Annotated in this window: 56 protein-coding genes, 1 tRNA gene, 2 rRNA genes and 3 pseudogenes (1 of these 62 cut by a window edge); 43 read left to right on the plus strand and 19 right to left on the minus strand. The window is 71.4% G+C overall.

The annotated features are described in order from the left end of the window. Positions 1-105, plus strand: a 23S ribosomal RNA gene (locus LX15_RS25020); the annotation flags it as partial. An 89-nt stretch (positions 106-194) separates the two neighbouring features. Further along, positions 195-311, plus strand: a 5S ribosomal RNA gene (gene rrf / locus LX15_RS25025). Between the two features lie 64 nt (positions 312-375). Here the strand turns inward: rrf and LX15_RS25030 are convergent. After that, positions 376-1812: a hypothetical protein gene (locus LX15_RS25030; RefSeq protein ID WP_253672108.1), complete on the minus strand. Its 1437-nt coding sequence runs from the start codon at positions 1810-1812 to the stop codon at positions 376-378. Between LX15_RS25030 and LX15_RS25035 the strand changes: the two genes are divergently transcribed. The 10 genes from LX15_RS25035 (at position 1777) to LX15_RS25080 (ending at position 12802) form a co-directional block, all read left to right on the plus strand. Beyond that, positions 1777-2775 (plus strand): tetratricopeptide repeat protein, encoded by a 999-nt coding sequence (locus LX15_RS25035; protein WP_253672109.1) that lies wholly within the window; start codon positions 1777-1779, stop codon positions 2773-2775. The two genes, LX15_RS25030 and LX15_RS25035, sit on opposite strands and share 36 nt — an antisense overlap. Beyond that, entirely contained in the window at positions 2772-3800 is a 1029-nt protein-coding gene (locus LX15_RS25040) for an HAD-IIA family hydrolase (protein ID WP_253672110.1), read from the plus strand. The genes LX15_RS25035 and LX15_RS25040 overlap by 4 nt, the downstream gene beginning before the upstream one ends. 154 nt (positions 3801-3954) lie before the next feature. Continuing rightward, positions 3955-4146, plus strand: coding sequence for a hypothetical protein (locus tag LX15_RS25045; protein ID WP_253672111.1), 192 nt, complete (start codon positions 3955-3957; stop codon positions 4144-4146). 1 nt (position 4147) lies between these two features. After that, positions 4148-4966, plus strand: a complete 819-nt coding sequence (locus LX15_RS25050; protein WP_253672112.1) for a TlyA family RNA methyltransferase — start codon at positions 4148-4150, stop codon at positions 4964-4966. Next, positions 4966-5862, plus strand: a complete 897-nt coding sequence (locus LX15_RS25055; RefSeq protein WP_253672113.1) for an NAD kinase — start codon at positions 4966-4968, stop codon at positions 5860-5862. The genes LX15_RS25050 and LX15_RS25055 overlap by 1 nt, the downstream gene beginning before the upstream one ends. A gap of 167 nt (positions 5863-6029) precedes the next feature. Next, on the plus strand, positions 6030-7865 hold the full coding sequence (gene recN / locus LX15_RS25060) for a DNA repair protein RecN (protein WP_253672114.1): 1836 nt from the start codon (positions 6030-6032) through the stop codon (positions 7863-7865). Between the two features lie 83 nt (positions 7866-7948). Then, positions 7949-9136: a putative cytokinetic ring protein SteA gene (gene steA, locus LX15_RS25065; RefSeq protein ID WP_253672115.1), complete on the plus strand. Its 1188-nt coding sequence runs from the start codon at positions 7949-7951 to the stop codon at positions 9134-9136. After that, positions 9133-10071: a copper transporter gene (locus LX15_RS25070; RefSeq protein ID WP_253672116.1), complete on the plus strand. Its 939-nt coding sequence runs from the start codon at positions 9133-9135 to the stop codon at positions 10069-10071. Before steA ends, LX15_RS25070 begins: the two co-directional genes overlap by 4 nt. A gap of 282 nt (positions 10072-10353) precedes the next feature. Further along, entirely contained in the window at positions 10354-12153 is a 1800-nt protein-coding gene (gene pyrG, locus LX15_RS25075; RefSeq protein WP_253672117.1) for a CTP synthase, read from the plus strand. A 4-nt stretch (positions 12154-12157) separates the two neighbouring features. After that, positions 12158-12802: an NUDIX domain-containing protein gene (locus LX15_RS25080; protein ID WP_253672118.1), complete on the plus strand. Its 645-nt coding sequence runs from the start codon at positions 12158-12160 to the stop codon at positions 12800-12802. A 94-nt stretch (positions 12803-12896) separates the two neighbouring features. Here LX15_RS25080 and LX15_RS25085 read toward each other — a convergent pair whose 3' ends face one another. Beyond that, positions 12897-13400, minus strand: a complete 504-nt coding sequence (locus LX15_RS25085; protein ID WP_253672119.1) for a DUF1707 domain-containing protein — start codon at positions 13398-13400, stop codon at positions 12897-12899. Positions 13401-13525: 125 nt separating this feature from the next. Between LX15_RS25085 and ald the strand changes: the two genes are divergently transcribed. Next, complete coding sequence (gene ald, locus LX15_RS25090) at positions 13526-14641, plus strand: alanine dehydrogenase (RefSeq protein WP_253672120.1); 1116 nt, start codon at positions 13526-13528, stop codon at positions 14639-14641. A 2-nt stretch (positions 14642-14643) separates the two neighbouring features. After that, complete coding sequence (gene xerD / locus LX15_RS25095; protein WP_301305219.1) at positions 14644-15651, plus strand: site-specific tyrosine recombinase XerD; 1008 nt, start codon at positions 14644-14646, stop codon at positions 15649-15651. A 19-nt stretch (positions 15652-15670) separates the two neighbouring features. On the opposite strand, the gene LX15_RS25100 is transcribed toward xerD, so the two are convergent. Then, entirely contained in the window at positions 15671-16756 is a 1086-nt protein-coding gene (locus tag LX15_RS25100) for a DMT family transporter (RefSeq protein WP_253672121.1), read from the minus strand. A 157-nt stretch (positions 16757-16913) separates the two neighbouring features. On the opposite strand from LX15_RS25100, the gene LX15_RS25105 reads away from it, so the two are divergent. From LX15_RS25105 to LX15_RS25140, 9 genes and pseudogenes are all read left to right on the plus strand, one after another. Further along, positions 16914-17234, plus strand: coding sequence for an ArsR/SmtB family transcription factor (locus tag LX15_RS25105; protein WP_253672122.1), 321 nt, complete (start codon positions 16914-16916; stop codon positions 17232-17234). 175 nt (positions 17235-17409) lie between these two features. Continuing rightward, a complete protein-coding gene (locus LX15_RS25110; RefSeq protein ID WP_253672123.1) occupies positions 17410-18528 on the plus strand; it encodes a ParA family protein in 1119 nt (372 codons plus the stop codon). Further along, positions 18525-18899 carry a hypothetical protein gene (locus LX15_RS25115; protein ID WP_253672124.1) on the plus strand — a complete coding sequence of 125 codons (375 nt, stop codon included), beginning with the start codon at positions 18525-18527 and terminating at the stop codon, positions 18897-18899. The genes LX15_RS25110 and LX15_RS25115 overlap by 4 nt, the downstream gene beginning before the upstream one ends. Then, on the plus strand, positions 18896-19834 hold the full coding sequence (locus tag LX15_RS25120; protein ID WP_253672125.1) for a segregation and condensation protein A: 939 nt from the start codon (positions 18896-18898) through the stop codon (positions 19832-19834). The genes LX15_RS25115 and LX15_RS25120 overlap by 4 nt, the downstream gene beginning before the upstream one ends. Beyond that, positions 19831-20637, plus strand: coding sequence for an SMC-Scp complex subunit ScpB (scpB, locus tag LX15_RS25125; RefSeq protein ID WP_253672126.1), 807 nt, complete (start codon positions 19831-19833; stop codon positions 20635-20637). The genes LX15_RS25120 and scpB overlap by 4 nt, the downstream gene beginning before the upstream one ends. Further along, positions 20630-21406 carry a pseudouridine synthase gene (locus LX15_RS25130; protein WP_253672127.1) on the plus strand — a complete coding sequence of 259 codons (777 nt, stop codon included), beginning with the start codon at positions 20630-20632 and terminating at the stop codon, positions 21404-21406. The genes scpB and LX15_RS25130 overlap by 8 nt, the downstream gene beginning before the upstream one ends. Positions 21407-21562: 156 nt before the next feature. After that, positions 21563-21655: pseudogene (locus LX15_RS33855) on the plus strand (fluoroquinolone export ABC transporter permease subunit); the annotation flags it as partial. Then, positions 21631-22149 carry a fluoroquinolone export ABC transporter permease subunit gene (locus LX15_RS25135; RefSeq protein ID WP_443729325.1) on the plus strand — a complete coding sequence of 173 codons (519 nt, stop codon included), beginning with the start codon at positions 21631-21633 and terminating at the stop codon, positions 22147-22149. The pseudogene LX15_RS33855 and the gene LX15_RS25135, both read left to right, overlap by 25 nt. A 136-nt stretch (positions 22150-22285) precedes the next feature. Next, positions 22286-22984, plus strand: coding sequence for an Rv2686c family ABC transporter permease subunit (locus LX15_RS25140; RefSeq protein WP_504978588.1), 699 nt, complete (start codon positions 22286-22288; stop codon positions 22982-22984). A 17-nt stretch (positions 22985-23001) separates the two neighbouring features. Here the strand turns inward: LX15_RS25140 and LX15_RS25145 are convergent, their stop codons facing one another. Then, positions 23002-24177, minus strand: coding sequence for a cation:proton antiporter (locus LX15_RS25145; protein ID WP_253672130.1), 1176 nt, complete (start codon positions 24175-24177; stop codon positions 23002-23004). 17 nt (positions 24178-24194) lie between these two features. Further along, complete coding sequence (locus LX15_RS25150; protein WP_253672131.1) at positions 24195-24677, minus strand: cation:proton antiporter regulatory subunit; 483 nt, start codon at positions 24675-24677, stop codon at positions 24195-24197. Between the two features lie 308 nt (positions 24678-24985). Between LX15_RS25150 and LX15_RS25155 the strand changes: the two genes are divergently transcribed. The 4 genes from LX15_RS25155 (at position 24986) to LX15_RS25170 (ending at position 28636) form a co-directional block, all read left to right on the plus strand. Then, positions 24986-26185, plus strand: a complete 1200-nt coding sequence (locus LX15_RS25155) for a DUF1015 family protein (RefSeq protein WP_253672132.1) — start codon at positions 24986-24988, stop codon at positions 26183-26185. Positions 26186-26503: 318 nt separating this feature from the next. Next, a complete protein-coding gene (locus LX15_RS25160; protein ID WP_253672133.1) occupies positions 26504-26836 on the plus strand; it encodes a hypothetical protein in 333 nt (110 codons plus the stop codon). 34 nt (positions 26837-26870) lie between these two features. After that, positions 26871-28256, plus strand: a complete 1386-nt coding sequence (locus LX15_RS25165) for a hypothetical protein (protein WP_253672134.1) — start codon at positions 26871-26873, stop codon at positions 28254-28256. 50 nt (positions 28257-28306) lie between these two features. After that, on the plus strand, positions 28307-28636 hold the full coding sequence (locus LX15_RS25170; RefSeq protein WP_253672135.1) for a hypothetical protein: 330 nt from the start codon (positions 28307-28309) through the stop codon (positions 28634-28636). 51 nt (positions 28637-28687) lie between these two features. Here the strand turns inward: LX15_RS25170 and LX15_RS25175 are convergent, their stop codons facing one another. After that, positions 28688-29305 carry a class I SAM-dependent methyltransferase gene (locus LX15_RS25175; RefSeq protein WP_253672136.1) on the minus strand — a complete coding sequence of 206 codons (618 nt, stop codon included), beginning with the start codon at positions 29303-29305 and terminating at the stop codon, positions 28688-28690. A 153-nt stretch (positions 29306-29458) separates the two neighbouring features. Between LX15_RS25175 and LX15_RS33250 the strand changes: the two genes are divergently transcribed. From LX15_RS33250 to LX15_RS25230, 11 genes are all read left to right on the plus strand, one after another. Then, positions 29459-30661, plus strand: coding sequence for a sensor histidine kinase (locus LX15_RS33250; RefSeq protein ID WP_253672137.1), 1203 nt, complete (start codon positions 29459-29461; stop codon positions 30659-30661). Next, the gene (locus LX15_RS25185; RefSeq protein WP_253672138.1) at positions 30655-31329 is read left to right on the plus strand and encodes a response regulator; all 675 of its coding nucleotides are present in this window, start codon (positions 30655-30657) and stop codon (positions 31327-31329) included. The genes LX15_RS33250 and LX15_RS25185 overlap by 7 nt, the downstream gene beginning before the upstream one ends. A 47-nt stretch (positions 31330-31376) precedes the next feature. Next, positions 31377-31808 carry a nuclear transport factor 2 family protein gene (locus tag LX15_RS25190; RefSeq protein WP_253672139.1) on the plus strand — a complete coding sequence of 144 codons (432 nt, stop codon included), beginning with the start codon at positions 31377-31379 and terminating at the stop codon, positions 31806-31808. A 287-nt stretch (positions 31809-32095) separates the two neighbouring features. Further along, positions 32096-32821, plus strand: a complete 726-nt coding sequence (cmk, locus tag LX15_RS25195) for a (d)CMP kinase (protein WP_253672140.1) — start codon at positions 32096-32098, stop codon at positions 32819-32821. Next, positions 32818-33618, plus strand: coding sequence for a lysophospholipid acyltransferase family protein (locus LX15_RS25200; protein WP_253672141.1), 801 nt, complete (start codon positions 32818-32820; stop codon positions 33616-33618). The genes cmk and LX15_RS25200 overlap by 4 nt, the downstream gene beginning before the upstream one ends. After that, the gene (gene der / locus LX15_RS25205; RefSeq protein ID WP_253672142.1) at positions 33615-35027 is read left to right on the plus strand and encodes a ribosome biogenesis GTPase Der; all 1413 of its coding nucleotides are present in this window, start codon (positions 33615-33617) and stop codon (positions 35025-35027) included. The genes LX15_RS25200 and der overlap by 4 nt, the downstream gene beginning before the upstream one ends. 145 nt (positions 35028-35172) lie before the next feature. Continuing rightward, the gene (locus LX15_RS25210; RefSeq protein ID WP_253672143.1) at positions 35173-35856 is read left to right on the plus strand and encodes a response regulator; all 684 of its coding nucleotides are present in this window, start codon (positions 35173-35175) and stop codon (positions 35854-35856) included. Next, the gene (locus LX15_RS25215) at positions 35853-37043 is read left to right on the plus strand and encodes a sensor histidine kinase (protein WP_253672144.1); all 1191 of its coding nucleotides are present in this window, start codon (positions 35853-35855) and stop codon (positions 37041-37043) included. The genes LX15_RS25210 and LX15_RS25215 overlap by 4 nt, the downstream gene beginning before the upstream one ends. Before the next feature lie 164 nt (positions 37044-37207). Then, positions 37208-37281 (plus strand) — tRNA-Pro (locus LX15_RS25220). Between the two features lie 464 nt (positions 37282-37745). Beyond that, entirely contained in the window at positions 37746-38126 is a 381-nt protein-coding gene (locus LX15_RS25225) for a hypothetical protein (protein WP_253672145.1), read from the plus strand. A 57-nt stretch (positions 38127-38183) separates the two neighbouring features. Further along, on the plus strand, positions 38184-39458 hold the full coding sequence (locus LX15_RS25230) for a DNA cytosine methyltransferase (RefSeq protein WP_253672146.1): 1275 nt from the start codon (positions 38184-38186) through the stop codon (positions 39456-39458). On the opposite strand, the gene LX15_RS25235 is transcribed toward LX15_RS25230, so the two are convergent. The 5 genes from LX15_RS25235 to LX15_RS33670 all read right to left on the minus strand — a co-directional run bounded on the left by LX15_RS25235 (position 39367) and on the right by LX15_RS33670 (position 43580). Beyond that, entirely contained in the window at positions 39367-39600 is a 234-nt protein-coding gene (locus tag LX15_RS25235; protein ID WP_253672147.1) for a hypothetical protein, read from the minus strand. The genes LX15_RS25230 and LX15_RS25235 overlap by 92 nt on opposite strands. 479 nt (positions 39601-40079) lie before the next feature. Beyond that, on the minus strand, positions 40080-40739 hold the full coding sequence (locus LX15_RS25240) for an ABC transporter ATP-binding protein (protein ID WP_253672165.1): 660 nt from the start codon (positions 40737-40739) through the stop codon (positions 40080-40082). A 2-nt stretch (positions 40740-40741) separates the two neighbouring features. Then, positions 40742-42013 carry a bacteriocin-associated integral membrane family protein gene (locus tag LX15_RS25245; RefSeq protein ID WP_253672148.1) on the minus strand — a complete coding sequence of 424 codons (1272 nt, stop codon included), beginning with the start codon at positions 42011-42013 and terminating at the stop codon, positions 40742-40744. Positions 42014-42069: 56 nt separating this feature from the next. Beyond that, a complete protein-coding gene (locus tag LX15_RS25250) occupies positions 42070-43029 on the minus strand; it encodes a hypothetical protein (protein WP_253672149.1) in 960 nt (319 codons plus the stop codon). A 224-nt stretch (positions 43030-43253) separates the two neighbouring features. Further along, on the minus strand, positions 43254-43580 hold the full coding sequence (locus LX15_RS33670; RefSeq protein WP_372502793.1) for a lactococcin 972 family bacteriocin: 327 nt from the start codon (positions 43578-43580) through the stop codon (positions 43254-43256). A gap of 532 nt (positions 43581-44112) precedes the next feature. On the opposite strand from LX15_RS33670, the gene LX15_RS25255 reads away from it, so the two are divergent. Then, positions 44113-44364 carry a hypothetical protein gene (locus LX15_RS25255; RefSeq protein WP_253672150.1) on the plus strand — a complete coding sequence of 84 codons (252 nt, stop codon included), beginning with the start codon at positions 44113-44115 and terminating at the stop codon, positions 44362-44364. Positions 44365-44379: 15 nt separating this feature from the next. On the opposite strand, the pseudogene LX15_RS33675 reads toward LX15_RS25255, so the two are convergent. After that, positions 44380-44595: pseudogene (locus LX15_RS33675) on the minus strand (RNA polymerase sigma factor); the annotation flags it as partial. 506 nt (positions 44596-45101) lie between these two features. Between LX15_RS33675 and LX15_RS33680 the strand changes: the two are divergent. Then, positions 45102-45413, plus strand: a complete 312-nt coding sequence (locus LX15_RS33680; RefSeq protein WP_372502794.1) for a transposase — start codon at positions 45102-45104, stop codon at positions 45411-45413. Between the two features lie 911 nt (positions 45414-46324). Here the strand turns inward: LX15_RS33680 and LX15_RS25260 are convergent. The 4 genes and pseudogenes from LX15_RS25260 to LX15_RS25270 form a co-directional block, all read right to left on the minus strand. Continuing rightward, positions 46325-47350 carry a hypothetical protein gene (locus tag LX15_RS25260; RefSeq protein WP_253672151.1) on the minus strand — a complete coding sequence of 342 codons (1026 nt, stop codon included), beginning with the start codon at positions 47348-47350 and terminating at the stop codon, positions 46325-46327. Then, a complete protein-coding gene (locus tag LX15_RS25265) occupies positions 47347-47682 on the minus strand; it encodes a PadR family transcriptional regulator (RefSeq protein ID WP_253672152.1) in 336 nt (111 codons plus the stop codon). The genes LX15_RS25260 and LX15_RS25265 overlap by 4 nt, the downstream gene beginning before the upstream one ends. 91 nt (positions 47683-47773) lie before the next feature. Beyond that, positions 47774-48212, minus strand: a pseudogene (locus tag LX15_RS33935) (hypothetical protein). Positions 48213-48376: 164 nt separating this feature from the next. After that, positions 48377-49591 (minus strand): hypothetical protein, encoded by a 1215-nt coding sequence (locus LX15_RS25270; protein WP_253672153.1) that lies wholly within the window; start codon positions 49589-49591, stop codon positions 48377-48379. Positions 49592-49674: 83 nt separating this feature from the next. Between LX15_RS25270 and LX15_RS25275 the strand changes: the two genes are divergently transcribed. Then, entirely contained in the window at positions 49675-50364 is a 690-nt protein-coding gene (locus tag LX15_RS25275; RefSeq protein WP_253672154.1) for a TetR/AcrR family transcriptional regulator, read from the plus strand. Between the two features lie 60 nt (positions 50365-50424). On the opposite strand, the gene LX15_RS25280 is transcribed toward LX15_RS25275, so the two are convergent. Continuing rightward, complete coding sequence (locus tag LX15_RS25280) at positions 50425-51384, minus strand: hypothetical protein (protein ID WP_253672155.1); 960 nt, start codon at positions 51382-51384, stop codon at positions 50425-50427. Between the two features lie 9 nt (positions 51385-51393). Further along, positions 51394-52095, minus strand: a complete 702-nt coding sequence (locus tag LX15_RS25285; RefSeq protein WP_253672156.1) for a TetR/AcrR family transcriptional regulator — start codon at positions 52093-52095, stop codon at positions 51394-51396. A 128-nt stretch (positions 52096-52223) separates the two neighbouring features. Between LX15_RS25285 and LX15_RS25290 the strand changes: the two genes are divergently transcribed. Further along, positions 52224-53651 (plus strand): DHA2 family efflux MFS transporter permease subunit, encoded by a 1428-nt coding sequence (locus tag LX15_RS25290; RefSeq protein ID WP_253672157.1) that lies wholly within the window; start codon positions 52224-52226, stop codon positions 53649-53651. A 625-nt stretch (positions 53652-54276) separates the two neighbouring features. Here the strand turns inward: LX15_RS25290 and LX15_RS25295 are convergent. Beyond that, positions 54277-55299, minus strand: a complete 1023-nt coding sequence (locus LX15_RS25295) for a hypothetical protein (RefSeq protein ID WP_253672158.1) — start codon at positions 55297-55299, stop codon at positions 54277-54279. A 618-nt stretch (positions 55300-55917) separates the two neighbouring features. On the opposite strand from LX15_RS25295, the gene LX15_RS33255 reads away from it, so the two are divergent. Further along, on the plus strand, positions 55918-57256 hold the 5' portion of the coding sequence (locus tag LX15_RS33255) for a hypothetical protein (protein ID WP_253672159.1). 167 nt of this gene lie beyond the right edge of the window; the window shows 1339 of its 1506 coding nt (coding positions 1-1339); it begins with the start codon at positions 55918-55920; the stop codon falls past the right edge of the window.

The raw sequence follows: 57256 nt of genomic DNA on the forward strand, positions 1-57256 counted from the left end.
TTGTTGGGGTAAGGCTCCCAGGAGATGACTGGGTTGATAGGCCGGAGATGGAAGGTCGGTGACGGCTGGAGTTGACCGGTACTAATAGGCCGAGGACTTGTCCATGGAGATGTCTCGCATTCACTGTGTGGTTCTGGGAGAACCAGCGCTGCTGGCCCGTGTGTGGGTTGGTGTGTTGGTGTCTTCGTGGGTGTTTCGGTGGTTTTGGCGGAGGGGTCACGCCCGGTCCCATTCCGAACCCGGTAGCTAAGTCCTCCAGCGCCGATGGTACTGCACTCGTGGGGGTGTGGGAGAGTAGGTCGCCGCCGAACAATTTTTTCCCGGTAGGGGCCTGTGTCCAGGGGGTACTCTTTGAGTGCTCCTGGGCGCAGGCCCCTACGTGCGTGTGAGGAAGGTTTCTTCGTGACGAGTTCGGCTGAGCCCCCCAAGGGGCGCGGCACCGGTTTCGGCAAGGGCGACGACCGGCGTGGTGGCGCCGCGGGACGCGGCGGGTCGTGGGGACGCTCGGCCGGTGGCCGCGACCGCGGCTTCGACCGGGACCGCGGGGGCCGTCGAGCCGGCGAGGGCCGGGGCGACAACGGTGGCCGCTGGCGTGAGAACAACGATCGGTTCGGCGACGGCCGAGGCGGTGACCGGGGCGGCTTCCGACAGGATCGGGAGCGGTCCGGCGACGATCGCCGGAGCTTCGGCCGCGCCGGTGACCGGCGTGAGGGCCGGGGTGGTGAGCGGCGCGAGTTCGGTGACCGGCCGCGTCGCGACTTCGGCGACCGGCCTCGCCGGGACTTCGGTGGCGAGCGCGGTGAGCGCGGTGAGCGCCGCGACTTCGGTGGTGACCGGCCCCGCAGGGACTTCGGTGACCGGCCCCGTCGGGACTTCGGTGGTGACCGTGGCGAGCGTCGTGAGTATGGCGACCGTCCGCGTCGTGATTTCGGGGATCGCCCCCGTCGCGACTTCGGCGACCGGGACCGTGGCGAGCGCGGTGAGCGGCGCGAGTTCGGCGACCGTCCCCGCCGCGAGTACGGTGACCGCCCCCAGCGTGACTTCGGGGAGCGGAAGAGCTTCGACCGTGGCGACCGCCCCCGGGGCGGCTTCCGTGAGGACCGGCCTCGCCGGGACTTCGGCGGTGACCGGGACCGTGGCGAGCGCGGCGAGCGTCGAGACTTTGGTGGCCGTCCCCAGCGTGAGTACGGTGACCGGCCCCGTCGGGACTTCGGTGGTGACCGTGGCGAGCGTCGTGAGTATGGCGACCGTCCGCGTCGTGATTTCGGGGATCGCCCCCGTCGCGACTTCGGTGACCGGCCTCGCCGGGACTTCGGCGGCGACCGCGGTGAGCGCGGTGAGCGCCGTGAGTTCGGCGGTGAGCGTCGCGAGCGCCGGGACTTCGGCGACCGTCCCCGCCGTGACTTCGGTGGCGAGCGCGGTGAGCGGCGCGAGTTCGGCGGCCGTCCCCAGCGTGAGTACGGTGATCGGCCCCGCAGGGACTTCGGTGGCGAGCGTCCGCGACGGGACTTCGGTGGTGACCGCGAGGGCGGCGAGCGCCGGGAGCACGGTGACCGTCCGCGTCGCGACTTCGGCGACCGGCCCCGTCGTGACTACGGCGACCGGCCGCGCGGCGAGCGGGGCGGCGTCCGTGAGGACCGCGAGCGTCCGCGTCGGCCGAGGGAGGACGGCGTCGAGCCGACCGAGTCGACCGTCGTCAAGGCGCCCGCGCCCGAGCTCCCCGAGGACGTCGACCCGGGCCTGCTCGACCCGGAGGTGCGGCGCGACCTGAAGGGCATGCCGCGCGTGCTCGCCGAGGAGATCGCCCAGCACCTGGTGGCCGCGGGCCAGCTCGTCGACAGCGATCCGGAGCGCGCGCTGGCGCACGCCCGGTACGCCAGGACGAAGGCCGCGCGCGTCGGCGCCGTGCGGGAGGCCGCCGGCCTGACCGCCTACCACGCCGGTGAGTGGGCCGAGGCCCTGTCCGAGCTGCGCGCCGCCCGCCGGATGACCGGTGGCCCCGGGCACGTGGCGGTCATGGCTGACTGCGAGCGGGCGCTGGGCCGCCCGGAGCGGGCCCTGGAACTGCTGCGCGGTCCGGAGGCCGCGGAGCTGCCGCACGCGGAGCTGGTGGAGCTGCGCATCGTGGCGGCGGGCGCCCGCAGGGACATGGGCCAGCTCGACGCCGCCGTGGTGGCGTTGCAGGGCCCGGACCTGGACCCGAGCAAGCCCGCCCCGTGGAACGCCCGACTCTTCTACGCCTACGCGGACAACCTGGCCGCCGTGGGACGGACCGAGGAGGCGATCCGCTGGTTCCTGCACGCCGCCGAGGCCGACCAGGACGAGGAGACCGACGCCGCCGAGCGGGCCTACGAGCTGAGTGAGCCCGAGCGGGCCGAGGCCGGCCACGACGAGGAGACCGACGCCGCCGAGGTCCCCGAGACCGAGCGGTCGGAGGCCGAGGCCGGTTCCGGGAGCGAGGCCGAGACCGACGCGGCGGAGACCGGGGCCGAGGCCGTCGGGCCGACCACCGAGGTGGGCGAGGCGACCGGCGACGCCACGGTGGCGTCGGAGGCGGAGTCGGCCGCGGACGCCCGTGAGGCCGCCGAGAAGGCCGCCGAGAAGGCTGACGAGAAGGCCGCGGAGAAGGCTGAGGACGAGGCCGAGAAGGCCGCCGAGCCGAAGGGCGCCGAGCCGAAGGCCGCCGAGGCCCCGGCGTCGGTCGAGGACGCCTCGACCCCGGCGACCGGCTCGCCCGCCGGGCGGGAGCGCGCCGAGGAGCCCGGCCAGCGGTGAGTGGTCGGCTGCTCGACGGTCACGACGCCCTGTTGCTGGACCTGGACGGCACGGTGTTCCGCGGCGGGGAGCTGGTGCCCGGCGCGGACAGGACGGTGGACGCCGCCCGCGAGGCCGGCGTCCCCGTCCGCTACACCACGAACAACGCGTCCCGGTCCCCGGAGCAGGTGGCCGCGCACCTCGTCGACCTGGGCCTGCGCGCCCGGGCCGACGAGGTGCGCACCAGCGCGCAGGCGGGCGCCTCGGTGCTCGCCGGGCGGTTGCCCGCCGGGGCCGCCGTGCTCGTCGTGGGCACCGACGCCCTCGTCGACGAGGTGAGGGCGGCGGGCCTGCGCCCGGTCCGGCGGCACGCGGACGGCCGGTCGGGCGTCCAGGACGGTCAGACGCCCGAGGCGGTGGTCCAGGGGCATTCGCCGGACACCGGCTGGCGGGACCTGGCCGAGGCGTGCCTCGCCCTCCGTTCGGGGGTGCTGTGGGTCGCCTGCAACGCGGACCTGACGCTGCCCACCGAACGGGGGCAGTTGCCGGGCAACGGCGCGATGGTGGCGGCCCTGCGGGCCGCCACCGGCCGTGAGCCCGTCGTCGCGGGCAAGCCAGAACGGCCGCTGCTCGACCAGGCCGCCCGTTCGGTGGACGCCACCCGGCCGCTGGTCGTCGGCGACCGGCTCGACACCGACATCGCCGGCGCGGTGAACGCCGGCATGGACTCCCTGCTCGTGATGAGCGGTGTGACCACCGCCGCCGACGCGCTCGCCGCCCCCGAGGGGCACCGCCCCCGGTACCTGGGGGCCGACCTCAGCGCCGTGCTGCGGCCGGCGGACGACCTCCGGGTCGCCCCTGGCGGCGGCTGGCGCGCCGAGGTGCGCGACGGCGTGCTCCACCTGGCCGGCTCCGGTGATCCGCTCGCCGCCCTGCGCACCCTGTGCGCGGTGTGGTGGGAGGCCGGCGGCGGGCCCGTCGCCGTCGCCGCCGAGGGGGACTCCGCCCGCTCGGCGCTGGCCGATCTCGACCTCGCGTCGGCCTGATCGGCTAGCGTGGGAGCCGACGATCCGACCCACGGGTGGGGTCCCCGGCGCGGCCGTGGAGCGGCCGGCGGGGGCGTGCCACCGGGTGCGGGCGTCCCGCGCCGTTCCCGGCGTGGATGTCCCGCTGGAAGTCAGCTCGAACGGGAGCGGTCGCATGACGCCTGAACCCACGCCGACGCCCGCCGTGTTGGGCGCCGCGCCCGGCGCGGAGCAGCGCGCCGCCATCGAGGAGGCGCTGTCCGCGCTCGGGGCGCTGGACGCCCTTCCGGTCGCCGAGCACGTCGCCCGGTTCGACGCCGTCCACGCCGCCCTCACCGACGCGTTGTCGGCCATCGACAGGATCTAGCGTGGCGCGACGAGCACGACTGGACGCCGAACTGGTGCGTCGGGGACTGGCCCGGTCCCGGGAGCACGCCGTCCAGCTCATCAACGAGGGCAGGGTGACCGTGCGGGGGACCGTGGCGCGCAAGCCCGCCACCGCCGTCGAGGCGGACTCCGCCGTCGTGGTGCTCGCCGCCGAGGAGGACCCGAACTGGGCGTCCCGGGGCGCGCACAAGTTGTTGGGCGCGCTGGAGGCGTTCGAGCCGCGCGGGCTGACCGTGGCGGGGCGCCGGTGTCTGGACGCCGGCGCGTCCACCGGTGGTTTCACCGACGTGCTGTTGCGCAGGGGCGCGCGCGAGGTCGTCGCCGTCGACGTCGGGTACGGGCAGCTCGCGTGGAAGCTGCGGACCGACGAGCGGGTGCGGGTGGTGGACCGCACCAACGTGCGCACCCTGACGCCGGAGGCAATCGACGGTCCGGTGGACCTGGTGGTCGCCGACCTGTCCTTCATCCCGTTGCACCTGGTGCTCCCGGCCCTGTTGGCGTGCTCGGTCGAGGACGCCGACCTGGTGCCGATGGTCAAGCCCCAGTTCGAGGTGGGCAAGGAGCGGCTCCCCGCCGGCGGGGTGGTCAGGGACCCCGAGCTGCGGGTCGACGCCGTCCTCGGGGTGGTGGCCTCCGCCGCCGAGCTGGGCCTGGTCCCGCACGGGGTGACCGCGAGTCCGTTGCCCGGCCCGTCCGGCAACGTCGAGTACTTCCTGTGGCTGCGCAGGGCGGCCCAGGGCGAGCCCGGGACCGATCCGGAGGAGCTGGTCAGGGCCGCGGTGCGGGAGGGGCCGCAGTAATGACGCGAGAAGCGTTGCTCGTCGTGCACACCGGGCGGGCGGACAACCTCCGCACGGCCGAGCAGGTGGCGCGCCGGCTCACGAGGGCCGGGATCGCGCTGCGGGTCCTGGCCGAGGAGGCTCCCGACCTCGACCCGTCCTGTTACGGGCGGGTCGTGGCGCACGACGACCGGGCGGCCGAGCACGCCGAGCTGGTGCTCGCCCTGGGCGGCGACGGCACGTTGCTGCGGGCGGCCGAGCTGGCGCGGCCCGCCGGGGTGCCGGTGCTGGGGGTGAACCTGGGGCGGATCGGGTTCCTGGCCGAGGCGGACCCCGAGGCGCTGGACGACGCCGTGGCGATCGTCGCCGGCTGCGAGTACCACGTCGAGGAGCGGATGACGATCGACGTGACCGCGATGCTGGACGGCACCGTGGTCGCGAGGACGTGGGCGCTCAACGAGGCGAGCGTGGAGCGCAGCAGCCGGGAGCGGATCCTGGACGTCGTCCTGGAGATCGACGGGCGGCCGGTGTCGGCGTTCGGGTGCGACGGCGTGTTGGTGGCGACGCCGACGGGGTCGACGGCCTACGCGTTCTCCGCCGGCGGGCCGGTGATCTGGCCGTTGGTGCAGGCGTTGTTGGTGGTGCCGAGCAACGCGCACGCCCTGTTCGCGCGGCCGTTGGTGGTCGCGCCGGACTCGGTGGTGGCGTTGGAGGTCGACCAGCACGGGCACCCGGCGGTGCTGGCGTGCGACAGCCGCCGCACGGTCGAGCTGCCGCCGGGCAGCCGGGTGGAGATCGTCGGCGGTGAGAAGCCGCTGAAGCTGGTGCGGTTGCAGGACGCGCCGTTCGCGGACCGGCTGGTGCAGAAGTTCGCGTTGCCCGTGCAGGGGTGGCGGGGGCCGCCGAACCACCACTGAGCGCGGGTCGTCCGTCCCCCGTTCTGGCGGGGCGTGTGCCGTGGCTCACGGCGGTGGGCGTGGTCCGTGGGCCATACTGCGCCTTCGTCACGTGGGCGTCGACCAGGTGTTCGAGAGTGTGGAGGTCGCGCCCCACCGTCCCCGACGACCAACTAGGGTGCTGACACGTGCTTGCCGAGATGCGCATCAAGGGCCTCGGCGTCATCGACGAGGCCACGTTGCACCTCCACCCCGGCCTGACCGTGGTGACCGGTGAGACCGGAGCCGGCAAGACGATGGTGGTCACCGGGCTGCACCTGCTGGGTGGCGGCCGGGCCGAGGCGTCCCGGATCAGGGCCGGCGCGGGCCGGGCCGTGGTCGAGGGCCGGTTCCGGCTGGCCAGGGGTGGCGCCGCGTTGCGGCTGGCCGAGGACGCGGGCGCCGAGCTGGACGAGGACGGCAGCCTGATCGCGGTGCGCACCGTCGGCGTCGACGGGCGGTCGCGGGCGCACCTGGGCGGCCGCTCGGTGCCGGTCGGGGTGCTCGGCGAGCTGTCCGAGGTGTTGCTGGCCGTGCACGGCCAGAACGACCAGCTCCGGCTGTTGCGGCCGGCCGAGCAACGGGCGGTGCTGGACCGGTTCGCCGGCGAGGCGGTGGCGACCCCGCTGGCGGAGTACCGCCAGGTGCGGGCGCGGTGGCTCGCGGTCGTCGCGGAGCTGACCGAGCGCACGGAGCGGTCCAGGGAGCTGGCCCGCGAGGCGGACCTGCTCAAGCACGGGCTGGCCGAGATCGCCGCCGTGGACCCCCAGCCGGGGGAGGACGCGGAGCTGGTCGCGGAGGCCCGTCGGCTGGCCGACGCCGACCAGTTGCGGGAGCTGGCCACGGGGGCGCAGGTCGCGGTCTCCGGCGCGGCCGACGGCGACCCGGACGCGCCGGGGGCGCTGGGCATGGTCGCGGCCGCCCGTCGGCTGCTGGGCGCCTCGGACGATCCGGCGTTGGGCGAGCTGGAGCCCCGGTTGGCCGAGGCGGCGACGTTGTTGTCCGACGTGGGCGCCGAGCTGGGGGGCTACCTGGACCGGCTGGAGGCTGACCCGGCGCGGCTGGAGCGGGTGCTGGCCCGGCAGGCGGAACTCAAGCAGCTCACCAGGAAGTACGCCGCCGACGTCGACGGGGTGCTGGCCTGGGCGCGGCAGGCCGAGGAGCGGCTGGCCGGGCTCGACACCTCCGAGGAGGCGCTCGCGGCGCTCGCGGCGCGGCGGGACGAGCTGGCCGGCGAGCTGGCCGGGTTCGCGGAGAAGGTCACGGCGGCGCGCACGGCGGCGGCCGGCGAGCTGGCCGAGGCGGTGACCGCCGAGCTGGCGGGGCTGGCCATGCCGCACGCCAGGATCGAGGTCGTGGTGCGGCCGCACGAGGCCCGGCCCGAGGAGGCGGGGGCCGTGCGGGTGGCGGGGCGGTGGGCGCACGCCGGCCAGGACGGCGTGGACGAGGTGGAGCTGCGGCTGGTGCCGCACCCCGGCGCGCCCGCGCTGCCGGTGCACAAGGGCGCCTCGGGCGGTGAGCTGTCCCGGGTGATGCTCGCGTTGGAGGTCGTGCTCGCCGACTCCGACCCGGTGCCGACGCTGGTGTTCGACGAGGTCGACGCCGGGGTCGGTGGCCGGGCCGCGGTCGAGGTGGGGCGGCGGCTGGCCCGGCTGGCCCGCACCCACCAGGTCGTCGTGGTCACGCACCTGCCGCAGGTCGCGGCCTACGCGGACCGGCACCTGGTCGTGGACAAGGTGGTCGGCGGGGCGGGGGTCACCCGCAGCGGGGTCCGGGTGCTGGACGACGGGCAGCGGGTGATCGAGCTGGCCAGGATGCTGGCCGGCCTCGACTCGACCGAGACCGGTCGGGCGCACGCCGAGGAGCTGCTGGCGACGGCCGCCAGGGACAAGGCCGGCGCGGCGACGCCCTCGTCCGTGGCCGCCGGGAGCGGTTCCGCCGCGCGGCGGCCGGGTGGCCGCCCCCGGAGCGGACGGCGCGACTGATCCGATCGGTGGCTTGACCGAGGCGTGGCGTCGCCCGGCGTGGCATCCCGCTCACGGGACGTTCGTTTGTCACCATCAGTCCCATGAGACTCACGGGCATCATCACCCGGAGTGACAAGGACCTCCAGCCGGGTGTGTCTGGTGTCGCTCGGGTGGATCGCCGCGTCGACCGGTTGTTGCCGCGCCTGGGGCGGGGGGACATCGCGGTGCTGGACCGGATCGACCTGGACCTGCGCACGGCGGACGCGTTGGTCGAGGCCGGGGTGGCCGCCGTGGTCAACGCGTCCCCGTCGATCTCCGGCCGGTTCCCCAACCTCGGTCCCCAGGCGCTGCTCGCCGCGGGCGTGCCGCTGGTCGACGGGGTGGGCGCGGAGTTGCTGCGCACGCTGAAGGACGGCACCCGGGTCCGCGTGCACGAGGGCGTGGTCTACGCCGGGGACCGGGAGCTGGCCCGAGGGACCCGGCAGACCAGGGAGAGCGTCGCCGACCTGATGGCCGACGCCAAGGCCGGCCTGTCGGCCCAGTTGGAGGCGTTCTCCGCCAACACCATCGAGTTCCTGCGCCGGGAGCGCTCGCTGGTGTTGGAGGGGGTGGGGGTGCCCGAGCTGGACGTGGCGATGCGGGACCGCGAGGTCCTGGTCGTCGCCCCCGGCCACGGCTACCGCGAGGAGCTGGCCCGGCTACGCAGGTACGTGCGGGAGAACCGGCCGGTGCTCATCGGCGTGGAGGAGGGCGCGGAGGCGTTGCGGGCCGCCGGGCTCACCCCGGACGTCGTGATCGGCGACCCGAACCGCTTCGACGCCGAGACCCTGCGGTGCGGCGCGGAGGTCGTGGTGCCCGCGCAGCTCACCGGGCACGCGCCGGGGCTGGAGCGCATCCAGGACCTGGGCGTGGGCGCGGTGACCTTCCCCGCGTCGGGCGCCCCGCAGGACCTGGCGTTGCTGCTGGCCGACCAGCACGGGGCGTCGCTGGTGGTCACGGTCGGCTTCCCCGGGACGCTGCCCGAGTTCCTGGAGCAGGGCCGCTCCGGGGCCACGCCGTGCGCGTTCCTGACCCGCCTGCGGCTGGGCGGCAAGATCGTCGACGCCAGGGCCGTGGCCGCCCTCCACCGGGCCAGGGTGCCGGTGACGGCGGTGGTGTTGCTGGTGCTGGCCGTGGTGGCGGTGGTCGCGGTCGCCCTGTTCGTCTCCGGCCTCGGCGGGATGTACGCCGACCTCCTGTCCGGAACCTGGAACGACGTCGTCACCTGGACCAGGGAGCTGCTTCCGTGATCTCGCTGCGCTACCACGTCGTCTCGATCGCCGCGGTGTTCCTCGCCCTGGCGGTCGGGGTCGTGCTCGGCTCCACCGCCGTCGGCGGCCGGCTGCTGTCCGGCCTGGCCGGCGACCGGGAGTCGCTGGGCAAGCAGGTGGCCGACCTGGAGGAGCAGCGCAACGCGCTGGACGCCCGGCTCGCCGCCGCCGACCGGTTCGCGACGGCGCTCGGGCCCAGCGCCGTGCGCGGCCTGCTCGACAAGCGCACCGTGGTGGTGATCAGCACCGTCGACGCGAGCCCCACCGACCGGGACGCGGTCGTCGGGCTGGTCCGCGCCGCCGGGGGCACGGTGACCGGCGAGATGCAGCTCACCGACACGTTCAGCGACCCGTCCAAGGCCGACCAGCTCCGGCAGCTCGTCGCCCGGCTGCTGCCGGCGGGCGTGCGGCTGCCCACGGCCTCCGACCCCGGCACGTTGGCCGGTGGGCTGATCGGCCCGTTGGTGCTGCTCAACAAGGACAACAACCAGCCGCAGGCGAAGCCGGAGGAGGCCGCGGCAGCGCTGCGCGCGTTGGCCGACGGCGGGTTCGTGAAGGTGGGCGGCGACCTGCCGCCGGCGCAGCTCGCGGTGGTGCTCAGCGGCGGCAGGGTCGGCGGCGACGCGGCCGGCGACCGCGCCGCGACGATCGCCCGGTTCGCCACGCAGGTGGACCGCTCGGGCGCGGGCGCGGTCCTGGCGGGGCGCGCGGGCTCGGCCGACGGCGTGGGTCCCGTCGGCGTCGTGCGGGCGGACACCGCGGCCAGCTCGGTCCTGTCGACGATCGACAACGTGGACACGGCGGCCGGCCGGGTGGTGACCGTGCTGGCGTTGCGGCAGGAGCTGGAGGGGAGGTCCGGCCGGTACGGCACGGCGGGCAACGCGCAGGCGCCCGCGCCGGAACCGGCGAACTGACCCGGCGGGTCGGAGCGCGCCGCGCGGCCGTCCTGGCAGGTGGGAGGGGCTCCCGGTCCGGCGCCGGTCGGGCGGCGCGCGTGCCCCGACACGGCGACTTCGCCGGTGAGGGTGCTGCGCTCCGGGCTCGGGGTGATACGGTGAAGTCCCGTGGATCGGTGGGTACCGCCAGTCGAGTGGTGCCCGGCGAGAGACCCCGAGTCCCGTCGGGTCGTAGACCCCAGGCACCGGGCAGCCAGCAATCGCGTTGAATCACGCACGTTGAACCACGGGAGCCCCTCCTTGGCGCAGTCGCGTACGACCAAGCATGTGTTCGTCACCGGAGGCGTCGCCTCCTCGCTCGGCAAGGGGCTCACCGCCTCCAGCCTCGGTGAGTTGCTCACCTCCCGTGGGCTGCGGGTCACGATGCAGAAGCTCGACCCGTACCTCAACGTGGACCCGGGCACCATGAACCCGTTCCAGCACGGCGAGGTGTTCGTCACCGAGGACGGCGCCGAGACGGACCTGGACATCGGCCACTACGAGCGGTTCCTGGACCGCGACCTCGGCGGCAACGCCAACGTCACCACCGGCCAGATCTACTCCGCCGTCATCGCCAAGGAGCGGCGCGGCGAGTACCTCGGCGACACCGTGCAGGTCATCCCGCACATCACCGACGAGATCAAGGCCAGGATCAGGGCGATGGCCGAGCCCGGCGAGGACGGCAGGACCCCGGACGTGGTCATCACCGAGGTCGGCGGCACGGTGGGCGACATCGAGTCGCTGCCGTTCCTGGAGGCCGCCCGGCAGGTGCGGCACGACGTCGGCAGGGACAACTGCTTCTTCCTGCACGTCTCGCTGGTGCCGTACCTGGCGCCCTCCGGCGAGCTGAAGACCAAGCCGACCCAGCACTCGGTCGCGGCGCTGCGCAACATCGGCATCCAGCCCGACGCGATCGTCTGCCGGTCCGACCGCGACATCCCCGAGGGCCTCAAGCGCAAGATCGCGCTGATGTGCGACGTGGACATCGACGGTGTCGTGGCCGCGCCGGACGCGCCCTCCATCTACGACATCCCCCGCGTGCTGCACTCCGAGGGCCTGGACGCGTACGTGGTGCGCCGGCTCGGCCTGCCGTTCCGGGACGTGGACTGGGCCGTGTGGGGCGACCTGCTGGACCGGGTGCACAACCCGTCCGAGACGGTCCGGATCGCGATGGTCGGCAAGTACGTGGACCTGCCGGACGCGTACCTGTCGGTCAGCGAGGCGCTGCGCGCCGGCGGTTTCGCGCACCGCGCCAAGGTGGAGATCCGCTGGGTTCCCTCCGACGAGTGCGCCACGCCGAGCGGCGCCGCCCACGCCCTGGCCGACGTCGACGGCGTGCTGGTGCCGGGCGGGTTCGGCGTCCGGGGCATCGAGGGCAAGATCGGCGCGTTGTCGCACGCCCGCACGCGGGGCATCCCGGCGCTGGGCCTGTGCCTTGGCCTCCAGTGCATGGTCATCGAGGCTGCGCGGAACCTGGCCGGGCTGGCCGGCGCCAACTCCGCCGAGTTCGACGAGGGCCAGTCCCGCACCGAGCACCCGGTGATCAGCACGATGGCCGACCAGGCCGACGTGGTCGCCGGCGAGCGGGACATGGGCGGCACGATGCGGCTGGGCGCGTACCCGGCCACGCTGCTGCCGGGCTCGGTGGTGGCCGAGGCGTACGGCACCACGGAGGTGTCCGAGCGGCACCGCCACCGGTACGAGGTGAACAACGCCTACCGCGAGCGGCTGGGCAAGGCCGGGATGGTGTTCTCGGGCACCTCGCCGGACGGCCACCTCGTGGAGTTCGTGGAGCTGTCGCGCGACAAGCACCCGTTCTACGTGGGCACCCAGGCCCACCCCGAGCTGAAGAGCCGGCCCACGCGGCCGCACCCGCTGTTCGCCGCCTTCGTCAAGGCCGCCCTGGACTACCGCGCCGCCGACCGGCTGCCGGTCGAGCTGCCGGAGGGGGCCGCGGGCGGCAACGCCAAGGCCTCCGGCGGGCGGCGCGAGTCCGGGAAGAGCACCGGCAGGGGCGCGGAGCGCGACGCCGAGAAGGCCGGCGCGGGCGCGGGGGCGTGACGCGGTGAGCGAGGTCGACGAGTCACCGGGCCGGCACGAGTTCCGGACGGTCGCCAGCCGGGACGCCTACCAGGGCCGGGTGTTGGCGCTCCGGGTCGACGAGGTGGTCATGCCAGGGGGCCGCACCGGCGCCAGGGAGATCGTGGAGCACCCCGGGGCGGTGGCGGTGGTGGCGCTGGACGCCCAGCAGCGGGTCGCGCTGATCCACCAGTACCGGCACCCGCTGGGCCGGCGGTTGTGGGAGCTGCCGGCCGGGTTGCTCGACGTGCCGGGGGAGGACCCCGTCTCCGCCGCGCGGCGGGAGCTGGCCGAGGAGACCGGCCTGGCCGCGTCCTCGTGGTCGGTGCTGGTGGACGTGGCGTCCTCGCCGGGCTTCAGTGACGAGGTGGTGCGGGTCTTCCTGGCCACCGGGCTGTCCGAGGTGGAGCGGGACGTGCACCACGGCAGCGAGGAGGCCGACCTCGTGCTCGACTGGGCGCCGCTGGAGGACGCGGTGCGCAGGGCGCTGTCCGGGGAGATCGTGAACGCGAGCGCCGTGGCGGGTCTGCTCGCGGCGCGGGCGGTGCGCGCCGGTGCGGCGCCGGCCCGGCCCGAGGACGCGCCGTGGCCCGACCGGCCGCACCGGTGGGCCGACCGTCAGCGGGGCTGACCCCGGTCTGACACGCGATGCGCAACGGGCTGGCGCCCCACCCTCCGGTGGGGTGCCAGCCCGTTCGGCTTGCTGGGGGCCGCGGTGGCCCGTTTCACTCCAGGAGGCGTCGGCCGTGGGAGTCGGTGCCGCCGTTGATGAGCAGCACGATGCCGTCGATGAACGGCCACAGCGCGCCCGCGCCACAGGTCACGAAGGTGACGATGAGCTGGGCCAGGCCGATGCCGACGTGCCCGGTGTAGAAGCGGCCGACGCCGAACGGCAGCAGGATCTGGAGCAGGCCCGCCGCGAGCTTCGACTTGCTCGACATCTCGTAGCCGGCCATCGGCACCATCGGCGGGGCCGCCACGACCGGGGGCGGCGGCATCGTCATCGGCATCGACGGCCCCAGCGCCGGGGGGTGGGGCGGGGGCAGGTCGGCGAACAGCGGCCGGAGTTCGGAGAGGGTGCGGGCCGCGCTGGCCCTGCCCACCCGGTCCTCGTACTCGTGCATCTCGAGCCGACCGGCGGCGAGGTGTTCGCCCAGGACGTTGATGGCCTGTTCGCGCTCCTGGGTCCCGATGCGGACTTCCCCAGGTCCAGCCGATTCCGGTGTCACGCGGGCACAGTAGCCGAAACGGTGATCGGGGCGTGGCTCGTCGGGGTGGTTCGCGGAGGCCGGGGTTACGCTGCGGGAACGGATCGGCGACGCGCCGCGCCGGCGCGGTCGGGGAGGCGTTCGACGTGATTGTCGGGATCCCTCGGGAGCTGAAGGTCCGCGAGTACCGGGTGGCGATCACCCCGGCCGGCGTGGTCGAGCTCGTCCGCCGCGGCCACCGGGTGTTGATCGAGCGGGAGGCCGGCGCCGGGTCGGCGCTGCCCGACGAGGACTACGTCGCGGCCGGCGCGGAGATCGTCCCGACGGCCGACGACGTGTGGGGCGCGGCGGAGCTGGTGCTCAAGGTGAAGGAGCCGGAGCCGGCCGAGTACCACCGGATGCGCGCCGACCAGACGTTGTTCACCTATCTGCACCTGGCCGCGAACCGGGAGTGCGTCCGCGCTTTGCTCGACGCTGGTGTCTGCGCGGTGGCCTACGAGACCGTCCAGCTCCCTGACGGGTCGTTGCCGCTGCTCGCGCCGATGAGCGAGGTGGCGGGGCGGATGGCGCCGCAGGTGGGGGCGCACTGCCTGGAGCGGGGGCAGGGCGGGCGGGGCGTGTTGCTCGGCGGGGTGTCCGGGGTGGCCGCGGGGCGGGTCGTGGTGATCGGGGCCGGGGTGGCCGGGATGAACGCGGCGGCCATCGCGCTCGGGCTCCAGGCCGAGGTCGTGGTGCTGGACACCAACGTCAACCGGCTGCGCCAGCTCGACATGGTGTACCGGGGCCACCTCCAGACGGTGACCAGCAATGCCTACGAGGTGGAACGGGCGTGCCTGTGGGCGGACCTGGTGATCGGCGCGGTGCTGGTGCCGGGGGCCAGGGCGCCCAAGCTGGTGAGCGACGACCTGGTGTCCCGGATGCGGCCGGGTTCGGTGCTGGTGGACATCGCCGTCGACCAGGGCGGCTGCTTCGAGAGCTCGCGGCCCACCACGCACGACGACCCGACCTTCGCCGTGCACCGGTCCGTGTTCTACTGCGTGGCGAACATGCCGGGGGCGGTGCCGCACACCTCGACGTGGGCGTTGGCCAACGTCACCCTGCCCTACGTCGTCGCCTTGGCGGACAAGGGTTTGCGGGGCGCGGTGACCGACGACCCGGCGCTGGCGAGAGGGGTGAACGTGGTCCGGGGGAAGATCGTGCACGCCGAGGTCGCCGAGGCGCACGCGTTGCCGCACGTGGGTCTGTTCGAGGCGTTGGGCTGACCTTGTCCGGTACCGACACCACCGGCGCCGACAGCACCAGCGGCACCACCAATACCGCCGACACCACCAGGGGCACCACCAGTACCGCCGCCACCGCTGTCGCCGACGTCGTCGCCGCCTATCTGGACCATCTGGCGGTGGAGCGGGGGACGGCGCGCAACACGCTCGACTCCTACCGCCGTGACCTGCGCCGTTACCAGGAGTTCCTGGCCGGGCTGGGGATCGGTGACCTGGCGGGGGTGACCCCGGCGCACCTGACGTCCTTCCTCGCGGAGCTGCGGGAGGGCGGCCCCGACCGGCCCGCGCTGGCCGCGTCGTCGGCGGCCCGCACCCTGGTCGCCGTGCGGGGGCTGCACCGCTTCGCCCACGCGGAGGGCCGCGTGCCGGTCGACGTCTCGCGCGAGGTCAGACCGCCCACGCCGCCGCGGCGGTTGCCGAAGGCGCTGCCCGTCGACGACGTGGTGCGGCTGGTGGAGTCCGCGGGTGGGGAGGATCCGCGCGGGCTGCGGGACCGCGCGCTGCTGGAACTGCTCTACTCGACCGGAGCCCGGATCTCCGAGGCCGTGGGTCTGGACGTGGACGACGTGGACGCCGAGGAGCGGACCGTGCTCCTGGACGGCAAGGGCGGCAAACAGCGCCTGGTGCCGATCGGTCGTCCCGCGCTGGCCGCCGTGGACGCCTACCTGGTGCGGGCGCGTCCGGTGCTGGCGGCGAAGGGCCGGGGCACGCCGGCGCTGTTCCTCAACGCGCGGGGCGGTCGGTTGTCCCGGCAGAGCGCGTGGGCGACCGTGCAGGTCGCCGCGGAGCGCGCCGGGATCACCGCCGAGGTCTCCCCGCACACGCTGCGGCACTCCTTCGCCACCCATCTGATGGAGGGTGGGGCCGACGTCCGGGTCGTCCAGGAGTTGCTGGGGCATGCCTCCGTGACCACCACCCAGATCTACACGCTGGTGACCGTGACCACGCTGCGCGAGGTGTACGCCACCGCGCACCCCCGCGCCCGTGGTTGATCCAGCGTGGGCGGTGCGCCTACCGCGCGCCCTCGACCGTGGCGGGCACGGGCGGAACGATGGCCGGCCCCTTCTCGGCGTCGGGTTCGGCGTCGGACTCGGCACCGTGGTCGTGGGTCGGTGCGGCGACCTGACCCGTCGCCCGGCCGGCGACCCGGCCGGCGGCCTGCTCGGAGGCCGCACCGGTCCGGCGCATCCCGCTGACCACGCCGAGCACCAGTCCGACCAGCACGAGCGCCACGCCGACGAGCTGACCGGGGACCACCTCGCCACCGTTGACCGCGGTCACGACCAGCGCGGTGACCGGGACCAGGCTGATGAACAGGCTCGTGGTGGGCGGGCCGAGCCGGCGCGCGGCGGAGTTCCACGCCAGGACCGCGTACACCGAGCCCGGCAGCGCCAGGTAGAGCAGGGCCGGCCAGACGTCGAGGTAGGCCGACAGGCGGGGCGCGCCGATCCACCCGGCCGTCTCGGCCACGAAGGCGATGACGAGCAACATGACCACGCCGCCGAGCTGGGAGAGCGTGGTGTAGCGCAGCGGGCTCCACGCGGGGAAGCGCGCCGCGCCCCTGGTGTAGATCACCCAGCTCAGGACGGCGAGCACCACCACGACGGCGGGCAGGCCGACCGCGCCGTCCAGCACGGCCGTCGGGGAGCCCTTGCCGAGGACCGTCGCGACGCCGAGCAGCGCCACCACCGCCGACACGGCGAGCAGCGGCCGCGGGCGACCGCCGCCGGCCACCCAGGTCACGACCGCGGTCACCAGCGGCATCGTCGCGATGAGCACCGAGACGTTCTGGGCCGGCAGGGGGCCGACCATGGCGAACGAGCCGAGGTTGAACCCGCAGTAGCCGACCGAGCCGAGGACGACCAGGGCCAGGCCGCGCCCCTCGGTCCTGAACGAGCGCCGCCCCTCGACGGCGAGCAGGATCACCGAGGTGACCAGGGCGGAGAGGGCGTAGCGGGCCAGCGTCACGTGCACGACGTCCAACTCCCGCATGGCCGAGGAGCCGGCGAAGAAGATCCCGCCCCAGACCATCGTGGTCGTGACGGCGAGGGGGACGCCGACCAGTCGTTGTTTCGTCGTTCGTCGAACATCGAACATGGGCGATAGTCTCGCACCGGTGACCCGTCCGAGGTCAACTCCGACCTTTCGGGCGCGCGCCCCGCGACGCCCCGTCGACACCGGCGCTGCCGGCGACCTCGGCGGCGCCGGTCGCGGGCGCGCGGCAACCAACGAGGCGAAGGGGAGAGGTGGGAACGTGCGCGAGCCGGAGCACCCACGACGCGACGAGATCACGCTCACCGGGGTGTTGCACGCGCTCAGCGACCCGACGCGGCTCGCGGTCGTCCGGCAGCTCGCCAGGGACGGCGAGCGGAAGTGCGGCACCTTCGAGGTGGGTGTGGCGAAGTCCACGCTGTCCCAGCACCTCCGGGTCCTGCGCCAGGCCGGCGTGACCAGGACCCGCTGCCAGGCCACCCACCGCTACGTCGCGCTGCGCCGGGACGACCTCGACGAACTGTTCCCCGGCCTGCTCGACGTCGTGCTGGAGGCGCCCGACGGCGTGGTCGCCGCACGGTGAGCCCCGCCGGCCGACGGCCACCCGGAGGGGTGGGTTCGCCGCCCCACGACAGGGCGAGCCTTGCTGACCAGGAGCGATGCTCGCGGCGCGGCGCGTTGCCGGTTGCGGCGGAGCCGGCCTACGCTGCCGCCGAGACCACCCGTTGATCCCCGCCGGCCGAAGGAGTCAGGACGTCATGTCGACACCGCAGCCGTCCCTGGGGCGGTCCCGTGGTGACGCCGTGGACCTCGACCTGACGGCCGGGCTCGCGCCGGCGACACCGCCGGCCCCCCGCGAGACGCCGGCCGCGTCCGCGGCGGCCGCCGCCTCCGGGGACGCGGGGGCGGACCGCGAGCCCCGGGGGACCGTGAGGGTCGTGGAGCCCTCGGGGTCCGTCGGCTCCGGCAGCGCCGGTCCTGTGGGCGCTGTCGGCGCTGTCGCGTCGTCGGAGGCCCTGGAGGACGACCTGGCGGTGGTCGGCGACGGGGAGCCCGGCCCCACCGGCCGCCCCGCGCGCCACATCCCGGAGCCGCCGGCCCTGCTCACCCACGGGCCCGCCCGCGTGCTGGCGATGTGCAACCAGAAGGGCGGCGTCGGCAAGACCACCTCCACGATCAACCTCGGCGCGGCGCTGGCCGAGTACGGCCGCCGCGTCCTGCTCGTCGACTTCGACCCCCAGGGCGCGCTCTCGGTCGGCCTGGGCATCCAGCCGCACCAGCTCGACCGCACCATCTACAACGTGCTGATGGAGCGCGGCACCTCCGTGGAGGACGTCGTGCTGCGCACCGGGGTCGACCACATGGACCTGCTGCCCAGCAACATCGACCTGTCCGCGGCCGAGGTGCAGCTCGTCGCCGAGGTCGGCAGGGAACAGACGCTCAGCCGCGTGCTGCGCTCGGTGATCGGCCAGTACGACTACGTGCTCGTGGACTGCCAGCCCTCGCTCGGCCTGCTCACGGTGAACGCGCTGGCCGCGGCCGACGGCGTCCTCATCCCGCTGGAGTGCGAGTTCTTCAGCCTGCGCGGGGTGGCGCTGCTGATCGACACGATCGAGAAGGTGCGCGAGCGGCTCAACCCCAAGCTGGAGATCACCGGCATCCTTGCCACCATGTACGACCCGCGCACGCTGCACTCGCGCGAGGTCATGGCCCGGGTCGTCGAGGCGTTCGGCGACGTCGTGTTCGACACGGTGATCAACCGCACCGTCCGGTTCCCGGAGACCACCGTGGCGGGTGAGCCGATCACCCGGTGGGCGCCCCGTTCGGCGGGGGCCGAGGCGTACCGGCAGCTCGCCAGGGAGGTGATCGCCCGGTGACCCGCCGCGCCCCGCTGCCCGGAGCGGCCGAGCTGTTCCGGCCGACCAGCGCCGTCCCCCGGCGCCCCGGCGGAGCGGCCCCGACGCCCGGCGCCGACGGGTCGGCCGGTGACCAGCCGCACGCCCTGCCCGACGCCCCCCGGCGCGGCAGCGGCCGGCAGAAGCACGACGCCAAGATCACGGTCTACGTGTCCGACGACGAGCTGGTCGCCCTGGAGCAGGCGCGGCTGGCCCTGCGGGCGGAGCACGGGCTGGCCGTGGACCGGGGGCGGATCGTGCGGGAGGCGGTGGCCGTGCTGCTCGCCGACCTGGACCAGCACGGCGCGGACTCGGTTCTCGTGCGGCGGCTGCGCGCGGAGTCGAACGCGTGACGACGGCTGAGGACGGGGGTCGCCAGGGCGACCCCGGGCGGAGCGATGCCGTGCCCGCCCCGCCGGACCCACCGGCCCGACCCGACCCCGCCGACGGGACGGGCGCGGCGGACACACCGGCGGCCGAGCCCGGCTCGGGCCGGTTCACCGTCCGGCTCGCCAACTTCGAGGGTCCGTTCGACCTGCTGCTGCAACTGATCGCGCAGCACCAGATGGACGTCACCGAGGTGGCCCTGCACCGGGTCACCGACGACTTCATCGCGCACATCCGGTCGATGGGCGACGAGTGGGACCTCGACGAGACCACCGAGTTCCTCGTCGTCGCCGCGACCCTGCTCGACCTCAAGGCGGCCCGCCTGCTGCCGGCGGCCGAGGTGGAGGACGAGGAGGACCTGGCGCTGCTGGAGGCCAGGGACCTGTTGTTCGCCCGGCTGTTGCAGTACCGGGCGTTCAAGCAGGTCGCCGCCCTGTTCGGCGAGCTGGAGGCGACCGCGCTGCGCCGCTACCCGAGGTCGGTGGCGCTGGAGGACCGGTACTCCGACCTGCTGCCCGAGGTCCTGCTGGGCGTGGACCCCGCGCGCTTCGCCGAGATCGCCGCCGCGGTGTTCCGGCCGAAGCCGCCGCCCACCGTGTCGCTGGACCACGTCCACCAGCACACCGTGTCGGTGCGCGAGCACGTCGCGCACCTGCGGGTCCGGCTCGCCGAGCTGGGCGGCGCGACGTTCGGCGAGCTGGTCGCGGACTGCGAGCACACGGTCGAGGTGGTCGCGCGGTTCCTGGCGCTGTTGGAGCTGTACCGCGAGGCCGTCGTCCTGTTCGAGCAGGACGACCCGTTGGGCGAGTTGCGGGTGCGGTGGGTCGGCGGCAGCGTCGAGCAGGCGGTGGCCGCCGCCGAGGCCGCGCTGGCCAGCAGGGACGAGGAGGAGTACGGGTGAGCGAGGCGCCTCTTTCGCCGGACGGGGTGGTGGGGCGGTCGGCCGCCCCCACAGCGGACGGAGTCCTGGGCGGGGGCGTCTCGTCCCCGGAGGCCGTCCCGAACGCCGACGGCGCGGCCGAGGATGACACCGCGTCGACAGCCGGCGTGCCCGGAGAGGACACCACCGGCCCCGACAGCCCCGTCGGGACGGTCGACGGGGACGGGCCGGAGGCCGTGGCCAGCCCGGAGCGACGGAGCACGGGACCAGAGCTGCCCGACCTGGACGACGACGCCGCGCTTGACGCCGCCCTGGAGGCGTTGTTGCTGGTCGTGGACTCGCCGGCCGGGGAGGACCTGCTCGCCGGCGCGCTCGACCAGCCGGTGGCCAGGGTGCGCGCCGCGCTGCGTCGGCTCGCGGCCGGCTACGCTGAGGGTGACCGCGGCATCGACCTGCGCCGGGTCGGCGAGGGATGGCGGTTCTACACCCGCGACCGGTACGCGCCGTTCGTCGAGCGGATGTTGCTCGACGGGCAGCGCGCCAAGCTGACCAGGGCGGCGTTGGAGACGCTCGCGGTGATCGCGTACCGGCAACCGGTGACCAGGGCCAGGGTCGCCGCGGTGCGGGGTGTGAACGTGGACGGAGTGATCAGGACCCTGCTGGCCCGGGGCCTGGTGGAGGAGGCCGGACAGGACCCTGAGACCCAGGGCATCCTGTACCGGACCACGGAGCTCTTCCTGGAGCGGTTGGGGCTGTCGTCGTTGGAGGACCTTCCTCCACTGGCCCCGCTGCTACCCGAAGTGGATGCAATCGACGATGTCTGACCTGTCTGTGCGGAACCGGTCCCACCGCCCGGGGGCCGACGGCCCCGAGGGCGTGCGGCTCCAGAAGGTGCTGGCCCAGGCCGGCGTGGCCTCCCGGCGTGCGGCCGAGGAGCTGATCGCCGAGGGCCGGGTGAGCGTGGACGGCGAGGTGGTGCGGGAGCAGGGGCGCCGGGTGGACCCGGCCACCGCCGTGATCCACGTCGACGGCGTGCGCGTCGTCGTGCGGGACGACCTGGTGTACCTCGCCCTCAACAAGCCCCAGGGCGTCCACAGCACGATGTCCGACGACCGGGGCCGGCCCTGCGTGGGTGACTACCTGCGGGGCCGGGAGGACCGGCTGTTCCACGTCGGCCGGCTGGACGCCGAGACCGAGGGCCTGCTGCTGCTGACCAACGACGGCGAGCTGGCGCACCGGCTCATGCACCCGTCGTTCGAGGTGCTCAAGACCTACCTGGCCGAGGTGCCCGCCCCGATCCCCCGCGACCTGGGCCGGCGCCTGCGGGCGGGGGTGGAGCTGGAGGACGGGCCGGTGAAGGTCCACTCCTTCAAGGTGGTCGACCACGTGCGTGACCGCGCGTTGGTGGAGGTCGTGCTGCACGAGGGCCGCAAGCACATCGTGCGGCGCCTCCTGGAGCAGGTCGGCCACCCGGTGGAGCGCCTGGTGCGCACCGCCGTCGGCGAGGTGCGGCTGGGCAACCAGAAGCCGGGCCGGCTCCGCCCGCTCAACCGCGCCGAGATCGGCTCGCTGTACGCGGCCGTGGGGCTCTGACCCCGTTTCCCGACCAACCCCGGCCCCGCCACGCCTGGCGGGGCCGGGGTTTTTCGTGTCCTCTCCCCGTGTCCTCTCCGGTGTCCCCGACTCGCCGTCCCCGACTCGCCGTCCCCGCCCGGCGCGTCGTCGCTGAGCCACCGCCTGCGGGCCGCGATGCGCCTGGACGCGGGCCTCCAGCAGCGGTACGGCTTCCTCTACGCCGCCCTGTTCTCCACCGTGCTGTGGCACGCGATCCTGGTGCCGATGTCGGAGGAGTTCCGGCGCTCCGCCATGCCGTACGTGGTGTTCGGGGACCTGTCCATCGTGCGTACTTCTTCGTCGCCGCGGCCGTGTTCTTCGAGAAGGGCGAGCGCACCCTCTTCGCGCTGGTCGCCACGCCGCCGCGGTTCGCCGAGTACCGGACCAGCAAGATCGTCACCCTCACCGGGCTGACGCTCGTCGCGACCCTCGTGGTGGTGGTCCCCCACCACGGCCTCGGGGCACGCCCGCTGTCGTTGCTGCTCGGGGTCGTGTTGACCGCGGGGGTCATGTCGCTCCTGGGCTTCGTGACGGCCGCGCCGTTCCCGTCGATCAGCGACTGGCTGATCCCGTCCACTGTGGTCATCGGCGTCATGAACCTGCCGCTGCTCGACCACAGTGGGCTGTGGCGGAGCCCGCTGTGCCTCGTCATCCCGACGAAGGGCTCGATGGTGTTGCTGGGCGCGGCCTTCGACACGGCGTCGGCGACCTGGTGGGAGTAGACCGCCGCGGCGCTCTATCAGCTCGTCGTGATCGCGGTCCTCGGCGTGCTGGCGCGCCGCGTGTTCCTGCGGCACGTGGTCGCCAGGGAAGGAGGGAGCTGACGATGGGCGCGATCATCGCCTTCGCCGCAACGACCTGCGGGGAGTCCGCCGCGACCCGCTCCTGCTGACCGTCCTGTTCGGACCGCTCGTCTCCGTCGCGGTCGTCCGGTTCCCCGTGCCGCCGCTGACCGAGATGCTCGCGCGGCGGTACGACTTCGACCTCACGCCCCACTACCCGCTGCTCGTCACGCAGTTCCTGGTGCTGGGCTGCCCGATGCTTCTCGGCGCGCTGGCGGGGCTGCTGGTCCTGGACGACCGCGACCAACGGACGCTCACGGCGCTGCGGGTCACGCCGGTGCCCGTCATGACCTACGCCGGCTACCGGGCGGGCACCGTGGTCGTGGTGACGACGGCCTACGTCGTCACCACGACCTGGGCCAGCGGACTGGTCCCGGCGCGGCTGCTCCCGGCGGCGCTGCTGGTCGGCGTGCTCTCCGGGCTCCTGGCCACGCTCCTCGCGCTGACCGTGGCCACCTTCGCCGGCAACAAGGTGGAGGGCATGGCGATCATGCGGGCCGCCGGGATCCTCGTCGTCGGGCTGCCCGTCCTGCCCTGGTTCGTCCCCGGCAACTGGCAGGCGCTGTTCGCGGTGCTGCCCGCGTACTGGCCGGCCAAGGCGTTCTGGGTCGCCGCCGAGGGCGGCCCGTACCTGGTCCCCCTGGTGGTCGGGATCGCCTACCACGGGCTGCTGCTGTGGCCGCTGACCAGGGCGTTCGCCCGCCGACAGCGCTGAGGAGGACGGCTGGGCCGCTAGACCCGCTGCGGCAGCAGGGCCATCGCGCGGGTGGCCAGCGGCTCCACCACCCGCGCGGCCACCGGGCCGAGCACCGCCATCAGCAGCACGTAGGCCGTGGCCAGCGGCGCCAGGTCGGGACTGACCGAGCCGGAGGCCACCGCCAGGCCCGCGATGACGATGGAGAACTCGCCCCTGGCCACCAGGGCGGCGCCGGCCCGCAACCGGCCGAGCCGGCGCACGCCCTGCCGGCTGGCCGCCCACCAGCCGGTCGCCAGCTTGGTCACCGTGGTGACCACGGCCAGCGCGACGGCCGTGCCCAGCACCGGCGGCATCTGCCTGGGGTCGGTGTTGAGCCCGAACACGACGAAGAACAGCGCGGCGAACAGGTCGCGCAGCGGCTCCAGCATGCGGGTGGCGTTCTCCGCGGTGGACCCGGAGATCGCGATGCCCAGCAGGAACGCGCCGACCGCCGCCGAGACCTGCAACTGGGAGGCGATGCCCGCGACCAGCAGCGCCGCGCCGAGCACCCTCAGCAGGAACACCTCGGGGTCGGGGCTGTCCACCACGGCCGAGACGTACCGGCCGAACCGCAACGCCACCACCAGCACCACGGTGATCGTGACCAGGGCGATGCCCACCGTGGTCATCCCGCCCCAGAAGGACACACCGGCGAGCAGCGCGGTGAGGATCGGGAGGTAGAGCGCCATGGCGAGGTCCTCGAAGACCAGGACCGACAGGACGACCGGGGTCTCCCGGTTGCCCAGCCGGCCCAGGTCACTGAGCACCTTCGCCACGATGCCCGAGGAGGAGATGTAGGTGACGCCCGCCATCACCAGCGCGCCCACCGGTCCCCAGCCCAGCAGCAGGGCGGCCACCGCGCCGGGGGCGGCGTTGAGCACGAGGTCGACGACGCCGGCCATCCAGGACCGGCGCAGCCCGGTGACCAGCTCGGCCGCCGAGTACTCCAGGCCGAGCAGCAACAGCAGGAGGATGACGCCGATCTCGCCGGCGATGTCGGTGAACTCCTGGATGCCGCCCAGGGGCACCAACCCGCCGTGGCCGAAGGCGAGCCCGCCGATCAGGTAGAGCGGAATGGGGGAGATGCCGATCCGCCACGCGAGCCGGCCGAGGACGCCCAGCCCGAAGCAGACCGCGCCGAGCTCGATCAGGGAAACCGCGGTCGAGTGCACGAGTCGATCCGCCGCCCTTATCCGTGCGCGAGCAGGTCGGCCGCGGCCCGGAGGCCGTCGGACGTGCCGACCACGACCAGCAGGTCACCCCCGGTGAACACGAAGTCCGGGCGCGGCGAGGGGTGCACGTCGCCGGCGCGGACCACGGCCACCACCGAGGTGCCCGTGCGGGTGCGCATGGCGGTGTCCCCGAGGGTGCGGCCGTCGAAGGGCGAGCCGTGCACGATCGGGAACTGCTTGGTGGCGATGCCGGCGACGTCACGCTGCTCGTCCCTGAGCTGGGCCACGAGCTGCGGGGCGCCGAGGAGGTTGGCCAGGGTGGCCGACTCCTCGGGCGTCAGGGGGACCGACGCCGAACACGCGTCCGGATCCTCGCGTTGGGAGATGATCAGGTCGAACCGGCCGTCCCGATAGGTCACGACGCCCACGCGTCGGCCGGAGCGGGTCATGAAGTCCTGGCGGGTGCCGATACCGGGCAGGGGGGTCACCTCGACGTTCACACCCCGAGGGTAACCACCAATCCACGCCATGGCCGCCCGGGCGATCACCGCTCGCCCGGCCCCGGTCCACCCGAACCAGCGGCTTGCCCGCCCCGCGACGCACCCGGGATCATGAAACTGGGGGGACACCCAGGTAACACCGTTTTGGACGAATCCGCCTGTGTCCCTGGCCGATTCGACGCGTTCCTGTCTGCTGGCGACGCCGTGCGGGGCCGACTCCTGGTTCTCCTGCGCCATCCTGGTGCTCACGGGACAGATGTGAGTCAGATCGCTATGCCCTCCCTCACCCGCCCGGGCACGATCGGAGGATGGCGAGGGGAGCGGTCCGTCCACTGCGGACGGCGTGGGTCGTGCGGGACGCGGTGCCGGGGCCGGACGTGGACGAGTTCGCCGGTCCCGAGCAGGTGCGCGCGGCCCTGGCCGCCGAGGGCACCGCCGCGCCGGACACGTTGCTGGCCGTCCAGCACCCCCACCGCACCCCGCTCGCGATCGCCGGGGGCTTCGACCTCGCCGCGGCGCTCCCCATGGCCAGGACCACGCTCGCCCGGCTCAGGGCGACCCACTACCGCCGCGCCGACGACGTCGTCGCGCCCTACGCCGTCACCGGCCCCGACGGCAGCGCGACCGGCGTCCTGTGCCTGGTCGACCCCGCGGCCGTCGGCGCCGACGGGCTCGCCCGCGTGCGGCACACCGAGGAGGTCTACCCGGAGGTCGTCGCCGAGCGCGCCACCGTCCTCAAGGGACTCGGCTGCGCCACGAGCGCGGCGATGCTCGTGCCGACGGCGGGCGGGGACGCCCTGACCGAGGCCGTGCGCCAGGCCACGCAAGGCGTCGGCGCGCCTGCTGTGTCCACAGTGGACTCCGGGGGGCGCGAGCACCGGCTGTGGCTGCTCGGCCCCGGCCCCGAGCGGGACGCCGTGCTCGCCGCGGCGGCCGCGCACCCCCTCCTGGTCGCCGACGGCAACCACCGCGTCGCCGCCGCCGCTGCCGCGGGGCTCGGCGGCATGCTGGCCCTCGTCACCGGCGGGCCGGACCTCCACATCGGCTCGATCCACCGGGTCCTGCGCGGCACCGGCCGAACCCCCGAATCCCTCGTCGAGGCCTGGCGCTCCGCCGGTCTCACGCTCCGCCTCACCCGTCCGCACCTGCCCCAGCGGCCCGGCCACGTCGTCGCGGTGACCCGCGCGGGCGCCGTCGAGATCGAGCTTCCCCCGCCCGGCCCCGCCGAGGACCAGCCGCGCATCGACCACTCCGTCGTGGAGCGCCTGCTCCTCGCCGACGCCCTCGGCGTCGACCCCGCCGGCCCCCAGGTCCGCGCCCTGCCCGCGCCGCAGCTTCCCGACCCGGCCCGCCTGCCCGACGACGCCGAGGCCCTCCTGCTCCTCGCGCCGGTGCCCTACGCCGACGTCCTCGGCGTCCACGCGCGGCACCGGACGATGCCCCGCAAGGCGACCTACTTCACGCCGAAGCCGCGCAGCGGTCTCCTCCTCGCCGACCTCACCGCCTGACGGCGTCGACCGGCCTCGCGCGTTCTGTCTCGCACGTCCCGCGTCTCGCGTCGTGGGAGAGAAAATCACCCTTCTGGGGGCAAAGCTCGTGTCGGCCTGGTAAGGCGCTCGGGCGGCCTGTGTCACCCACACGATATCAATCGACTCGCGTGAGGGTGATTTTCGAGGGCAATTCTTTGACTATTTCGTACGCCGATCGGCCGACCCTGGACAGGTGTGGCAATTTCCGCCGTTCGCCGCGAATCTCTTCCTTGTCCGTCGGACGACGACGGGGATAAAGTCGTCGCACTCAACCGGTCGTGGTCCAGGGGGTAGACCGTGACAGAGGGATTCGCGAGCGCCCCGGCGTCGATCAACCATAACGCGAACATCCTTGTGGAAATCGCCGGCTACCTGGAGGCGGGGCGGCCCGACGTCGAACTGGCCACCCTGGCGAAGGCGCCCAGGAGCCACCCGGACGTCGGAGGACTGGTGGAGAGGTTCACCGCGTTCGCGTTCGACCAGTTCCAGGACGCGGTGGCCCTGCTCGGCGCCCTGGCCACGAAGCTGGGGGAGACGGGTCGCGAGCACGCCTCGGTCGACGAGGGCGTCCAGCGCGCCATGGACGGCTTCCTGATCGAGACGACCCTCGTGCCACCGGACCAACGATGAACGCGTTCCCGACGCGTCGGGTGGGGGAAAGGTCATGGCGTACTGGTCGGACGTGCGGTACCTCGCCGAGTCGGAACCCGGAATGGTGGACGTCAACGCCGAGGAGTTCAGGCGGGTGAACCGACTCATTCAGGCGGTGCTCCCCGAGCTCGGGCAGGTGCGGTCGGCCACCGAATGGGTGGGTGAGGGGCGTGAGGTCTACGACCGGAAACTCGGCGAGTCCCTCACACTTCTGGAGCATCTGGCGAGCGCCTTCCAGAAGGCGGGGGACGCGCTGGACGACTATGGGCGTGAGTTGAGGCGCGCGAAGGAGTGCCTCGACGAGGGAGAGCGGAAGCAGGACAGCCTGAGGCACCTGCTGAAGCCCTTCCTGTCGGGGCACACGAGCGCCTTCGACGAGGCGGAGCCGCTGCGGCAGTGGGAGGACATCACGCACACCACCGGCCTCCGGGACGCCCTGTCCGACCCCATGGTGATCAACAACTCGGTGCGCGCCGAGGGCGACCGCCTGGCCACCGAGATCAAGAGCGCGTTCGACGAGTCGCGACGGATCGAGGAGTCGGCGAGGGAGCGCTGCGTGCCGGTCCTGCGTCAGGCGCACGAGATGATCCCGGACTTCCGGGCCGACTCGGGCAGGGCCGAGGCCATCATCAGGGGCACACCCGGTCTTCGGCAGGAGATGGACGAGGCGCGGCGCGACCCGAACGTGCGACTGCCCGGGACGGGAGAGGCGCCGGAGGCCACCAGGCCCACCGCCACCGGGCCGGTGTCCAGCACCCTCCAGGAGATGCGGGACGCCGCCGCGCGGCTGCCCGGCGGCAACCTCACCTGGGACGCGACCGACGTGGCCCGCTGGCAGGTGGGCGTGGGGGAGACCGAGAACGAGTTCCGACAGCGGTGGATCAGGGACAACCGGGAGGTCATCAGGGCGGCGGCGGAGAGGTACGGCCTTCCGGCCGACGTCGTCGCCGGGATCGCCTTCCGTGAGGTCGGTGGCAAACCGATGTGGTTGGACGACGTGACGGACGAGATCCGCCAGAACCTGCCGGACCAGGTGCGGCCATGGTCCCTGGCGGGGGAGCCGGACCAGACCTCGTACGGGCCGATGGCCATCCAGGTCCGGCGCGCCGCCGAGACCCTCGGCTACGACCCGGCCCACCTGTCCGAGGAGCAGCGCCGGGAGGTGATCGCGTCCCTCGTCGACCCGAAGCAGAGCGTCTTCGTCGCCGCCAAGCACCTCGCCGAACTCAAGCAGGCCAGCGACTTCGCCCTCGTCGAACCCGACCAGATGACGCAGGAGCAGCGGCGCGAGCTGGCCGCCCGCTACAACGGCGGCCCCTACTGGCAGGGCGGTGACGCCCAGCGTTACGCGAACGACTTCCAACGGGACCTGCCCCAGGCACGGGACGCGCTGCGATGAGGGTTCCGAACAGCACGATGAGGGTTCCGGACGGCACAGCGGGAGGAATCGTGACCCTGGTCCAGGGCGAGCGGACGGACGGGACACCCGGGAAGGGGGGAGTCGGCATCCTCCTGCTGAAGGGCGTGTGTTGCCTGCTGCTCGCTCTCGCGGCGGTGCTGTTCGTCTGGTCGTTCTTCCCGAAGGAGGGCAAGTCGTCCCATGAGCTCGCCGGCAGCCTCTTCTTCGTGACCGGCGCCGGTCTGCTCGGGCTCCTCGTGTTGTTCGTCCAGGTCATCCCGCTGATCCTCCACCGACTGGACGTGCGGTGGATCGCGGCTCCGGTGGCCTTCCTCGCGTTGTGCGTCGTCCGGGTGATCACCCTCTTCGCCCTGCACTGATCTCGGCCACACGCTGACGCCGCTTGGGCTGTGACGGGGCCGGGCCGGAGGTCACGCGTCGACGGGGGCGGCGGTGCGCCGGGGGCGGCGGCACACGTAGGTGAAGGCGGGCGGCAGGTTCCCCCAGACCACCCGGGTGATGAGGACCTCGTCGAAGGCGGTGCGCAGGGCGCGGCGGAACGATCGCGCGGGCGCGAGCGGGAGCGCGTGCAGGTAGGCGAAGGTCGTGAAGACCCCGTCGGGGGCGAGCGAGGACATCACCTTCGTGAGGATCGCCTCCTGTTGGCGCGCCCCGAAGACCGCCCACGGAAGACCGCTGACGACGGCGTCGACCGAGGTGATCCCCCGCTCCGCCAGGACGTCGTCCAGCATGGCGGCGTCCGCCTGCTCGACGTGGACCGACGGGAAACGGTTCCGCAGGTAGTCCACCATCGTCGGGTCCACGTCGAGCGCCACGTACGACGCTCCGGCCGGCAGGCGGTCGAGGATGGCCTGGGTCACCGCGCCCGTTCCCGCGCCCAGCTCCACGACGGTCGGAGCGCCGGTCGAGGGCACCACGGTCGCAAGCTGGCGGGCCAGGGAGGGGGAGCTGGGCGCGACGCTGCCCATGGTCTTCGGGTTCCGGGACACCGCGTTGAGGTAGGTGAGGGTTTCACGCCGGACGTTCACCTCGTCGACGGTGCCGGCGGACGCCGGTGCGCCGCTTCCTGCCTCAGGGCGCACCCGGCGGCCAGAAGGGCGCACCGGGCGGCCAGAAGGAGGAGGTCGGGGTCCGTCTGGCGGATGACGTCCGGACGGCACCCCGCCACCTACAGTCGGGACGTGAGCGTGGCTCCCCGAACCCTGCGCGTCGTTGAGCACCCGCTCATCCGGCTCCTGCCCTTCGTCGTGGTCCTGGGGTACCTGAGGCTCCCGGGCGTCAGCGTGCTGGCCCCCGCCGTGTCGGACTGGGTCGTCTCGTTCCTCTCCGCCTCGCTCCTCCTGTTCGGTCGACGCTTCCCCGGGTACGTCCTCCTCGCCCAGTCCACCCTGCTGGTCGCCGCCGCCTGGTGGTCGTCGGTCGCGTCGGACCTGGTCCACGTGCTCCTCGTGGTCTCGTTCGCCGAGATGGCGTTCCGCCGCACCGGCCGGCTCGTCGCGCTCGGCGCCGCGGGGGCCGCCGCCGCGATCGCCGTCAAGTTCCTGATCGTGGGGGTCAGCGGCGACGTCATGACGCTGGTCTTCCGGCTCGGGATGAACGTGGGCGTCCCGGTGCTCGTGGGCGGCTACATGCGCCTGTTGCGTCAGGCGGCGGAGGACGCCGACCGGAGGGCGAGCGAGGTCGAGCTGCGGCGGGAGTCCGAGACCAGGGCCGCGCGGGCCGCCGAGCGCACCGCCATCGCGCGGGAGCTGCACGACCTGGTCGCCCACCACGTCGCCTCGATCGCGTTGCGCGCCGCGACGGCGCGTCACGTGGCCGGCGACGATCCGGAGGTCGGGCGGGCACTGGAGGACATCCGCGCCACCGCGAAGGACACCTTGTCCGAGCTGCGAGGCCTGCTGGCGGTGCTGCGCGACCCCCAGGTGGTCGACGCCGACGCCACCGTCGCCCTGATGGACGCCGACGACCTCGGCGCCGCGCTCGACGCCGTGGTCGAGCGGACCAGGCAGGCGGGGTTGTCCGTCGACGCGCGGATCGACCCGAAGATCCACTCGCTGAACCTGGTCAGGAGGGGAGCGCTGTTCCGGGTCGTGCAGGAGGCCCTGACCAACGCGAGCAGGCACGCTGGGCCGGGCGCGCGGGTGCATCTCGACGTCGCCCTCGACGGCGCCCTCGACGGCGAGGTCGCCCGCGTGGACGTCGCGAACACGCTGCCCGCCCCCGCCGGCCCGCTCGACGACCCGCCCCAGGGGCATGGGCTCGTCGGGATGCGGGAACGGATGCAGCTCCTCGGCGGGACGCTCACCGCCGGACTGGACCCGGTGGGGTGGCGGGTGCGCGCGACGTTCCCCGTCGCGGGGGAGGGGACCCGGCGGCCATGGTGACCACGCTGCTCGTCGTCGACGACCAACCCCTGGTCCGCGCGGGCCTGCGCATGCTCTTCGGGCCGCAGCCGGAGGTCGAGGTCGTCGGCGAGGCGGCCAACGGCCGCGAGGCCGTCGAGCTGGCGGAACGGCTCAGGCCCGACGTCGTGCTGATGGACCTGCGGATGCCCGTGCTGGACGGCATCGGCGCGACCAAGGAGATCCTCGCGCGGCGCCCGGCCACGCGGATCATCGTGCTCACCACGTTCGACGACGACGAGCACCTGTACCCGGCCCTGACGGCCGGCGCCTGCGGGTTCCTCGCCAAGGACGCGCCGCCGGAGGAGCTGCTGGCCGCCGTGGAGCAGGCGGCGCGGGGTCGGCTGCCGTTCAGCCGGGACGTCCTCGGCCGGATCGTCCGCCAGGCCGTGGACAGCAGGAGCGCCGAGGCCAGGTCCACGCGGCCCGTCCCGCACCTGTCGCCCCGCGAGCGCCAGGTGCTGGCGCTGCTGGCGGCCGGCCTGTCCAACAGCGAGATCGCCCAGCGGCTCCACCTCGGCGTGACGACGGTGAAGACGCACATCGCGGGACTGATGGCGAAGACGGGCTGCGCCAACAGGGTCCAGTTGGCGGTGCTGGCGGTCCAACTGGGGCTGTCGGTGGAGGACGGTCGCGGGGACCTTCACTGAATTCGATGTCGGTGGGTCGTGCTTGGCTGCCTGGTATGGATCATGGAATGGACGTCGGCGCGCGCTCGGCGTCGACCAGCGCGGTGGTGGAGGAGTTCCTGCGGAGGACGCGGGAGGGCGATCCGGACCGGATCGCGGAGCTGTACGCGGAGACGGTCGACTGGCGGGTGAGCTGGCCCGAACCCCGGCATCCGGCGGTGCCGTGGATCCGCCCGAGGAGCACGCGCGCGGACGTGGCGGACCACTACCGCGTCTTCGGTGAGACCTGCGTGCCCGACGAGGGCTCCGTGACGCTCGAACAGATCACCGTGGACGGCCCGCACGCGTTCCTGGTCGGGGCGAGTTCGCAGGTGGTCAGGCCCACCGGCAGGCGCTTCACCATGTCCTTCGTCCTGCGCCTGACCATCGAGGAGGGCCTGATCACGGCGCATCACATGTACGAGGACAGCCTCGCGGTCCTCCGGGCCTTCGAGGGCTGACGGCTCCGCGCCGCTCGGCCCGCGCCCGTGACCGACAGCTCCTGCCGGTCACGGGCGGTGGGGGTGACGGAGTGTCACGCCTACTCCCGTCAGAGGGACCACTGGTGGGCAGGGCGCGACCGCGTCACCCGCTCGGCGGTTACCTTCGCCTGACAGCGCGAGGCCGCTCGCACAGCTGGCACCGACCACGCGGTGCCGGGGCGGGCGGAACAAACAGGCAGAATGGTGGTTTGAACGGGGGGCGAACGACGCCCCGCCGGGGCGACGACCAGTGACGAGGAGGCGTGGTGGCGCGCAGCGAGCTGCGGGGCGTGGTGGCGGTGGACGGCCCGTCCGGCACCGGGAAGTCCACTGTCGCGCGGCGACTCGCGGCCGGCTTCGGCGCCGAGTACCTCGACACGGGCGCGATGTACCGCGCGGTGACGCTGGCCGTGCTGCGCTCGGCGGTCGACCTCGCGGACGTCGACGCGATCGTGGAGGTCGCGGAGCGGGCGGAGCTGGTCTCGGGCACCGACCCGGAGCGGCCGACCGTCCACCTCGGCGTCGAGGACGTCGCCGAGGAGATCCGCGGGCCCGAGGTCACCGCGGCCGTCTCGGCCGTCTCGGCCGTCCCCGGGGTGCGCGAGCTGCTCGTCCGACACCAGCGGCGGATCATCGACGCGGCGGTGGCCAGGACCGGCGGCATCGTGGTCGAGGGCAGGGACATCGGCACGACCGTCGCCCCCGACGCCGGGCTCAAGGTGTTCCTCACCGCCTCCGCCGAGGCCAGGGCGCTGCGCAGGGCCGCGCAGGACAGCGCGGCCGGCAGGGACGCCTCGGTGGACGTCACGCTGGCCGACGTCCAGCGCCGCGACCGGCTGGACTCCAGCCGCGCCGTGTCGCCGCTGCGCCGGGCCGAGGACGCCGTCGAGGTCGACACCACCGAGCTGGACGTCGCCGGGGTGCTGCGGGAGCTGACCGCCCTCGTGGAGCGGCGCGGCCTGCGGCCGGTGCCGGAACGGAGTCGGCGATGAGCACGGCCGGCGAGGCGAGGCGGTCCCCGACGGCCGTCCCCGGGCGCGCCGTCGCGACCGGAGCCGAGCTGCCACCGGGGGCGTGGCCGTGGCTGCACGACGTGGCCCGGTGGATCGGCACGTGGTGGTACCGGCCCTTCTTCCGGCTGCGCGTCCACGGCGCGGAGCGGGTCCCGCACGGGGTTCCCGTGGTGATGGTGGCCAACCACAGCGCGTTCGTCGACGGGCCGCTGTTGTACGGCATGGTCCGCCGGCGTTCCGTCTTCCTGATCAAACGTGAGATCTTCCGGGGGCCGCTGGGCTGGGCGCTGCGCCGGCTCGGCCAGCTCCCGGTCCGGCGGGGGGAACCGGACCGCACGCCGCTGCTCGCCGCCGTGCGCGTGCTGCGCGCCGGCGGCCTCGTCGGGGTGTTCCCCGAGGGCACCAGGGGCGACGGTTCGGTGAGCGACGCCGAGAACGGCGCCGCCTGGCTGGCCCGCTCCTCCGGCGCGGTGGTGCTGCCGGTGGCCTGCCGGGGCACCCTGCGGCCGCGCGGCGGCCGCCGGAGGTTCCGGCCCAGGGTGGACGTGCTGGTCGGGGAGCCGTTCGCCCTGCCGGCGGAGAAGGGCCGCGCCGGGCTGCGCGCCGCCACCGAGCGGCTCCGCGCCGAGCTGGCGGCCCTCGTGACCGAACTCGACCGACGGCGGGACGAGGAGGTCCCCAGCGTGACCGACCGACCGACAACCGACACAGCGCGCGCGTCGGGCACGCCCGGGGAACGGGCGTCCCGCGACATGACGAGGGGAGAACGAGCGTGACCGGCCTGGACGGCACGTGGGCCGACGAGGCCGAGTGGACGGCGTTGGACGAGGCCGCGGAGGCCGCGGACCTGCCGGGCGGCGGCGAGCCGCCCCAGCCGACGCTGGCCGTCGTCGGCCGCCCCAACGTGGGCAAGTCGACGTTGGTGAACCGGATCCTGGGCCGCCGTGAGGCGGTCGTGCAGGACGTTCCCGGTGTCACCAGGGACCGCGTCGCCTACGACGCGCTCTGGAACGGGCGCCGGTTCACCGTGCTCGACACCGGCGGCTGGGAGCCGGACGCGCAGGGCCTCCAGGCGGCGGTGGCCGCCCAGGCCGAGCTGGCCATGTCCACCGCCGACGCGATCCTGCTCGTCGTCGACGCCACCGTCGGCGCGACCACGACCGACGAGGCCGTGGCCAAGGTGCTGCGCCGCTCGAAGCGCCCGGTGCTGCTCTGCGCCAACAAGGTCGACGACGAGCGCCTGATGGCCGACGTGGCCTCCCTGTGGTCCCTGGGGCTCGGCGAGCCCATGCCGGTCAGCGCCCTCCACGGGCGCGGCTCCGGCGACCTGCTCGACGCGGTGCTGAACGCGCTGCCCGAGACGCCGAAGGAGGTGTTCGGCGGCACCGGCGGCCCGCGCCGCGTGGCGTTGGTGGGCAAGCCGAACGTGGGCAAGTCCAGCCTCCTCAACCGGCTGACCGGCGAGGAGCGCTCGGTCGTCGACTCGGTGGCCGGCACCACCGTCGACCCGGTCGACTCGCTGGTGGAGCTGGACGGCGAGACCTGGCGGTTCGTCGACACCGCCGGCCTGCGCAAGCGGGTGCACACCGCCAGCGGCGCCGAGTACTACGCGTCGCTGCGTACCAAGGCCGCGATCGAGGCCGCGGAGGTCGCCATCGTCCTGGTGGACGCCAGCGAGCCGCTCAGCGAGCAGGACCTGCGCGTGGTCAGCATGGTCGTCGACGCGGGCAGGGCGCTGGTGCTCGCCTACAACAAGTGGGACCTCGTGGACGAGGACCGGCGCTACCAGCTCGCCAAGGAGATCGACCGCGAGCTGGTGCGGGTGCGCTGGGCGGAGCGGATCAACGTCTCGGCGCGCACCGGGCGCGCGGTGGCGAAGCTCGCCCCGGCGCTGCGCACGGCGCTGACCTCGTGGGACCAGCGGGTGCCCACCGGTCAGCTCAACGCCTGGCTCAACGACCTGGTCGCCGCGACCCCGCCGCCGGTGCGCGGCGGCAAGCAGCCGAAGATCCTCTTCGCGACCCAGGCGCAGACCCGGCCGCCGACGTTCGTGCTGTTCACGACGGGCTTCCTTGAGGCGGGCTACCGGCGGTTCCTGGAGCGCAAGCTCCGCGAGACCTTCGGTTTCACCGGCAGCCCGGTGCGGATCTCCGTCCGCGTGCGGGAGCGCAAGCCCCGCAAGTGACGCCCTCCGCACCCGCCGCCCACCGCCTCATCACCCAGACGGTCTAGTCCACTGCGGTGCGTCATTTCACGAGCCGTGGAAACCACGGACGGATTACGCCTAGCCTTGCTGACCCAGTGGACGGACACAGGGAGGTGGGGCGGCGGTGCTGACCGGCCCCGAGGGTTCCGCCGTGGGCGGCAGAGTGCGGCTGGTGCTGGCCGACGACGAGGCCTTGCTCCGGCGTGGGTTGCGGGTGTTGCTGGAGGCGAGCGGGCGGATCGAGGTCGTGGCCGAGGCCGGTGACGGCGAGGAGCTGCTCACCGCCGTCGGCCGGCACGATCCCGACGTCGTGCTCGTCGACGTCCAGATGCCCGGGATGGACGGGCTGTCCGCGCTGCGGGTGCTGTGCGCCCAGCCGGACGCCCCCGCGGCGGCGGTGCTCACCACGTTCGACCTCGACGAGTACGTGGCCACCGCGCTGGAGTTCGGCGTGCAGGGGTTCCTGTTGAAGGACGCCGAGCCCGACGTCCTCGTCCGCTCGGTGCTGGACCTGGCCGCGGGCGGGGCCGTGCTCGACCCCCGCATCACCGCCCGGCTGCTGCCCCGGCTGCGGGTCGCCAGCGGGCAGCGGCGCGACATCGAGCGCGTCCGCTCGCTCAGCGCCCGTGAGCGGCAGGTCCTCGAACTGCTCGCCGACGGCCGCTCCAACGCCTCCATCGGCGAGAGCCTCGGGCTCACCGAGGCCACCGTGAAGAGCTACGTGTCCACCGTGCTGAGCAAGCTCGGCGCGCAGAACCGCGTCCAGGCGGCGTTGATCGCCCAGCGTGCCGTGGGCGTGGACGGATGAGCGCCGTGTCGCCCCGTCTGTTGACCATCGCCAAGCGCGGGGGCGTCGAGGTGTTGCTCATCGGCGCCTCGGTGTCGTTGGTGCTGATGGCGCGGCCCTCCCTGTTCCCCTGGGCGCACGACGCGGCCCTCGTGGCCTCCCTGCTGCTGCCGCTGCGGCTCCTCTCCCCGGTGCTCATGCTGGCCGTGTGCGTGCCGGCGCTGTTCGGCGGCCTCGGCATGATCCCCACCGTGCTGACCCTGTTCCGGGTCGGCCGGTGCACCCGCTCGATCGTCCTGTTGGCGACCTGGGTCGTGCTCGCCGCCGGCGTCGCGCTGCTCGGCGTCGTGTGGTCGCAGCCGTGGTTGATGTGGAACGACCTCGTGCTCAGCGGGGTCTTCGGCATCCTCTACACGGGCTCGCCCGCCCTGCTCGGCAAGCTCGTGGCGACCAGGGAGGAGCTCGCGCGGAGCCTGCGGGAGCAGCAGCGGGCGCGGGCCGCCGAGCTGGCCGCGCGGGAGGAGAGCGCCAAGGCCGAGGAGCGCGCCGCCATCGCCAGGGAGATCCACGACGCCGTCGGCCACCACGCCACCCTCATCGCCGTGGAGGCCGCCGCGCTCGCCGCCACCACCCAGGACGGTGAGGCCAGGGAGTCCGCGCTCCGGCTCCGCGCGCTCGCCAAGGAGTCGCTGGCCGAGATGCGCGCGGCGCTCGGGCTCCTCAACGGCATGCCCGAGCCCGCGCCCGGGCTGCCGCAGCTCCCCGAGATCGTCGCCAAGGCTCGTGCCGCCGGGCTGACCGTGCGCCTGGACGACCGCTCCGCCCTCGGGGCCGAGCTGACGCCCAGCGCCGGCCGTGCCGTCTACCGGGTGGTGCAGGAGGCCATGACCAACGCCGCCAAGCACGCCCCCGGCGCGCCCGTCGTGGTCCGTCTCGACCGCCGTGGCGGCCGGCTTCGGGTGACCGTGGAGAACGGGGTGCCCACCGGTGCTCCGCTCCCGCAGGACGGCGCCCACGGCGCCGGCCTGCCCGGCCTCGTGGAGCGGATGCGTATGGCCGGTGGCGAGCTCACCGCCGCCCCCACCGCCGCCGGCGGCTTCGCCGTCGTCGCCGAGATCCCGCTCCGCGGCGTCGACCCGACCCCGACGAAAGTCGACGAGGACGACTCGACGATCGGCGGTAGTCCCGCCGAACCCGCTCCCGCATAGTTGATCTCGCCGGACCGGGGGGAGGTCGCGGCCAGGGGGGAGAAGCGGGGACGCCGGGGAGCGTCCCCGCTCGCGTGTCCGGACCCAGCCCCTGACCTCCCGATTTTGGGCGGTCGGGACGGATGCGCTAGAGTGATCGAGCACCCCGCGATGGGGGGTGTGGCCGGGACGTGGCGCAGCTTGGTAGCGCACTTGACTGGGGGTCAAGGGGTCGCAGGTTCAAATCCTGTCGTCCCGACGGCCAGCGAAGCCCCGGTGACCATGGCGAAAGCCCAGGTCACCGGGGCTTTTCGCATCCTCCTGTCGATCCCCGTTGATCATCCCCATGCGCCCCCGTCTCGCGCTGCGGCGGGTTTTGGGAGGATTTTGGGAGGATCGGTGTCCCTGGGTGGTTATGGGGTCGCGTTCCCGGGGCCGTGTCCCATCACCGGACCGGGTGTTGTTCGCGTGAACATTCGGCTGGCCAAGCGCTGTCGGTTTGGTCGCTTCTCGGGTGAGCCAGTCCTGGGCATCCGCATCCCCGCCGGCCGGCAGCCAGGGCAAGGGCGGTGTCGGTGGATGGACCTGGCGGGCGGCGCGGGCCCGGTGTCGTGTACGGCGTCGAACGCGATCACGCGCACGATGTGAGTCCATGTGTCGCAGGCAGCGCGGGAATGGGCGTTCGTTGCGTCGCGATCAGCGAGGTTGAGCGGGTGCCAGCTCGTGGTGTTCCTGTGGTGTGCCGCGCCGGGGCGGTTCCGGCACGGCGACATCGCTGCGGCTGATGACATGGCGTTGCTGGCCGTCCGCCTGCTGCGTGTCGGTGGCATCCTTGCCGTACTCACCCACTGCGACTGGTCCAGCGGAGAGTTGGTCGACCCGACCAGTGCTGTGGTGACCGCCGGGCAGAACGCCCACCTGCTCTACCTCCAGCACGTCGTCGTCATGCACACATGGGTGCGCGACGGCCAGATGCTTCTCCCTCTCGACCTACCGGCCGCATCGCCACATGTCTGGGTCTCGCAGCGCGACTTCGAGCAGGGCATTCGCCGTCCACATCAACCGGTCCATTCCGACGTGCTCGTGTTCGCCCGCCCCCCGTGACCACCACGCCGGCCCCGCGTTCCACGACACGATGAGCACCGGGAGCGAGGTGGAGCGATGACGAACGCCTGCTTCTCCCACATCCCCACCGAACTCCACACCACGTCCGCGCCGAGCCCGCAGTCCGTACTCGACGCCCTTCATGATGCCGCCCCAGGCGCACCCGCGTTGTCGGTGTGGGCCACCGCCCAGTCCTCACCGGCGGCGCAGCGGGCCGGACGGTATGTGCCGGAGTCGACCGCCCACCCCGCGAACATGCTTCCCGCGGTGGCCGCGCACGCCATCCTCCACTACACCCAGCCCGGCGACCTGGTACTCGACCCGATGTGCGGGATGGGCACCACCCTCGTCGAAGCCATCCACACGGGCCGCCGTGCGCTCGGCGTGGAGTACGAACGGCACTGGGTGGGCATCACCCGCGCCAACCTCGCTCACGTCGGTCACCACCGACTGCTGGCCGGATTCACCCGCATCCTCGCCGCAACCCGCATCTTCCTCCGGCCGGGCGACCTCCGAGACATCGACTGGGATACCGCAGAACGTGTGGACGTGCTCACCGCCGGTTTCCCGTGTCAGGACATCTCAGCCGCCGGCAAACGCGCCGGAATTGAGCTGGCCCAACGCAGTGGACTGTGGCACGACATCGTGGAGGCCGTTCGCGTTCTACGACCTGCGCTCCTCACCGTGGAGAACGTCGCCGTCCTCCGATGGCGCAACGGGGCCTGCACGCTGTTCTCAGGGACCTGGCCACCACGGGGTATGACACGTGCTGGCGTTGCGTTCGCTGCCGACGTCGGCGCCCCGCACTACCGCGAACGCCGCTTCCTCCGCTCCTGGCCGCGCGTCGACAACCGCCACGATGCAGCCCGCTTTCACTCACTGCTCACGCAAGCGACCGCAGCCGGCTCTCACCGCGCTGAGGACTCGGCGGACAAAACGACGCTAAGCGCGCCGAATTGCGTCAGGGGTGGTGGTCGGAAGGAGGTTCGGCCGTTGGCCGGAGTAGCGCGAAGATCACTGGGGCCGTCCTCCACGGAGATCGTGGAGGACGGCCCCAGTGATCTCGGAGCGCCGGGCGGTGTTCGCTACCAGTGTCAGCAGGGGCCAAGGGACCCACCGGGCGACGACGGCGCTCATGGCCTGGATCTGCTCACCTGCGGCGCGGATGTGGTGTCGGGCCGCATCCAGGGCGCCTACCAGGTGCTGGTCCTCGTCCTCAGCTCCCGCCGTACCGCCACGTTCAGGGCCGACCGGAACCGCCCCAGGGTGAGCTGGACCGACCGAACTCGAGCCCGCTGCCGACCTTGCCGTCACGCTTGCGGCTGGCGGTGAGCATCCAGCGCACCAGGTCGTCCACGTCCTCCTCGGTGACCTCCTGGAGCCGCTTGCTGCCGAGTCGCTCCCGCACGGGGAGCAGCGCGTCGGCGTAGATGGCGGCGGTGGCTTTCTCGACGTCGACCGTGGTCGATGCCAACCAGGTGTCCAGTCACTCGGACACCGTGATCTTGTCCGGACGACGAACGTCCCCTCGCCGGTCTGGAGCTTAATCGTGGCGTACTCGGCGCGGGCTTCCTTCTTGGTGTCGACGGTCTTGGTCAGATGCCTGCGCCGGTCGCCGGGTCGCGCCCGATGTCGATGCGAACTGGAACACGCCTCCGTGCCGTGGGTGGGCATGTACCGCACCGATTTCGATCGCTTTTCCCACTCGGGCGAAAAGCTGTTGGCGACGGCAGCGGAGAACCATACCCGGTGGTGTGACCCGAGATGGAGTTGAGTAGCCTGCTCCCAGGCTCCCGACCTGCAAGGAGTCCGGTGGCCGTGCGGTGTTGTGCAGGCGGTCCGCCGATCGCGCGGCGACAACAGGCCACGGCACGGCCGTAGCTCCGCCGCCATGCGGATCAAAATCTGCGGAGTTCCAGCTTGACGGCGGAGCGCCCAGCAACGGACGGAGCGTTAAGATGACGCTGTCGTTGTGTCACCCAAAGCTATCAACCGTGAACAACTCCCGGCTACGACCTTATCGTGCGTCGCGATGACTATGGTCTTCCCTGCCTCGTTGAGGCTACGGAGAAGACTGAGGACGATGTCGCGGTTCTCGGCGTCCAGGGAGCCTGTTGGCTCGTCCGCCAGGACGATATCGCAGGGTTTGAGCAGTAGTCGCGCCACGGCAACCCGCTGCTGCTCGCCTCCGGATAATGAGAACACTTTCCGCTCCTCCGCTCCCGGCAGTCCGACCTGCTCGAGCGCCTCCGCGATGCGTCGCTGTTTCGAGGTTGCCCGACCCGAGTAGGTGAGGGCGATCTCCAGATTGTGTGCGACCGACTCGCTGTCAATGAGGGCGAAGTTCTGGAACAGATAACCCAGGTGATGACGAAGGATGCGGTTGGCGGCGCGAGAGCGAGGCTTGGGCGCTCTGTCGCCGAGTATCCGGACCTCACCGCCGTCGGGAGCGTCCAGCAGCCCGATTATGTTGAGAAGGGTGGACTTTCCCGATCCACTCGCGCCTGTGAGGGCAACCATTTCACCAGCCTCGATCTGAAGGCTGAAGTCATCGAGGATTTTGCGGCCGCCGTACTGCTTCCGGACTCCCAGGAGTTCGCAGTGGTTCGGCATGGTCACAGCTCCTTCAGTCGCTTGACCGCGTTCCGGCGTTCGACGATGCCTGCGGTCACGATTACGAACAGCGCCTCGATCAGCAACGAAACGACGAGGACGGCCAGCACCCTCGGCACCTGGGCGAACATGGTCGCCCCAACGCCGGGCGGCGACGACGAGCGCATTCCCAGTAGCATGCCTACCGCGACGGCGAGGACCGCCTGACCCAGCCAGGTTCCGCCCAGAATGGTGAGTAGCTCCCGATAGGCACGCGTGAAACCGATGCCATGGAGCCTCCGCACGATGATCCTTCTCTGTAGACGATCGGAACCGATGACGACCATCGTCACGTTCAGCACAAGCATGACGAGGAGTGATCCGACCGCGAAGGCCGCGACCCACGAGAGGCCGCTCCGTATGTCGCTGACCTCGGTGAGCATGGCTTCTTGAGGGGTCACCAGATGCTGTAGGTTGTCGTCGAGGTTGAGTTTCTTCAGGAGCGGGGTAATTTCGCGTAGCGTTGCCGCCGGGTCGCCCTCGACGTGAACCTTCAGGGATGGGTTCATTCCACCGGTAATCGCGTTGAGCCGATCCACCGTCATGCTGTTCGCGGGGGTCATGATCTCGATGACGGGGTCCACGATCATGTTGCCGGTGTCGGGACTGACCTTGGAATTGAAGGAGAAAACCTTCTGCTCCGAGGCCGTCCAGATGATGCGAACCTCCTGACGGGTGAACTGCTGGGGAACAGGTTCGCGAAGCATTCTCTCCTGGGCCTGCACCGCGCCCTCGAAACCGGCTCCCCCAGTTCGAGTGGCCCGGAGGAATTTTCTGAGTTCGGCTTCCCGGGACTTGAACTTCTCTGGTATCGCGACCACCCACGCCTGTTCGTGATCCGCGACGTTTATGGGACTTCCGGAGCTGTCCAGGATTGGGTACTTCTTGAGATAGTTCGTGTTTACTCGGATCGGCGGCCTCGGCATCGGAGGCGGAGGGTCCTGGGGTATCCCTGGCTCATAACTTCCTGCGTCGACGTAAAGCGCGCCGGCCTTTTCGAGAACGGGGTACAGGTCGCGTGCCTCCACGATCTTCGAGGCATGACCCCTGGTTTCGATCTCGTCTCGGTCGTTTCCAATTAATCGCGGATAAAAGACCGCGTAGTTCTCGAGATCTCCCCAACGGGCACTCAACTCCTGCCGCCGCTCCAGGTCGTCGAGCTGCTGCCACACGACGACGACCAAAACGGCCAACAGCACCCCGAAGACGGTTTTGGCCGCGGCCGGCACGATCAATGCCGAACCTACGGACGACGAGCTTCGTCGTCGGCCTGTGGCCGGAAAATAATTGCTCACCGCAGACGTCCTTTGATGAGTTCTGCCACCTGTACTCGGTGTATGATGGTCAACCCGACGATCATCGTGGCCGCGAATCCGGCCGCCGTCACTTCGCCCAACGCGAGGACGAGCGTGTTCAAGAACAATGTGCCACCGCCGGGGACAATGAGCGAGACGGCCGCACAGGCAGCCAGTCCTAGGAGGACTGCCGCGAGTTGGAGTCGTCCCACCACCCTGTACCAGATCCGCGCCGAGGAGTGTCCCAGCAGCCGCAGCACACCGATCCGCTTCCCCTCGCGCAGCAGGATGAAAGCGATGATCAGCGTGGCCACGCCCGTGAGGATGTACGCTATGGATTTCAGATGTGTGTTGCCTCGGGCGGTGTTCTGAGGATGTTCCGCCTTGAAGTCCTTGATAGTCAGGTTGTGGACTCCTGACTCGACCAAACGCTGATGGACGAGTGTGAGGAAGTGACCGGCGGTGGCATTGTCGTCGGATTCGACGAAATATCGACCTGCGACCGGCAGGGAATCGAAGGCTTGACGTAATGGTGCGAACGTGAGGTCGTAGTTGCTGCCGAAGACCACAGGCACGCCGGCGTTGGAGGGTTCGCCAGTGCGTGCTGAAGAAACCGTCACGGTACCGGCGTGCGAGTCGGCACGGCTCAGCCAGCGCCCGTCAGCGAGAGCGAACTCATGGAACAGGCCGCTTCCGTCCCGACTCATGAGCAAGTAGTGTGTGATGTGTTTTCGTCCGGACCTGGAGGTGTTGACCGACGTGCGCAGCACGTTGGCCTTGGTGGCTTCGGCTGCCTCGGTGAGGATGCGTAACGCCGCCTCGGGGTCGGCGGCGCCGAAGTGGTCAGGCCAGACAAATTCGGTGCCCACCCGGCTGGCAGCGGTTTGGCTTTGTGACTCCTGCTCGAAGACCGCATCTTCGAGAATGATCAGTGGTATCGAGAGGAGAGTCGCCACAAAGAGTGCGGAGAGTGTTGGTCTCATAAACTCTCGCTACTCTTGCCAAGTATACCGCCGAGAGGGGAACCTTCTGTGAGGGTGCAAGGCATTGGCCATACTGCGAGAACCGCCTGTCGGATGGTGGACCTCCTCGAGGTGCAGGAGGATTTGGTTGCTTGCTCCTCCTTTCAGGCGATGGTACCACGTGGCTGATTGAGGAGTGCCTTCCGGAGCGGGACTGGTTACCGTTGATTGGTAAACCAACCTGCCCGGTACTGGGCGAGCTTCGTGTGTTGAAAGGCGCGGGCGTTTTTAACTTCAGCCAGAGGTTGGGCGTTGGGGTTGTAGTACGTGTAGCACGTGTGTGCCCAACCGGCCGTCACACCGGCCTGAGACCAATAGCCGGCCGCCCCATACCTGGTGTCGGTGCCGCCTGCCATAGCGGCGGTCGAGCCGTGGTAATTGTTGTTATGCTTGTAGTTCGAGTAGCATTTCTTGAATAAGCCGTCCCTCTCGGTGCCGTGGCACCATTCGCCGCCGTCGCGACCCTCGCGGCCGGGGAGTGCCAATCACCCTCCAGCGCGCCGCCGAAGCCCGGAGTCGCCTGCGCGGCGGAGATGCTTCCCCCAAACATCAGGACCATCATCGAGGCGACTGCCAAGGCCCTGCCAGCACGGGACTTGCGTGACGCGAAGCCAGTAGGCAACTCTACTTCCCCCTATGTTGAGCTGAGAATGGTGGTCTCAAATGATCGTCGCGCAACGGACCTCACCAGCGGTTCGCCTCGCCTTCTTGCTGTTCGCGTGGCGTAGAAGCTGGTGTCTCCAAGTTGTCCGTGTCGCCCGCAGTCGATCAACCGCCCGACAGGAGTAATGAGCTGGTCCGAGTCGCCCGCCACCTTTAGCTGTGGCTATGCCAGACCTGCTGGTCAGCAACACAGAGCACATGCCACCGGGGATGACGTGCGACCGCGATTCGTCTCTGGCGTGCTCGGTTCTCGCCTCGAAAGTGTCCGCACGTCAGGTAGTTCTTTTGGGCCTAGTCCGTTCGTCGCCCTGAAAACCCACCAAACGGTCCGTATCCGGAGAAAGCTGCGAACACGTGATTGGCAACCTGACTGGCGGCTGGGGCTCGACGCTGTCGCGGCAGGCGCCATGCCGCCGCTGGTCGGCCGCAGCCCAGCAGTGCGGCGATCTGGCCCACGCCCAGCCCGTCCTGCGCGGAGAGCAGCAGGAGTTCCTGGTCGCCGGCGGTGAGGTGGTCGAACGCGGCGGCGACGTCGAGCTGTTCGGGTTCAAGGCCGGTAGTGGGGTGGTCGCGGTGGGCGGCAGTCGTTGGGCGAGCTGGCTGTAGCGGTTGCTGGCGGCGGCGCTCGTTCGCCGCGACCCGCCGCGCCACCTCGTACAACCAGGGCAGCACCTCGCGGTCGTGGGGAAGGTGGTCTCGGCGACACCAGGCGACGGTGAAGACCTCGGCGACGGCGTCCTCCACCACGTGGGGCTGGAGACGTCGGCCCAGATAGCGGGCTATGGGGTCGTAGTGCTGCCGGTAGAGAGCATCGAAACGGTCCTGTGGGGGCGACAAAGCTTCTCCTCCCTGTCACACCGCTCATGTCCGGCAGCCCCCGGGCGTCACAGGGCCATTCGGGTGAGCTACACCCAGCCCTGGCGCGTGGTTGGCCGTGGTGAACCCGACCGATCGGGCCTGGGCGGAGATCGAACCACTGTGACCGGTGTCGGGGCGTGGCCGCGGGTGGTGGGCTCACATCAGGTGATCAACGCGTTCCTGGGGAAGCCGCGCCCCCGGCGCTTGGTGGCGGGACCTGCCCGACCGGCACGGACCGTGGAGGACCCCGCACGAGCGGCCGCGGTGGGGTGGACCGCGGACGGTGGCGGGCAGCGCGTCCTCGCTCGGGTGATCGTCAAGGACGACGCGATCGGCGGGCCGGGGTGGATCGTCATCGTCGACTCCAGCATCGTCCGGGCCCACCACCACACCGCCGGCGCCCGGAAAAGGGGGCGTCGCCGGGATCGAAGCCCGCGCTGTCAGTGGGGAAGGGCTTGGCCGGTCCCCGCGGCGGGCTGAGCACCGTGATCCACCTCGCGGTCGACGGACGTGGTCGGCCGATGTGCATCCTGATCACACCCGGTCAGGCCGGGGACAACCCGCAACTGCTGCCACTGCTCCACGGCATCCGTGTTGCCCGCCCCGGACCGAGACACCCCCGCGTCCGGCCCGAGGCGGTGATCCCGGACAAGGCGTACTCGCGCCCGTCAACCCGCAACAGCGCTGCGCACGCGGCGCGCACGTTCCTCTGCCCGGAACGCGGCGACCAAATCGCCCGCCGCGCGAGCCTGGGTGGCGTGTGGCGGGCGGCCACCGGCCTTCGACGACCAACGTGACATGCAGCGCAACGTCGTTGAACGCTGTTTCAACCAGCTCAAGTAGTTCCGCGATCTGGTACCCGTGACGCACAGCGAGCCGCCTGCTGTCAGGCCGAAGGTCGACAACAGGTCGCAGAACTCAGTTGCGCGGCTCGACGGTTCGTGGCGTTGGTGGTACTTCGTCGACCGTCGGGGCACATCGGGAGTTCGCCGCGTGGGAGCAGGTGTTGGGAGCTGGCTGGGAGGAGGCGGTCTGTGCCAACCACACAGAACCGCATCGCGGCGGGCCGCATCCTTCGGCAACGCGATGCTCCACCACCCCGCTGACGTGCTCACCGCGGCGGGCAGCATCGCCATGACCACTATCAAGTGGCGCTGACGAAATCCCTTGGTCAGCGACAAGGCGCCGGTGATGCTGGATGTTCCCGCGTTGATTGTGATCATTTCCCGCTGGCGGCTCATTCAGCGGCGGAGAGCTTCGACGGGTTCGATGGTGGTGGCTCGCCAGGCGGGGTAGAGACCGGCGAGCAGCCCGGTGATCGTGCCGATCACCGGGGCGGGGTAGACCAGAAGACCGTCCTCTTCCGAGAAATTGATTCAATCCATCGGATTCGATGGAATCGCAGGCGAAACCGGGGGGCGGGGTTGCGGCGAACAGCTTTCCGTCGCATACCGGGGACCTCGCCGGGCTCCTCGTCCTGCGGTGTCAATTTCTGTCATTCGCGGGCTAGCCTGGCGATGCCGCGCGTCGGGCGGCCCTGCCTGTTCAAGTGTTCGGCGGGGCCGACCACGACAGGGCTGGTATCATAGATTCCCCTGTCTGTTGTTCTGTCTGGAACGCTGATTCCCGTGAAACGGCGGTGTTCGGGTGGTGTGAGGCGTGGTCGCGACTATGGGTCGCGAAGGGGCGCCAATGCCCAGGCGCACCGTCAGGCGATGGACGTGGGCACTCGCTCGGAGTTCGGAAGCCTGCGCAGGCCGCAAATCGCGAGAGGCAGCCCGAGAGCCATCAGGGTCAGCGGCGGAATGATGAGTTGGGCGACGGTTGCTCCTGACTCGTGTGTCACTAGGTCACCCAACCGAGCCGAACCGGACAGCCAGTAGTAGATGGTCGGAGCCTGGGCGGCAGCGAGCAGTGCCGTCAGGCCGCTCAACGCCAGTGGCCACGCCGGCTCCAGGTCGCTGTTGCGCCACAACACGCCGAGGCAGACCAGACAGCTCAGTGCCGCGATGACCGCCACCACCAAGTCGGAGATCGGCACCGTCGGCCCCACGAACGACACCACAAGCGCCGCGAGAACGGACAGACTCACGATGAGGAGCATCCAGTTCCGGCCGGCCCGTGGCGGAGCGTCCCGGTGGAATCCGGCAAGGACGCACAACACCGGAACCCACAGCGGCAGTTGGTCCAACATCCACGCGAACGGAGAGAAGTTTCTCACCGACAGATGCCAGAAAAGATCTAGCACTGACGGGACAAGCGTGCCGATCGCGAACACGCGAGCCCAGACGTACTTGCCCCGCAGCAGCAGGACCAACGCCGCGACGCTCAACAACGGCAACACCTGCCCGACGAACACCTGCCACTCCGAGGGCCTGGCCGGCAGGTCAAACGCGCTGGCGATCGACCCCGTCTGCTGTGTGCGCAACCGGTAGAACGCGTCCGACTCGGTGAGCCGAAGGACGGCGCCGACGGCATGAGCAAGGAGGCCGAGCACGGCCAGTAACCGCACCGCCTGTCCCCACGCGAAGACTCGCGGCGGGGCGGCCACCCCGCCCACGCGCATCCGCACGGCCAACGCAGCCACGCTCACACACTCGGCGCGCTCCGGCCACCCGTCGTGCTCCGCCGTGCCGGCTAACAACACGTCCACCATTTCCTGTTCGCGCTGCTCGCGGTACCACCGCGGCAGCAGCCGCAGGACCCGGCGGTAGCGCTGTTCGAGCGGTCTCACGCGACACCCCCCGTGGCTGGCCTCAAACCCCGTTGCCTCAGGCGTTCGGTGGCCACACGGGCGTTCTCAGCCAGTCGCTGCGCCTCATGGGCAAGGACACGCTCTCCGTCGTTGGTCAGTCGGTAATACCGCCGAAGTCGGCCCTCGTGTGCTTCTTCTCGGTCCAGTTCCACCAAGCCGTCGGCAGCCAGCCGGTCCAGCACGCCGTAGAGCGTGCCCACTCGCAAGGCCACCCGCCCCTTGGACAGCTCGGCCACGGCCTGCACGACGCCGTAACCGTGCGTCGGCTCTCCGGCCAATGCGGCCAGCACCAGGAAGGCCTGTTCGGACATCTCGCGTCTCGCCATGACCCACTTATATCGCTCTGCGATATATCATGCAAGGGAGAGCTTGATGTGGGGCCTCTGGCCGCCGATGCGGCTGTCAGCTCCGCGGACTCCTTGCGCCACCGGGTGCCCTCCTGGCTTCCCGCCCCGGTGCCTCAGGGCCGTGCCCCGAGGCACCCTGTCGTTCCATCTGCTCAGCGAGGTCCAGCCACGCCCTGGCGCATCCACGGGCGAGGTCGGCTACGGCACGGGCGCAGTGCGCGGGGATGGCGTCACGCCGTCCGCCCCAGTCCTCAAGGCCGATCACATGCGCCGAGCCAGCGCAGCACAGTGCGACCCGTCTCGGTGAACCTCAGCGAAGGATCGCCCGTCAGGCTTCTCAGGATGGCCGTCGGTTCTCTCACCGCGCGGTCTCGGTCGTCTCTCTTGTCGCGCTGAGTGGGACGGCGAGATGCGCTCTGATGGCTGCTCCCCGTAGCACCAGGCTTGCCGATCACCCGCCGTTTGGACGGAATCGGATCCTCACCCCGGCGCATCCGCTCCCGCAGGTCGAGAGCATCCCAGTGCCCCGCCTCGCATTGCGAGAGGGCTAGGCGTGCAGGACGAGCGCTGGCCCATGTCGCGGAACGCGCCCCACGTGTGAAGGCCGAGCGCCTGTGGCGGCCCGCCGGGGCGGGCCGCGGCCGTTCGGGGCGGGAAGTCAGTCGGTGGGGTTCAGGTCGGCTGGGAGGAGTTGTTCGGTGAGCAGGCGGCGGACCCTGGTGGTGCGGTCGGGGGTGGCGAGCCAGGAGTCGAGGAGCCGCCAGCCGTGGAAGTAGCTGAGGACGTACAGGGCCATGCCCGTGGCTCGCAGTGTTCCCAGTGCCGCGCCAGACTCGGCCTCGGAGAGCAGGGCCCAACGGGAGAGGTAGGCGGCCAGTTCCGTGTCGGGGCGGCCCTCGGCCGCCAGCAGCGCGGTGTTGGCCCACACGCCGAACAGGATGTTCTGCGCGCGGTGGACAGCCGCGAAGTCGCTGCCGTCGGGCTCGATGCCGTGGGCGGCGAGGACGTTGTCGGTCAGCCAGGCCTGGGCCTCGTCCCCGGGGAAGACGATCTCCTGCGCGTGCAGGCCGAGCCCTTCGCTGAGCACGAAGCTGGGCGCCAGCATGAACCGCACCTGCTGCTCCAGCCGGCCCTGTCCCTCGACGAGCAGGCGCTCCTTGAGCAGGGACTCGGCGATGTGCCCCGGGTGCCCCTCGTGCGTGACGACGTACAGCAGGTCGGCCAGGTTGAACGGCAGGTCGCGGTTGATGTGGATGGTCGAACGGACCCCGCCCTCGTGGTCCCCTGCGGCCCGGAAGCGCACGCCGGACACGAGCCGGCACCGCACCTCCTCGTCGTCCGGCAGGGCCACGATCTCGTTGGTGCGCCGACGCGTCTCGGCGACGGCCTTCTGGACCAGGGCGGGCAGCTCGTCCACGCGGTCCGGCGGCAGGGTGTGCGCGGCCTGCCACCGGTGCAGGCGCTCGGTCAGGGAGCCGGGGGTCCGGGGCAGCGCGGCGTCCAGTGCGCTGTGCGCCTCCTCGAACAGCTCCTCCGGTAGCGGGCGTACCGGGATGCCCAGGCACTGGGCGGCGTACTGCGGCAGCGGCAGCTTCTCCCCGTCCAGCCGTCGGGCGACGGTCCGCATCGCGAGGACGTGTGCGGCCAGGTACCTGGCACGCTCGGGCGGGAACGGGATGTCCTGCAACAGGGCCTCGGCGTCTTCGGCCAGCCGTCCGGGCGGGAGCGGCTCCTCGCGCTCGGCCTGGGTGCGCCACCGCTGAGGCCCCCGGTAGATGAGCACCGTTCCTGTGGCGCTTCCCTCCAGTTGGCGGTCCAGTCGCAGCGCCAGCAGCGCATAGTCGCGCAGCCACTCCTCCGTTGTGTGGGGCATCGCTCTCTCCCTGGTCCGTGGTCTGGTCGCCAAGTGAAGCTAGCTGTACGGTTTTCCGTACGTTGTACGGAAGGAGCGGGGGCATGCCGCACCCACGTCCGGGGGAGATCTGGTTCGCCGAGGAACCCGAGCGCAGGCCCCGCCTGTCCCGGGAACGGATCACCGACGCGGCGGTCGCCTTGCTGGACGCCGACGGTGTGGCGGCACTGTCCATGCGGCGCCTGGCCGCCCGCCTGGGGGCGGGCACCATGTCGCTGTACGAGTACGTCAGGAGCAAGGAGGACGTCCTCGACCTGGCGGCGGACGCCGTCATCGCCGAGATCGACGTGGCCGGGATCGCGGACCTGGGCTGGCGCGAGGCCCTCTGTGCGCAGATGACCCGCAGCAGGGAGGTGATGCGCCGTCATCCCTGGCTGCCCGCGCTGATGGCGACCCGCCCGCTGCTCGGCCCCAACGCCCTCGCGCGGTCCGAGCTGGTGTACTCGCTGCTGGAGCGGGCCGGACTGGAGAAGGCCCGGCTCAACGCCGCCGTTGCGGCGCTGACCTACTACGTCCAGGGGTACACGGCCGCGGAGAACACCTGGCGCAGCAGCCAACGCGACACCGCGGCGGAGGTCGAACTGCGCCGCCAGGCACAGCAGTACCTCGACAGCCGCGGCGCACTGCACCCCACGCTGGCCCGGCACGCCGATCTCGGCAACAGCGACTACGACGCGTCGTTCCGCATCGGCCTCGAAACCATCCTCGACGGGATCGAGGCACACAGCGGGTGACGGCCCGGAAAGCCGCTCTGTTTCCTAAGCGTCGTTCTGCTCCGGGGTAGGGGACCGGCCTCACACGAGCTGGGCGCGGCGCGTCCGCAGGGCGTCCAGCGACTTCTCCGCGATCGAGGCGAGGAAGACCGGGCACCGCAGCTCCTCCAGCGGAGCGTCCCGGCCCTCCCGGCGCCTGAGCGCGTAGCGGGCGCGCCCGCCGGGTGAGGCGAGGACGATGCCGAGTTCGGCGAGGGCGGGCGCGCCTCGGGGCGGCTCCGTGTGGTGCCCGTGGTCGCATGTCGCCGCCGCGAGGCGGGGCAGCGTCGCCTCCAGGGCGCGGATGAGCGCGTCGAGCACGGAGGCGTCGTCGAACGCGCCGGAGGTGACGTGTGCGGTGACGGCCCGGACCGTCAGCAGGTGTCCGGGCAGGTCCTCGGGCGCGGCGTCGGCGAGGTCCAGGGCTGGTGAGGTGAGGGCCGAGTCGAGGTCGGTCCCGGGCCGCGGATAGCCGTGGAGCACGGCGGTGAGGGTCTCGATGGCGTCCTCGGCGCCGGCCGGGAGGCGGGGCGGAACGTCCTGGACTGAGCCGGGCTCGAGGATGTCCAGGGCGATGCGGGCGAAGCCGGCGACGTTGCGCGGGCAGAGCCACTCCTCCCGTGTGTGGTTCTCCTCCCACTCGGCGGCCGGGTCCGCCAGGCCGAGGATCTGGTCGGGGAGGAAGAGGTCGGCTTCTTTCTCGTGCTCCAGGTAGGGGTGTTCGTCGTGGGCGCAGGGCTGGTCGCGCAGCGCGCGGTCGGTGGCCCGCAGCGCCTCGACGGCCTCCGGCTTGCCGGTGCCGTCGAGGGACCAGGCGAGGTAGGGGGCCATGAGCACCAGGCCGAGCGTCCAGACGTACGCCGTCTCTCCGTTCGGGTCGGCGGCGAGTGCGGCGGCGCAGTCGAGGGCCCGCCGGTCGTACTCGTCGTCGGAGAGGGTGTCGTAGTCCTCGCGGATCTCGCCCCAGGCGTGGGTGAGTTCCGCAAGATCGTCGATTCGCATGGGTCGACGCTAGAGAGCGGCCTCCTGGCCGGATGAGGGGCCGTCCCCGAGCCGTCCGCGCGGGACGGCGAAGGCCCGGGTGAAGGTCTCGACGGCGGCGGCGACGGTGTCCCGAAGCTCCTGGTCGGACACCGGGCGGGTGCCGAGGGCGGAGCGGCCCTCAACCGGCCCGGTGAGCAGCGCGACGAACTGCTCGGCGGCCCGCACCGGGTCCTCGAGACGCAGCCGGCCCGCCAGGGCGAGTCGGGCGAGGCGGTCCGCGAGGGCTTCGGAGAACTGGTCGGGGCCGCTGCCCCTGACCGTGTCGAAGACGTCGGGGAACCGGGAGATCTCGGCGTGCAGCAGGCGCCGCAGGGCCCACGCCTCCTCGCTGGTGTAGCAGAGCAGGAGCCGGTACCCCACCTCGCGCAGCGCGTGCGCCAGGTCGTCCACGTCGCTGCCGAGGCCGTGGACGACGGCGAGGCTTCGGGCGGTGGCCCGCTCGGCCGTGGTGGACACGGCCTGACGGAAGAGCCCTTCCTTGCCGCCGAAGTGGTTGTAGACCGTCGGCTTGGCGACCCCTGCCGCGTCGGCGATCGCGTCCACGGACGCCTTGGCGTACCCGTCCCTCGCGAACACGGCGAACGCGGCCTCGAGGATCGCGTTCCGCTTGTCGATGCGGCCGCGCGGCGTGTGGCGGCTGTCCGTCGTCGAGGGGTGCGGTCCGGCCATGCGGGCATCCTACTCGTCCTTTTGAACTGGTGAGTTCATTCTTCAGAACTCGGTAGTTGTGCTTGACTGGTTCGAACATTAGATTGAACTGACTGGTTCATTATTACTCAGTGTAACTGGAGGGGCTGATGGCGGGGGCACGCGCTGATCGTCTGGACCCAGCGCTGCTACGGCTGATCGCCGTGGTGCTGCTGGGCGGGTTCATGGGCCTGCTCGACGGGACGATCGTGAACGTCGGGATGGGCACGCTGAGTGAGCACTTCGCCCGATCCCTCAGCGCGGTCGGCTGGGTGGCGACCGGCTACCTCCTCGCGGTCACGTTCGCCATCCCCTTCACCGCGTGGGCCGTCGACCGCTTCGGCAGCAGGAAGATGTGGCTGCTCGGCCTCGGGCTCTTCGTCACCGGCTCGCTGGCCTCCGGTCTCGCCTGGAACGTCGAGAGCCTGGTCGTCTTCCGGGTGGTCCAGGGCTTCGGTGGCGGCATGCTCGACCCGATCATGCTCACCGTGCTGGCCAGGGCCGCCGGTCCGGGGCGCGTGGGCCGGGTCATGGGACTGATGGGCGTCGTCATCCCGCTCGGCCCCGTCCTCGGCCCCGTCCTGGGCGGCCTCATCATCGAGGGCCTCGGCTGGCGCTGGATGTTCCTGGTGAACATCCCGGTCGGTCTGCTGGCCGTCCTGTTGTCCCTGCGCGTCGTTCCGGCCGACCCACCCAGGAGGGGGCACCCGGCCGCGCCGCTCGACGTGATCGGGCTCGCGCTCCTCGGGCCCGCCTTCGCCGTCCTCACCTTCGCGCTCTCGCGGGCCGGTGAGGAGGCGGGCTTCGGCACCGCTCCCGTGCTCGGGGCGCTCGCGCTGGGAGCCGTGCTGCTCGCCGGGTACGTGCTACACGCGGTGCGGGCGGGCGCCAGGGCCCTGATCGGCCTCCACCTCTTCCGCGGCCGCGGCTTCTCCGCCAGCGTGACGACGATGGGGCTCACCGGCGTCATGCTCTTCTCGATGCTGTTCCTCGTCCCCCTCTACCAGCAGGAGGTGCGCGGCCACGGCGTCCTCGCGGCGGGGCTCCTGCTCGCCCCGCTCGGCGTCGGTTCCTTCCTCGCCATGCCGGTGGCCGGGCGGCTCAGCGACAAGGTCGGGGCCAGGCGGCTTGCCCCGCTCGGCGCGTGCGTCATCGCCCTGAGCGCCCTGGTCCACACCCAGGCGACGGCTACGACCAGTGAAGTGCTCCTGGGGGCCTGCGCGTTCGCCACCGGGGTGGGCCTCGGGCTCATTGGCGCGCCCACCATGGGATCCCTGTACCGGACGCTGCCCGGCGAGTCCGTCGCACAGGGCACCTCGGCGCTCTACATCGTGAACCAGCTCGGCGCCTCGCTCGGTGTCGCCGTCGTCGCCATGCTGGTGCAGCGTCAGGCCGGCGGCGCCCACACCGCGGTGCAGTCCTTCCAGACCGCCTCCTGGTGGGTGTGCGCCGCGGCGGTGGCGGTGCTGGTCGCGGGATGGTTCCTTCCCGGCAGGCCCGCGACGGCCGAGGCAGCGAGGCCGGACGCGCGCGCCTAGGGCTGCCCTTGGACTCGGAGGGACGCGAGAAGGGCGCGGCCTCCATGTCGGCCACGCCCTTCGCCCGGGTCGCCCGCGCGGCGGCGCCCCACCGTCACAGGCCCATATGGCCCATGGTCTACGGGTGGAGCAGACCGATGTCGCAGCTCGTGGGGCGCAATAGCTTCCATTCCCTTCTGGTCGTCGGTGGCCAGGGCCCGCCCGGGAGCCGCGCCTGAGCCTGGTCCCCCGCGGCCGTGCCGCTGCGGCATCCCTACTCCTACGGCCGCACCACAGCGAGGTGGGTGATGCCATCCACGAGTCACAGCAGGCCACCCCCTTGGGGAGACCTGAGGACGGGGCGGCGAGCGGTGGGCCCCGCCATGGCGGTCCATTCCCGAGTGGTTGGCCCCTAGCGCAGGTCGTGCCTGGGGAAACCGGTAGCGCCTCCGTTCCGGCCCGACTCGACCAGCTGTCGGAGCCGTCAGCATCCGATGCCAAGCGCCCCAACCGCTCAGTCCAGGCGCCGGGGAGCAACGGCGGCCTACCCGCGCACCGAGTTCGTGGGGCGGGTGGGCCGATATCCGCATCGCGAGCTTTGGCTCAGCGGAAGGGACACCATGGTCCGGCTCGCTCTCCGCGCGAGCTAGAGCATCTGGAGGAACACGTGGGTGCGGTGCCATTCGAAGTACCGTTCCCTCTCCTCAGTCCACCACGGCGTGATACGTCCTTCGAGGAGAAGTTTCACCTGCGTCTTCAGCTCCGGTGATCCCTCGACCTTGGCGCTGATCAAAAGCTTTCCGCCACGGTCGACAGAGATGTACCCGCGCTCGTACAGAGCGTCACAGTTCAGCAGGCACGCCAGCATTCCGACCCTGTCGAAGTCGAGGCGCTCCTTCTCATCACACTTCGAGCGCTTCTTGATGTGAGCCGCAACAAGCAGATCCGCTGGTATCGACCGCCCACACAGGGCGCAGATGTCCTTACCCAACTCCCGAAGACGCTGTTTGAGGGCCGCCTGCTCCCGACGAACCTGCCGGGTAGTGGTCCTGTCAGTGGGCCCGTCGAAGGACGTCCCTGCGGAAGAACCTGCCTGCCGCTGGTGGTCCGGGTCGTTCTCCGGGCCGACCAGCTCCTCGTCCTCCGGAACCGCGTCATCGGCCACGCTCAGGTTGCACAGCTCCCGCAGGCCTGCGGCCTTGGCGCCCTCGTAGATGTTGAAGCCCTGAACGACCGCTTTGGCACTCCATCCGAGCAGCGGCTGAACCTCCTCGATGGGGACCGCGATCTGCCGCACGTCAGTGAGGGCGTACATGTATTCCCAGGTCTGATTCCTGTGGTCCAGGCCCCACAGGCGTTCGGCCAGCGCCTGGTTCTCCCACCGCACCGCCACGGTACCGGCGAGGTAGAGCTTCTTGTCGCCGTAGAACAGGACGAAGTCGCCGGCTTGTAGTCGTTTCGCCTTGCTGACGTTCGCGCCGTTCTTGCCGGGTACCACGCCCCACATCCGAGCCTGTCCGTCGGGGAAACGCTCTGTGAGCTCATCCAGCACCTCTGAGCGGAGGAGATCCCGGTGATGGTCGAAGACCACCAGGTTCTCGATGGTGTCCAGGTAGTGCTGGCGTACGTCTCGATCCTGAAGGCTGGCTGGTTGCAGCGCTACGCGCACGGTTGGCACCTGTCCCCGGGCTCGTCGGACCCTCCTTCCCGGGCCCGTCACACCCCTGATCTTCACACGATCGGGTGACAGGCGGGCACGGCCGGCTAGCTCAGAAGCCCGAGGACCACGTTCTGAACTCGTTGCTGGAGGGGATGCACCCCACAGGGGACTACGTGGCCGGCAACGGGGGATGGTCGCCTGCCTTGTCGTGGCCGGCGAGGTATAGCCCCGCCATACCGTGGGATGAGTCCCTGATGGGCTCTATGGCATCCACCCTGGGGCTGTGTGGCCCTCGCCCTGCGTGGGGCCAGCATGTATGGGGTCCAGCGAAGAACTCCACTGTCTACTCTGCCTATGTGGACGGGATGGTAAGTGACGCCAGAGAGAGGACAACTCTGGACGTCCATGGGCGATGGCGGACCGGAGGCGTTAGTCGAACAGTGGCGAGCACAGGGGCGCCGCCCCGCGATACGCCTGCCAAGGGGAGTAGGCTCAGATCCCGTCGTTCCAATGGTCGAAAGTAGATGAAAGATGGGGCCAGGGGTCTTGGAATAGTAACAAGGTGTACAGGGGGGCGTATGTGTTGTAGTGTCTCACCTGCCGCTGGAATAACGTGACACTTGAGTTGTGGATGAGATAGGAATGGCGCGCAAGAGATTTGAGTTGAGGCACTGGACTGGAGACGCGCGACAGCTGGTGTTCTGGGTGGCGGTCGCGCTTACGGTTGGCGCGATTCCTGACCTCTCGGTGAATGTAAGCGCGGCATTTCTTCTGGTCGTATGGCTCGGAGCCGTTGTGTGTGCCGCGGTAATTTGGTTCGTTGACAAGCGGAAGGAGGGAATCGCCGTCTACGTCGAGCTTCAACGGCCAGGAGACAGGGAGACACGCCACAAGGACCTTGTTCGGTTATTGAACCAGAGGCTGAGTCGTAGCCATAAGGGATGGTTCCGGGCGGGGCCGGACAGAGGCGAAGGGAGCATTCATGACCGGGTGGATTGGATGCTTCGGACGATTGAGTACCGATTGGAGGAAATGAGGATACAGGCCGATTATAAGCCGACCGTCTTTCTCTATCTGCGCTGCCATCTGGAGGAATCGTTCGTCCTGGGGCAGCGCGTATCAAAAATATGGGACGAGAGCGATCCTCTCGCGGCGCCCGGTGACCGGGCGGCTGTCGGCTCGAATCTCGCCGTGCGGGTGAGGTCTGTCTCGGATTACGAGCGACGTGAGGGAGAGATCTTCGAGCTGGACTTCAGTAAGGTCACTCGAACGTCCAAAGCAGATCCCGTGGATGTGCAGATCGAAGTCGAGGCTCTGGGTGCCGCGCACGAACGGGCGCGGAGAAGGCCGAAACTTGCGATTGTGCTGTACGCGGCGAAAGAAAAGGACGCAGCGAAAGGAAAAAACGCAGCGAAAGGTTACCAGTCCTTCAAGGACTCTGCCTTGAAGGCGGCGAGCGGCGAGGCTCCCAGTGGTTATGTCGCGAACCGTGACGACGTGTGCGACCACGCTCTGATCATATCGATTTCATCGGATTTGTTGATTGATGGTCTACGAAATCGAAACGCCGAGGGTTTCGTAAATCGGATCCAGGAGGCGTATGAGAAATGCTGCATGGAAACTTACGGCAGCAATGAAGTGCCGGTTCGGATCTTCATGCAAGGGCCGTCCATTCTCGCCTTCGCGGCTGGTGTTCTCTTTCCCGAGGGAAGCAAGTTGATTTCCTGGAACCCAACGCTCCCGGAGGCGTCCACCGTCAACGTCTCCAGTGAATACGACATCATTGCCATAGTCGATGGTGACGATATTGGGAGTGGAATGGAGAGGAAACTGCTCGAGGGGGACCTGTCGTCGGCGACGGCGTATAGCGAAAAATTTGGCTCTGCTTTCGATCGCCTACTTCGGCGGGTGCAGGAGGTCCCTGGGGTCGACCTTATATCGTCGGGAGGGGACAGTGCGATATTCG

The sequence above is a fragment of the Streptoalloteichus tenebrarius genome (genome assembly GCF_024171885.1).
GTDB lineage: Bacteria > Actinomycetota > Actinomycetes > Mycobacteriales > Pseudonocardiaceae > Streptoalloteichus > Streptoalloteichus tenebrarius.

Excerpts from the sequence above, each read along its gene's own strand:
- LX15_RS25035 (WP_253672109.1), top strand. The coding sequence starts at position 1,777 with ATGCCGCGCGTGCTCGCCGAGGAGATCGCCCAGCACCTGGTGGCCGCG.
- LX15_RS25045 (WP_253672111.1), top strand. The coding sequence starts at position 3,955 with ATGACGCCTGAACCCACGCCGACGCCCGCCGTGTTGGGCGCCGCGCCC.
- LX15_RS25055 (WP_253672113.1), top strand. The coding sequence starts at position 4,966 with ATGACGCGAGAAGCGTTGCTCGTCGTGCACACCGGGCGGGCGGACAAC.
- steA (WP_253672115.1), top strand. The coding sequence starts at position 7,949 with ATGAGACTCACGGGCATCATCACCCGGAGTGACAAGGACCTCCAGCCG.
- LX15_RS25100 (WP_253672121.1), bottom strand. The coding sequence starts at position 16,756 with ATGTTCGATGTTCGACGAACGACGAAACAACGACTGGTCGGCGTCCCC.
- LX15_RS25110 (WP_253672123.1), top strand. The coding sequence starts at position 17,410 with ATGTCGACACCGCAGCCGTCCCTGGGGCGGTCCCGTGGTGACGCCGTG.
- LX15_RS25130 (WP_253672127.1), top strand. The coding sequence starts at position 20,630 with ATGTCTGACCTGTCTGTGCGGAACCGGTCCCACCGCCCGGGGGCCGAC.
- LX15_RS25155 (WP_253672132.1), top strand. The coding sequence starts at position 24,986 with ATGGCGAGGGGAGCGGTCCGTCCACTGCGGACGGCGTGGGTCGTGCGG.
- LX15_RS25165 (WP_253672134.1), top strand. The coding sequence starts at position 26,871 with ATGGCGTACTGGTCGGACGTGCGGTACCTCGCCGAGTCGGAACCCGGA.
- LX15_RS25185 (WP_253672138.1), top strand. The coding sequence starts at position 30,655 with ATGGTGACCACGCTGCTCGTCGTCGACGACCAACCCCTGGTCCGCGCG.
- LX15_RS25190 (WP_253672139.1), top strand. The coding sequence starts at position 31,377 with ATGGACGTCGGCGCGCGCTCGGCGTCGACCAGCGCGGTGGTGGAGGAG.
- LX15_RS25200 (WP_253672141.1), top strand. The coding sequence starts at position 32,818 with ATGAGCACGGCCGGCGAGGCGAGGCGGTCCCCGACGGCCGTCCCCGGG.
- LX15_RS25215 (WP_253672144.1), top strand. The coding sequence starts at position 35,853 with ATGAGCGCCGTGTCGCCCCGTCTGTTGACCATCGCCAAGCGCGGGGGC.
- LX15_RS25230 (WP_253672146.1), top strand. The coding sequence starts at position 38,184 with ATGACGAACGCCTGCTTCTCCCACATCCCCACCGAACTCCACACCACG.
- LX15_RS25240 (WP_253672165.1), bottom strand. The coding sequence starts at position 40,739 with ATGCCGAACCACTGCGAACTCCTGGGAGTCCGGAAGCAGTACGGCGGC.
- LX15_RS25265 (WP_253672152.1), bottom strand. The coding sequence starts at position 47,682 with ATGTCCGAACAGGCCTTCCTGGTGCTGGCCGCATTGGCCGGAGAGCCG.
- LX15_RS25270 (WP_253672153.1), bottom strand. The coding sequence starts at position 49,591 with ATGCCCCACACAACGGAGGAGTGGCTGCGCGACTATGCGCTGCTGGCG.
- LX15_RS25275 (WP_253672154.1), top strand. The coding sequence starts at position 49,675 with ATGCCGCACCCACGTCCGGGGGAGATCTGGTTCGCCGAGGAACCCGAG.
- LX15_RS25280 (WP_253672155.1), bottom strand. The coding sequence starts at position 51,384 with ATGCGAATCGACGATCTTGCGGAACTCACCCACGCCTGGGGCGAGATC.
- LX15_RS25285 (WP_253672156.1), bottom strand. The coding sequence starts at position 52,095 with ATGGCCGGACCGCACCCCTCGACGACGGACAGCCGCCACACGCCGCGC.
- LX15_RS25290 (WP_253672157.1), top strand. The coding sequence starts at position 52,224 with ATGGCGGGGGCACGCGCTGATCGTCTGGACCCAGCGCTGCTACGGCTG.